This is a genomic window from Haloprofundus sp. MHR1, assembly GCF_005155585.1.
GTDB lineage: Archaea > Halobacteriota > Halobacteria > Halobacteriales > Haloferacaceae > Haloprofundus > Haloprofundus halophilus.
In genome coordinates this window covers 1,168,323-1,225,993 of the sequence record NZ_CP039833.1, presented here as the reverse complement: position 1 = coordinate 1,225,993, position 57,671 = coordinate 1,168,323, and the positions used below count along the sequence as shown (strand labels likewise).

51 protein-coding genes and 1 tRNA gene (2 of these 52 cut by a window edge) are annotated in these 57,671 nt (G+C 66.3%); 26 read left to right on the top strand and 26 right to left on the bottom strand.

Annotated features, from left to right (window positions below):
* Positions 1–735 carry the 3' portion of a hypothetical protein gene (locus FCF25_RS06155; protein ID WP_137047715.1) on the top strand. 123 nt of this gene lie to the left of the window's left edge, so only the last 735 of its 858 coding nucleotides appear in the window; the start codon falls outside the window, past its left edge; its stop codon occupies positions 733–735.
* Here FCF25_RS06155 and FCF25_RS06150 read toward each other — a convergent pair whose 3' ends face one another.
* On the bottom strand, positions 736–1,014 hold the full coding sequence (locus FCF25_RS06150; RefSeq protein WP_117595270.1) for a hypothetical protein: 279 nt from the start codon (positions 1,012–1,014) through the stop codon (positions 736–738).
* Between the two features lie 155 nt (positions 1,015–1,169).
* On the opposite strand from FCF25_RS06150, the gene FCF25_RS06145 reads away from it, so the two are divergent.
* The 3 genes from FCF25_RS06145 (at position 1,170) to FCF25_RS06135 (ending at position 3,198) form a co-directional block, all read left to right on the top strand.
* Positions 1,170–2,417: a redox-regulated ATPase YchF gene (locus FCF25_RS06145; RefSeq protein ID WP_137047713.1), complete on the top strand. Its 1,248-nt coding sequence runs from the start codon at positions 1,170–1,172 to the stop codon at positions 2,415–2,417.
* A 122-nt stretch (positions 2,418–2,539) separates the two neighbouring features.
* The gene (locus tag FCF25_RS06140; RefSeq protein ID WP_117595268.1) at positions 2,540–2,917 is read left to right on the top strand and encodes a helix-turn-helix domain-containing protein; all 378 of its coding nucleotides are present in this window, start codon (positions 2,540–2,542) and stop codon (positions 2,915–2,917) included.
* A complete protein-coding gene (locus FCF25_RS06135; RefSeq protein ID WP_232819756.1) occupies positions 2,914–3,198 on the top strand; it encodes a hypothetical protein in 285 nt (94 codons plus the stop codon). The genes FCF25_RS06140 and FCF25_RS06135 overlap by 4 nt, the downstream gene beginning before the upstream one ends.
* A 71-nt stretch (positions 3,199–3,269) precedes the next feature.
* Here FCF25_RS06135 and FCF25_RS06130 read toward each other — a convergent pair whose 3' ends face one another.
* Positions 3,270–4,724 carry an arylsulfotransferase family protein gene (locus FCF25_RS06130; protein WP_117595267.1) on the bottom strand — a complete coding sequence of 485 codons (1,455 nt, stop codon included), beginning with the start codon at positions 4,722–4,724 and terminating at the stop codon, positions 3,270–3,272.
* A gap of 188 nt (positions 4,725–4,912) precedes the next feature.
* Complete coding sequence (locus tag FCF25_RS06125) at positions 4,913–5,260, bottom strand: four-helix bundle copper-binding protein (protein ID WP_117595266.1); 348 nt, start codon at positions 5,258–5,260, stop codon at positions 4,913–4,915.
* Between the two features lie 262 nt (positions 5,261–5,522).
* Here FCF25_RS06125 and FCF25_RS06120 point away from each other — a divergent pair, with 262 nt between their 5' ends.
* The gene (locus FCF25_RS06120; RefSeq protein WP_117595265.1) at positions 5,523–5,831 is read left to right on the top strand and encodes a HalOD1 output domain-containing protein; all 309 of its coding nucleotides are present in this window, start codon (positions 5,523–5,525) and stop codon (positions 5,829–5,831) included.
* A 21-nt stretch (positions 5,832–5,852) separates the two neighbouring features.
* Here FCF25_RS06120 and FCF25_RS06115 read toward each other — a convergent pair whose 3' ends face one another.
* Positions 5,853–7,706: a thrombospondin type 3 repeat-containing protein gene (locus FCF25_RS06115; protein ID WP_168191212.1), complete on the bottom strand. Its 1,854-nt coding sequence runs from the start codon at positions 7,704–7,706 to the stop codon at positions 5,853–5,855.
* Positions 7,707–7,896: 190 nt separating this feature from the next.
* On the opposite strand from FCF25_RS06115, the gene FCF25_RS06110 reads away from it, so the two are divergent.
* Positions 7,897–8,283, top strand: a complete 387-nt coding sequence (locus FCF25_RS06110; RefSeq protein ID WP_117595263.1) for an SWIM zinc finger family protein — start codon at positions 7,897–7,899, stop codon at positions 8,281–8,283.
* 258 nt (positions 8,284–8,541) lie between these two features.
* Here FCF25_RS06110 and FCF25_RS06105 read toward each other — a convergent pair whose 3' ends face one another.
* Both FCF25_RS06105 and FCF25_RS06100 read right to left on the bottom strand, forming a co-directional pair.
* Positions 8,542–8,760 carry a cell surface protein gene (locus FCF25_RS06105; RefSeq protein ID WP_117595262.1) on the bottom strand — a complete coding sequence of 73 codons (219 nt, stop codon included), beginning with the start codon at positions 8,758–8,760 and terminating at the stop codon, positions 8,542–8,544.
* A 67-nt stretch (positions 8,761–8,827) separates the two neighbouring features.
* Positions 8,828–9,175: a hypothetical protein gene (locus FCF25_RS06100; RefSeq protein ID WP_117595261.1), complete on the bottom strand. Its 348-nt coding sequence runs from the start codon at positions 9,173–9,175 to the stop codon at positions 8,828–8,830.
* Between the two features lie 333 nt (positions 9,176–9,508).
* On the opposite strand from FCF25_RS06100, the gene FCF25_RS06095 reads away from it, so the two are divergent.
* Positions 9,509–11,539, top strand: coding sequence for a bacterio-opsin activator domain-containing protein (locus tag FCF25_RS06095; protein ID WP_117595260.1), 2,031 nt, complete (start codon positions 9,509–9,511; stop codon positions 11,537–11,539).
* 84 nt (positions 11,540–11,623) lie between these two features.
* Here the strand turns inward: FCF25_RS06095 and FCF25_RS06090 are convergent, their stop codons facing one another.
* From FCF25_RS06090 to FCF25_RS06080, 3 genes are all read right to left on the bottom strand, one after another.
* On the bottom strand, positions 11,624–12,145 hold the full coding sequence (locus FCF25_RS06090; RefSeq protein ID WP_117595259.1) for a ferritin-like domain-containing protein: 522 nt from the start codon (positions 12,143–12,145) through the stop codon (positions 11,624–11,626).
* A gap of 133 nt (positions 12,146–12,278) precedes the next feature.
* A complete protein-coding gene (locus FCF25_RS06085) occupies positions 12,279–12,716 on the bottom strand; it encodes a hypothetical protein (RefSeq protein ID WP_117595258.1) in 438 nt (145 codons plus the stop codon).
* Positions 12,709–13,560: a ParA family protein gene (locus tag FCF25_RS06080; protein ID WP_137047709.1), complete on the bottom strand. Its 852-nt coding sequence runs from the start codon at positions 13,558–13,560 to the stop codon at positions 12,709–12,711. Before FCF25_RS06080 ends, FCF25_RS06085 begins: the two co-directional genes overlap by 8 nt.
* Positions 13,561–13,971: 411 nt before the next feature.
* On the opposite strand from FCF25_RS06080, the gene FCF25_RS06075 reads away from it, so the two are divergent.
* Positions 13,972–14,202, top strand: coding sequence for a hypothetical protein (locus FCF25_RS06075; RefSeq protein ID WP_117595256.1), 231 nt, complete (start codon positions 13,972–13,974; stop codon positions 14,200–14,202).
* Here the strand turns inward: FCF25_RS06075 and FCF25_RS06070 are convergent.
* A complete protein-coding gene (locus FCF25_RS06070) occupies positions 14,199–15,302 on the bottom strand; it encodes a site-specific integrase (RefSeq protein ID WP_137047707.1) in 1,104 nt (367 codons plus the stop codon). The genes FCF25_RS06075 and FCF25_RS06070 overlap by 4 nt on opposite strands.
* Positions 15,303–15,598: 296 nt before the next feature.
* Here FCF25_RS06070 and FCF25_RS06065 point away from each other — a divergent pair, with 296 nt between their 5' ends.
* The 10 genes from FCF25_RS06065 to FCF25_RS06020 all read left to right on the top strand — a co-directional run bounded on the left by FCF25_RS06065 (position 15,599) and on the right by FCF25_RS06020 (position 26,803).
* Positions 15,599–15,988: a MaoC/PaaZ C-terminal domain-containing protein gene (locus tag FCF25_RS06065; RefSeq protein ID WP_137047705.1), complete on the top strand. Its 390-nt coding sequence runs from the start codon at positions 15,599–15,601 to the stop codon at positions 15,986–15,988.
* Positions 15,985–16,659, top strand: a complete 675-nt coding sequence (locus FCF25_RS06060) for a DUF4166 domain-containing protein (RefSeq protein WP_137047703.1) — start codon at positions 15,985–15,987, stop codon at positions 16,657–16,659. The genes FCF25_RS06065 and FCF25_RS06060 overlap by 4 nt, the downstream gene beginning before the upstream one ends.
* 190 nt (positions 16,660–16,849) lie before the next feature.
* Positions 16,850–17,698, top strand: a complete 849-nt coding sequence (locus FCF25_RS06055) for an aldo/keto reductase (protein ID WP_117595352.1) — start codon at positions 16,850–16,852, stop codon at positions 17,696–17,698.
* Between the two features lie 79 nt (positions 17,699–17,777).
* Positions 17,778–18,332, top strand: a complete 555-nt coding sequence (gene msrA / locus FCF25_RS06050) for a peptide-methionine (S)-S-oxide reductase MsrA (protein WP_137047701.1) — start codon at positions 17,778–17,780, stop codon at positions 18,330–18,332.
* Positions 18,333–18,394: 62 nt separating this feature from the next.
* Positions 18,395–18,577: a DUF5786 family protein gene (locus tag FCF25_RS06045; protein WP_117595251.1), complete on the top strand. Its 183-nt coding sequence runs from the start codon at positions 18,395–18,397 to the stop codon at positions 18,575–18,577.
* Positions 18,578–18,831: 254 nt separating this feature from the next.
* Entirely contained in the window at positions 18,832–19,380 is a 549-nt protein-coding gene (locus FCF25_RS06040) for a metal-dependent hydrolase (RefSeq protein ID WP_137047700.1), read from the top strand.
* 215 nt (positions 19,381–19,595) lie between these two features.
* A complete protein-coding gene (locus tag FCF25_RS06035; protein WP_137047698.1) occupies positions 19,596–20,357 on the top strand; it encodes a helix-turn-helix domain-containing protein in 762 nt (253 codons plus the stop codon).
* A gap of 513 nt (positions 20,358–20,870) precedes the next feature.
* Positions 20,871–22,472 (top strand): right-handed parallel beta-helix repeat-containing protein, encoded by a 1,602-nt coding sequence (locus FCF25_RS06030; protein WP_217353097.1) that lies wholly within the window; start codon positions 20,871–20,873, stop codon positions 22,470–22,472.
* A gap of 207 nt (positions 22,473–22,679) precedes the next feature.
* Positions 22,680–25,121 carry a flippase gene (locus FCF25_RS06025; RefSeq protein ID WP_137047697.1) on the top strand — a complete coding sequence of 814 codons (2,442 nt, stop codon included), beginning with the start codon at positions 22,680–22,682 and terminating at the stop codon, positions 25,119–25,121.
* Positions 25,122–25,264: 143 nt separating this feature from the next.
* On the top strand, positions 25,265–26,803 hold the full coding sequence (locus FCF25_RS06020; RefSeq protein WP_137047695.1) for a right-handed parallel beta-helix repeat-containing protein: 1,539 nt from the start codon (positions 25,265–25,267) through the stop codon (positions 26,801–26,803).
* 211 nt (positions 26,804–27,014) lie between these two features.
* Here FCF25_RS06020 and FCF25_RS06015 read toward each other — a convergent pair whose 3' ends face one another.
* Together FCF25_RS06015 and FCF25_RS06010 are read right to left on the bottom strand one after the other, a co-directional pair.
* Entirely contained in the window at positions 27,015–28,382 is a 1,368-nt protein-coding gene (locus tag FCF25_RS06015) for a polysaccharide deacetylase family protein (RefSeq protein WP_137049366.1), read from the bottom strand.
* Between the two features lie 78 nt (positions 28,383–28,460).
* Positions 28,461–29,765 (bottom strand): glycosyltransferase family 4 protein, encoded by a 1,305-nt coding sequence (locus FCF25_RS06010; RefSeq protein ID WP_137047693.1) that lies wholly within the window; start codon positions 29,763–29,765, stop codon positions 28,461–28,463.
* Positions 29,766–30,306: 541 nt separating this feature from the next.
* On the opposite strand from FCF25_RS06010, the gene FCF25_RS06005 reads away from it, so the two are divergent.
* From FCF25_RS06005 to FCF25_RS05995, 3 genes are read left to right on the top strand one after another with little or no spacing between them, the layout of a single operon-like run.
* Complete coding sequence (locus FCF25_RS06005) at positions 30,307–32,016, top strand: asparagine synthase-related protein (protein ID WP_137047692.1); 1,710 nt, start codon at positions 30,307–30,309, stop codon at positions 32,014–32,016.
* A 5-nt stretch (positions 32,017–32,021) separates the two neighbouring features.
* Positions 32,022–33,152, top strand: a complete 1,131-nt coding sequence (locus FCF25_RS06000) for a DUF1616 domain-containing protein (RefSeq protein ID WP_168191211.1) — start codon at positions 32,022–32,024, stop codon at positions 33,150–33,152.
* Complete coding sequence (locus FCF25_RS05995) at positions 33,152–33,718, top strand: metal-dependent hydrolase (protein ID WP_137047688.1); 567 nt, start codon at positions 33,152–33,154, stop codon at positions 33,716–33,718. The genes FCF25_RS06000 and FCF25_RS05995 overlap by 1 nt, the downstream gene beginning before the upstream one ends.
* Positions 33,719–33,743: 25 nt before the next feature.
* Here the strand turns inward: FCF25_RS05995 and FCF25_RS05990 are convergent, their stop codons facing one another.
* The 6 genes from FCF25_RS05990 to FCF25_RS05965 form a co-directional block, all read right to left on the bottom strand.
* Complete coding sequence (locus tag FCF25_RS05990) at positions 33,744–34,184, bottom strand: hypothetical protein (RefSeq protein ID WP_137047686.1); 441 nt, start codon at positions 34,182–34,184, stop codon at positions 33,744–33,746.
* Between the two features lie 557 nt (positions 34,185–34,741).
* Positions 34,742–36,736 (bottom strand): hypothetical protein, encoded by a 1,995-nt coding sequence (locus FCF25_RS05985; protein ID WP_117595242.1) that lies wholly within the window; start codon positions 36,734–36,736, stop codon positions 34,742–34,744.
* A 1-nt stretch (position 36,737) separates the two neighbouring features.
* Complete coding sequence (locus FCF25_RS05980) at positions 36,738–37,673, bottom strand: glycosyltransferase (protein ID WP_137047684.1); 936 nt, start codon at positions 37,671–37,673, stop codon at positions 36,738–36,740.
* Positions 37,670–38,728, bottom strand: a complete 1,059-nt coding sequence (locus FCF25_RS05975) for a DUF354 domain-containing protein (protein ID WP_137047682.1) — start codon at positions 38,726–38,728, stop codon at positions 37,670–37,672. The genes FCF25_RS05980 and FCF25_RS05975 overlap by 4 nt, the downstream gene beginning before the upstream one ends.
* Entirely contained in the window at positions 38,725–39,807 is a 1,083-nt protein-coding gene (locus FCF25_RS05970) for a glycosyltransferase family 2 protein (RefSeq protein ID WP_137047681.1), read from the bottom strand. Before FCF25_RS05970 ends, FCF25_RS05975 begins: the two co-directional genes overlap by 4 nt.
* The gene (locus tag FCF25_RS05965; protein ID WP_117595238.1) at positions 39,807–41,153 is read right to left on the bottom strand and encodes a nucleotide sugar dehydrogenase; all 1,347 of its coding nucleotides are present in this window, start codon (positions 41,151–41,153) and stop codon (positions 39,807–39,809) included. Before FCF25_RS05965 ends, FCF25_RS05970 begins: the two co-directional genes overlap by 1 nt.
* Positions 41,154–42,040: 887 nt before the next feature.
* Between FCF25_RS05965 and FCF25_RS15860 the strand changes: the two genes are divergently transcribed.
* From FCF25_RS15860 to glmS, 3 genes are all read left to right on the top strand, one after another.
* On the top strand, positions 42,041–42,673 hold the full coding sequence (locus FCF25_RS15860; RefSeq protein ID WP_254425892.1) for a hypothetical protein: 633 nt from the start codon (positions 42,041–42,043) through the stop codon (positions 42,671–42,673).
* A 367-nt stretch (positions 42,674–43,040) separates the two neighbouring features.
* Positions 43,041–44,399 (top strand): helix-turn-helix domain-containing protein, encoded by a 1,359-nt coding sequence (locus FCF25_RS05955; protein WP_217353096.1) that lies wholly within the window; start codon positions 43,041–43,043, stop codon positions 44,397–44,399.
* An 895-nt stretch (positions 44,400–45,294) separates the two neighbouring features.
* Positions 45,295–47,097 (top strand): glutamine--fructose-6-phosphate transaminase (isomerizing), encoded by a 1,803-nt coding sequence (gene glmS, locus FCF25_RS05950; protein ID WP_137047679.1) that lies wholly within the window; start codon positions 45,295–45,297, stop codon positions 47,095–47,097.
* Between the two features lie 252 nt (positions 47,098–47,349).
* Here the strand turns inward: glmS and glmM are convergent, their stop codons facing one another.
* Entirely contained in the window at positions 47,350–48,666 is a 1,317-nt protein-coding gene (gene glmM / locus FCF25_RS05945) for a phosphoglucosamine mutase (protein WP_137047678.1), read from the bottom strand.
* Positions 48,667–49,113: 447 nt separating this feature from the next.
* Between glmM and FCF25_RS05940 the strand changes: the two genes are divergently transcribed.
* On the top strand, positions 49,114–50,130 hold the full coding sequence (locus FCF25_RS05940) for a rhodanese-like domain-containing protein (RefSeq protein ID WP_168191210.1): 1,017 nt from the start codon (positions 49,114–49,116) through the stop codon (positions 50,128–50,130).
* A 281-nt stretch (positions 50,131–50,411) separates the two neighbouring features.
* Here FCF25_RS05940 and FCF25_RS05935 read toward each other — a convergent pair.
* The 4 genes from FCF25_RS05935 to FCF25_RS05920 all read right to left on the bottom strand — a co-directional run bounded on the left by FCF25_RS05935 (position 50,412) and on the right by FCF25_RS05920 (position 54,550).
* Positions 50,412–50,486 (bottom strand) — tRNA-Glu (locus FCF25_RS05935).
* 75 nt (positions 50,487–50,561) lie between these two features.
* Positions 50,562–51,749: a helix-turn-helix domain-containing protein gene (locus tag FCF25_RS05930; protein ID WP_137047674.1), complete on the bottom strand. Its 1,188-nt coding sequence runs from the start codon at positions 51,747–51,749 to the stop codon at positions 50,562–50,564.
* A gap of 132 nt (positions 51,750–51,881) precedes the next feature.
* The gene (locus FCF25_RS05925; protein ID WP_137047673.1) at positions 51,882–53,033 is read right to left on the bottom strand and encodes an amidohydrolase family protein; all 1,152 of its coding nucleotides are present in this window, start codon (positions 53,031–53,033) and stop codon (positions 51,882–51,884) included.
* A gap of 107 nt (positions 53,034–53,140) precedes the next feature.
* On the bottom strand, positions 53,141–54,550 hold the full coding sequence (locus tag FCF25_RS05920) for a hypothetical protein (RefSeq protein WP_137047671.1): 1,410 nt from the start codon (positions 54,548–54,550) through the stop codon (positions 53,141–53,143).
* Between the two features lie 117 nt (positions 54,551–54,667).
* On the opposite strand from FCF25_RS05920, the gene FCF25_RS05915 reads away from it, so the two are divergent.
* Positions 54,668–55,402 (top strand): SDR family oxidoreductase, encoded by a 735-nt coding sequence (locus FCF25_RS05915; protein ID WP_137047669.1) that lies wholly within the window; start codon positions 54,668–54,670, stop codon positions 55,400–55,402.
* Between the two features lie 15 nt (positions 55,403–55,417).
* Here the strand turns inward: FCF25_RS05915 and FCF25_RS05910 are convergent, their stop codons facing one another.
* From FCF25_RS05910 to FCF25_RS05900, 3 genes are all read right to left on the bottom strand, one after another.
* Entirely contained in the window at positions 55,418–56,215 is a 798-nt protein-coding gene (locus FCF25_RS05910) for an MOSC domain-containing protein (protein ID WP_137047668.1), read from the bottom strand.
* Between the two features lie 66 nt (positions 56,216–56,281).
* Complete coding sequence (psmA, locus tag FCF25_RS05905; RefSeq protein WP_117595229.1) at positions 56,282–57,016, bottom strand: archaeal proteasome endopeptidase complex subunit alpha; 735 nt, start codon at positions 57,014–57,016, stop codon at positions 56,282–56,284.
* Positions 57,017–57,195: 179 nt separating this feature from the next.
* Positions 57,196–57,671, bottom strand: partial view of a dihydrofolate reductase gene (locus tag FCF25_RS05900; RefSeq protein ID WP_137047666.1) — the 3' portion only. 19 nt of this gene lie beyond the right edge of the window; the window shows 476 of its 495 coding nt (coding positions 20–495); its start codon lies off the right edge, out of view; its stop codon occupies positions 57,196–57,198.

Genomic DNA, 57,671 nt, shown 5'->3' with positions numbered 1-57,671 from the left:
ACAGAGACGACGCCCGACGAGTGGCTCGACCGGTGGCGAACGGAGGTCGGTCCGGAACCGGCGGGACAGACGATTCTCGCTATCGACGAGACCACACGGAGCACGGCGGCTTCGACGCCGAGTCCCTCGGTTTTCGGCGGTACCTCTCTGACGAACACGTCTGCGCCGGTCTCACCCGAGGTCGTCGCCGACACGCTCGAGACCGCACTCGCGCGACCCGCGTCGGAACGACTGCTGTTCGTCTGGATTGAGTCGCTGACGCCGCTTTTGGAGGGTAACTCGGCGACTCCGTTGCTGCGGACGCTCCACAAACTCGCCGAGCGCGACACCGTGCTCGGAATCTGTCACGCGGAGGACGGCGCCGTCGACGCGTCCGTCGCCGAGCTGTTCGACAGCGTCGACATCGCCGAGCCGATATCGACCCGAATCGACCGGCTTCGGGCGGAGAACCCGACGAACTTCGGGTATCTCCGCCGACACTGGCGAGACGCCAAACGCGCAATCGAGCAGTCGACCCGAAGCTATCCGCAAGCCCGACAGCTCCACGCTGGACTGGGAGAGACCGAGACGACGCCGCAGAGCCTCGGCGTCGCGCTGCAAGCGCTCGTCGAACTCGGCGTCATCGAACTGTGGAACGACACCGTCGGGTCGAACCGCTACGACCTGACGACGTACGACGCCGAGCTACTCGGTGCGGTCGGCGAGTCGCTGTCGAGGACAGACGAAAGCGGGTAACTACGACCCTGTCGAGGGCGCGCGAAGCGACTCCTCGACGACAGTTCCGTCCGGGTCGAGCGTCACTGTTCCGAGAGACACCGTCTCGCCGGTCGGTGTCGACGTCGAGATGTCGCGCAGCACCGTCTCTTGGTCGAGTCGCTCCCAGACGACGCGTTCGACCAGCCGCTGGAACTCCTCGGGGTCGGTCCACCCCGAGTCGATGTCGGAGGGAACGCGGACGACGAACTGGAGGTCGGTCTCGGTGACGTGGATGCCGACGCCGAACGTATCGCTCATGGGCGGTCGTTCGTCGGAGAGACACAAAGAGCCGTTGAACGCCCTCGATGCGCGGCGAAGGTGGCCGGCCGTCTCCGAAGGCGCGTGTACGACAGTTTCACGCACACGCGACGCGGGTAGAACGGTTTTTGGGCGTCGCTCCGCCAGAACGACCAATGAGTTACAAGATCGGCCTCGTGGGCAAACCCTCGGTGGGCAAATCCAGTTTCTTCAACGCGGCGACGATGAACGACGTTCCGGAGGGCGCGTACCCCTTCACGACCATCGACCCGAGCATCGGCGAGGCGTACGTTCGCGTCGACTGCGCAGCACCGGAGTTCGACGAGACGTGTACCCCGAACACGGGATTCTGCAGCCACGGCACCCGCTACGTCCCGGCGAAACTCGTCGACGTGGCCGGTCTCATCCCCGGCGCGCACGAGGGGAAGGGCCTGGGCAACCAGTTTCTCACCGACCTCAACGAGGCGGACGTGCTCGTCCACGTCGTCGACTTCTCCGGGGAGACGGACATCGAAGGCGAGGCGACCGAGGGCCACGACCCCCGCGACGACATCGACTTCCTTGAGGACGAACTCGACATGTGGTACCTCGAAATCCTCGAGAAGGGAATCGAACGCTACCGGGGCGGCTACGACGGCGACGAGAAACACATCGAAGAAGACCTCGCAGAGCAGATGAGCGCGTTCAAAATCGACAAAGACCGGATGAAGCAGGTCATCCTCGCGGAGGGGCTCGAACTCGACCCCGAGACGTGGGACGCCGACGAACGCGAGTCGCTGGCCCGCGAGATTCGCAAGCGGACGAAACCGATGGTCATCGCGGCGAACAAGATGGACAAACCCGTCGCTCAGTCGAACTACGAAGAGGTCACCGCCGACCCCGACTACGACCACCTCACGTTCGTCCCCGCGAGCGCGCACGCGGAGAAAGCACTGAAGAACGCAGACGAAGCGGGTATCGTCGAGTACGACGCTGGCGATGCCACCTTCGATATCGTCGGCGACGTCGCCGGAACGCAGGACGTTCCGGCTGGCTCGCGGGACGGAAACCGTCCCGCGAACGTCTCCGAGGAACAGGAGGCGGGCCTCGAACAGATTCGGGAGTTCGTCGAGGCGTACGGCGGGACCGGCGTGCAGGCCGCGCTCGAAGCCGCCCTCTTCGACGAGCTCGGTTGTATCGCCATCTTCCCCGGCAGCGCCAACGGCAAGAAAGACGAGAAAGGCGTCTTCCGCGACTGCTTCATCCTCCCCGAGGAGTCGACGACGGAGGACTTCGCCTACCACCTCCACTCCGACATCGGCGACGGGTTGCTCCACGGCATCGACTGCCGTAGCGGTCGTCAGATCGGTTCGGGCCACGAGCTCGGCCACCGCGACGTGGTCGAGATACTCACGACGAACTGAGCGCTCCGACGTGAGCGGTCTGACGCCGGCGGCGAGAATCGGTCGAATCGAGCGGGCGAAGATACGAACCGACCACCTGTGAGCCGAACGAACTATCTTCCCGCCGTCGAATTACTCGGTCGATGGTGCGCAAGCAACTGGAATCCGCTCGCGCAGCCCCACTCCAGGAGGTGTTGGACGCCCTGGACGACCCCGACTGTCGGACTATCGTTCGGCAACTCGACGATGCCATGACCGCACGACAGCTCTCAGACGCCTGCGACATACCCCTATCGACGATGTACCGCAAACTCGAGCGCCTCACCGACGCGTCGCTGCTCGACGAACAGACCGAGATTCGAAGCGACGGCCACCACACCACCTGGTATCGGGTGTCGTTTCAGTCGGTCGAAATCGGCTTGGACGAGAGCCGGCAGTTCGAGGTAGTGATAACCCGGCGCCCGCAGTCCGCCGACGAGCGGCTCGCAGACCTGTGGTCGCAGGTCCGGAGGGAGACGTGATCGACCCGACCACGCTGAGTCCGCTCGTCGTCGCGCTCAAGACGCTCACCCTCGTTCTCGGCGGACTCATCACCTACTACGCGTACAAGGCGTACCGACGGACCGGGGCGGTGGCGCTTCGACTGCTCGCCATCGGGTTCGGTATCGTCACCCTCGGGTCGTTGCTCGCGGGCGCCGCAGACCAGGTGCTCGCGACCGATCAGATGTACGCGCTCGTCGTCGAAAGTGGACTCACCGCCGTCGGATTCGCCGTCATCGTCTACTCGCTGTACGTCGACTGAATCGGCCGAGTGCGAACACGGGACAGCGTTCCGGACGGTCGGTTCGGTCGGAACCGAGCGACCAGCTCTCCTCAGTCGTCGTCGCGGGTCGTCGCGGCGCTGGTGTCGGCTCCCCGTCCGCGTCGTCGCGAGACGAACCGGCCGACTTCGACGCCGACGAGCCCCACGAGACCGACGAGGCCGACCGCGAGCGCGAACAGTTCGGGGATTCCCATCCACACCGGCGTGATGTACATCAGGCCGTTGAGATACTTCCCGGGTATCACGTTCTTGAGGCCGATCCAGAACTGCTCGTCGACCGACGGGTTGCGCGAGCCGATGTCGGCGGACTGTGCGCTCGGACCGCCGCTGGATTCGTCACCCGTGCCGAGGCGCTCGGACTCGTAGGGGAACGCGATGTTGACGCTCCAGACCACCTCTCCCTCTTCGTCCACCTCGAACACGCGGTTGCCGTTGGAGTCGGAGACGAGCGTGTGGCCGTTCGGCAGCCGGTCTGCGTCGCGGGGCCACTGCATCTGGGCGTCCCGCCACTTCCACGTCTCGACCCACTCGCCGTCTTGGCGCTGGTACTCGATGACCCGGTTGTTCTCGGAGTCGCCGATGATGACCGCCGGTCCGCCCTCCGATTCGGGGATGTAATCGGGGTTGTGCTGCTCGTTGAGGATGTCGTAGTTGTCCTCCTCGCCGAGCGTCCAGTCCTCCTGGACGCCCTCACCGGGCTCGACGAAGATGACGCGGTCCATGTTGCGCGGACTCAGCATGAACCGACCGTCCTCCAGCACCTCGACGTCGTTCATGTGCGTCCAGTCCTCGGCGTACGGCCCGCCGCTGTCGGCGGGGTCGTACTCCTCGCTGGCGTTCCACGTCCACGTTATCTCCTCGGTCTCGGTGTTCACGACGAACATCCGGTCGAAGAGGATGTCGGCGACGGCGTAGTGCGTCTCGTTGATGCGGTCGCCGTCGTGCCAGCGCGAGGAGTGCTTCCCGGGCGTCTCGACCGAGTAGATGGTCTCGGTCTCGCCGGTCGTCAGGTTCACGCGCTCGATGCCGTTCTCGGTGCAGGCGTTCACGTCTCCGTGCGCTTCGAGGTAGGTGTCGAGCGTCTCCTGGTCGACGCCGAGCGTTTCGGCGTCCCACTCGTCGGGACACTGGTTCGGGTCGAGGTGGTCGGCGTACAGGTACTCGACCGTCGCGTCGGTGCCCTCGACGGGGTCGACGTCCCAGTAGCGCGTGTGGGTGTCGTTGTAGTACAGCGTCGATCCGTTAGGGTTGAACGCGACCAGTTCTGCCCGCGCGCGCGGTCCGTCGGCGCTCTCGCCGCGCCAGGAGTTCGAGTCCGTGGCGACGACGGTGATACCGTCGGCTTCGGGGGCGATCTGGGCGCTCGGGTCGGCGACGCTATCCCCGTCGAGGTTGCTCTCGAACGTGGACTCGGTCGCCGACGAGACGTACCCGACTCCGACGGCGAGTACGGCGAACGCGATGAGGGCGGCGAAGACAACTCGGAGACTAATCCGTCCGGCCATGACTACGCTATCGGCGAGAGCCGGTTTATCCCTTGTGACCATTCTCGACGAGTAGGGGCGGATTACCCTCCGAGAACGTATCTATCGCCGAATATGTCTTCCTCAGCGAACTGAATCTCGGACGAAAAATCGTGTCGTTCGTTGGTCGCTTCGGCGGTCGGCGACTCCCGCCGACCGAACCGGCAGCGTTACGCCGACGCCATGTTCCGGCAGGACTCCGCACATTCGCGGAGCACTTCTGCGCACACCTGACAGTGTTCGTGGTCGTGCTGTTCGCACTCCTCGGCGCACTCTTCGCATGCGCCGGCGCACACTTCCGCGAGGTGATTGCTGTAGTTCGAGTTGCGAGCCATGAACCGCGCGTGCATCGACGCCACGTCGGCGACGTCTCGGCAGAGTCGGATACAGCGTTCCATCCCCTCGCCTTCGTCGATACACTCGTCGGCACACCACTCGCACGCCTGCGTCGCTTCGAGGCAGTTGTCGAGGCAGTCGCGCTGTTCGTCGGACAGGTGAGAGATCTGTTGAAGCGCCATGCACGGTAGGGTCAACGTCCAGCATTTAGCCTTTTGTGCCTGTGAGAACCACCCCATCGACGGCTCGAACTTCGGATTCGAATCCGAGTCGAGACGGCAGTTATCCTCCGAAACCTCGTCCGCGTCGACCGGGCGTCGAAGGCGACGACCGCTGGACGACAGTATGGCCCAGTTGACATTGTAGGCGCGCGTGGTTATCATAACTGCTTAGGGCCGTTGTGTGGTCCTTCGCGTATGAGAACATCCGGCGAGTGGAGGTAGCATGACGGAGCGCACAGACGACGGTATCGACTCGTTGGGCTATCGCATCACCGAGGAGTCGTATCGGACGTTCCCTATCGCCGGTGACCCCGTCAGCGAAGTCGTCATCAGAGCCGTGGCGAGGGCGGTCGATCGCGACCCGCTCGAACTCGACCAACTGTACGGAACGGTCGACCCGGATGCGCTCGACGACCTCTTCACCGACCGCCCGTCGAAGCCGGCGGTCGACGGTCAGTTCGTCTTCCTGTTCAACGGCTGCGAAGTCGTCATCTCGCCGGACGCCGTCGCCGTTCGTCCGCTCGACGGCTAACGTCCCCGGAGCGACCGTCCGTCACGCACCGACCGGCCCGACCGCCGCCGCCGACACCACCGATTTCAGCGAGGTGAGCACTCGTGCAGCCCAGAACGCCACGGGATTCGTCCGTCGCGTCGGGTCGGTTCCCGCGTCGACCTCTCGCCCGTCTCCGTAGCCGTCGCCGTCGGTGTCGACCCGTTCGGGGTCGGTGCCGAGTTCGCGCTCGGTGGCGTCGGAGAGCCCGTCGTCGTCCGTATCGCCCGCCGCGTCGTTCGACCCCGAACGCTCCCCGTCGACGTCGGAGACCTCACCCGAGTCGTCCGTCTCTCCCGAGTCGTCCGTCTCACCGCCGTCTTCGGCGGCCGAGCCGTTCGTCCGCGGGTGTCCGTCTCCCGCCGAGGCACTGTCGGCGTCGGCGACGAACGGGTTGGTCCCGGCCGCTCGCTCCTCGGCGTTGGTGAGGCCGTCGCCGTCGGGGTCGTCACCCGGATACTGCGTGTAGAGGGCTGGGCGGTCCGGCACGGGCGGGGCCGCCGTCGTCCGGACGTACCGGTCGAGGTCGTCGCCGACGGACCGGTCGCTCACTTCGACGACTATCTCCCGGAACGACTCGTAGTCGAGTCGGCCCTCGTGGGCGTTGACCCGCTCGAACACCGTCGTCAGCGTCCGCTCGCCGCCGGTCGCCTCGTGGATGGACGCGTCCAGCGACGCGAGCACGCGGGGGCCTTTCCGATACGGCACGAGCGGAGTCGACCAGTTCGTCGGCGTCGACAACACGGCGTCGGCGTGGGCGTCGGTGCTCACGGTTCCTCGAAACCGCTCGTACGCGAGGTCGCCCGACTGCAGCGAGAGGTAGCTGGCGTAGTACTCCGCGCTCGCCTCGCGGAACCACCGCATCTCCTCGCTCGCCCGGTACGACTGCCGCAGGTGGACGTACTCGTGTACCCAGACGTTGCTGTCGGCGTCGACCGAAGCGTCGTCGCGGACCCACGCCGTCGCCCCGCCGTCGAAGCTCAAGCCGCCGGCGGTCGTTCGGACCGACTCCGCCGGAATCGCGAACAGGTGCGTCGCCTCGTACTCGCTCTCCGGCAACCGGGCACCCGCCGAGGCGACCGAGTCGAGCACCGCCGACGGTTCGGACCTCAGCGACGCCGCCTCCGGGACGACGAGGGAGACCCGCTCGTCGCCGACCGTCCGGTCGTACACGTCGACCGGGCCCAGGAACGCGAACACCGACGTGGCGTAACCGGGTCCCTCGACGGTGACGTTCGTCGAGACGCCGGTCGCACCGACGGTCCGTCCTCGAATCGATGGGGTGAGCCGGCGGACGTCGACGGCGGCCCACTCGCCGGTGTCGACGCCCGCGCCGTAGTGGTCGAGCGTCGTCTCGCTCACCGACCGCTCGAACGCCAGCGTGGGACGAGACGTCTCCCGGTCCCAGCGGTAGACGCCCGGTTCGACCCGCTCGAACCCGTCGGACGCGGAGACGGTCCGCGACGAGTTCCCGCGGAACCGAAGCTCGAGCGCGGTCGTCTCGTCGGCGAGGTGGTAGGTCACCTCGGCGCCGACCCGTCCGGACGGTTCGGGGTTGGAGAGCCGGATTCGTTGCTCGATGCCGATAGCCGTCGCCTCTTCGGCCACCGACGGCTGGAGGGCGGTAGTCGCGGTGGACGGAGACGACGCCGGGTCGTCGACGACTTCGCTGCTGTCGCCGCTCTCGGCGCCGACACCGCCGACGTCGTCGACACCACTGACTCCTCCGACGCCCTCGATTCCGCCGGCACCGCCGACGCCGCCGCCATCGCCGACCGCGACTCCGGCGCTCGCTGGTTGGACGAAAAGCAACACGGCCAGAAAGACGACGAGCGGCCGTCGAACGCGTCCAGTCACGGTAGTACTATCTGCGGAAGCGACTATCAGCGTTTTGCTGACGTCGGGCAGCCTGCACAGATTGGCCGACGACGCTCCCACCCGACCCGTCCGGAATCCGACGGAACGTCGATTTATGCCCGTGCAGCACCTGAACAGCGTGCGAACAGACGACCGAACTTCGCCTCGCCGAAACACACCAAGGCGACACATGACCTCGAAACCAGACGTTCCAGACACGACAGCAGAATCGACTTCGGACCCCGTCGACGAACGCGACGTGCGCGCGCTCACCGAGACGATGTTCGTCGACAGAGAAGCCCCCGACTTCTACCGCGTCCGCACGGGTAACGGCGACGAGTACGTCGTCGACACGCGCGAACCGGCGTGTACCTGTCCCGACTTCCAGTACCGCGACGTCCGCTGCAAACACGTCAGGCGGGTGCAGTTCGAGGTGGGCGACCGCGACACCGAAACCGTCGCGGACGACGTTCACACCGCGCTCGCCGACCTCGACGACCGGCTGGCCGCACTCGCCACCCGGCGAGCCGAGTACGTCGGCCTCCTATCGACGATCGAACGGTTCGACCGCCGATAACGCCCGACCTGTGACGACTCGTCGAGCGACGGTTCGTGACTCGCTGAGCGGCGGTTCGTGACTCGCCGAGCGGTGATTTGTCGAACGACGCTCGCTGGCTCCTCGGTCGCCGCCCGTCACAATTTTCACACAGTCTGAAAATCTCACGATGTTCGTGTGTGCGAGTGTGAACGGTCCGACTTCCGAAACTCGGCGCTCGAAGCGACTGTAGCGACGCTCCCGGTCGGTTCTTAGTCGGCGAGAAAACGGTCTGACGAGTTATAGCTCTCCGCGTTGGCCGTACTCGTCTTCGGCGTCCGCGGAGAAGAGACTCCGTTCGACTTCCGTTTCGGTTCGGTCAGCGACGTCCCGGTAGGCTTCGAGTCCGACCGAGAGCAACCCCTCTATCGCGCGTTCTTCGGTGAGAAACTCCTCCGCGGCGAGACGCTCGAACTGTGCTTGCTTGTCGTTCGGGAGCGTGATTTCGATCTGCGCCACTGTGTCTACACAGGTTCGTCTCCGGTGTGAAGATGACCCCATAAGAGATTGGGAGTTCGACGGAAGATTACAGACTGACCCCGTCGATGTCGTCGGAGAGTTCGGTGACGACCCGTTCGTCCTTGTCGAAGTAGAGAATATCCGCCGCTTCGAGTTTCGGTAGGTCTACGTGGTACAAACTGACTCGGATTCGTTTTCGGTCCGTCGCCTCGTCGGAGATCTCTCCCGGATTCTGCGCGACGACAGCGTCGACGAGTGCGTCCAACGTCGTCGGTTGCGAGCACGCTTGGAGCGCTCGAACGGCCTGTTGACGTCGACTGCTGGCGAAGAGTGTCTGGAGTTGCTCGGTGGAGAACGACGTGACCAGGCGACTTCCGAGTTCGGACGTAGTTGCGTCGACGGGTCTGTCGTGCATCGCTCGAACGTTTATATCGAACTATCATAGGTAAACGGCCAAAAGAGATTGGTTCGTCGATAAAACAGTCTGTGACAGCAGCACTCGCACCCCAGCAATTATGGGCGCGCGGACGGTAAAACGAGCACCGACATTCGGGCGCGAGCCGAGCGCGGCCGCTCCCGTCTCGACTGTCCCACATCCCGGCTGTGTACTCGTCGACTTCACGCACACGGGGCTCTTCCGACTACGTGCCGTCACGCCGAACATCACTGTCACACCGAACATCGCCGCCACACCGAACATCGCCGTCACACCAATCACACCGGTTTGCGACGCACATCTCCACTAAAGATGTCACACCAGAACACGCCGGAAGATACACGTCGAATCGCTTCGGAATCCCCCGACACGACGTACCGTTGCACTATCTGGCTCAAGACGGACGGAACCATCGCCGCGGTGACCGACCTGTTCCTGGAGACGACCGGCTACACCCGCGAGGAGCTCGTCGGCCACGACGCGCTCGAACTGTTGAGCCAGTCTACCGGAGAGGACGGCTCGGTCGACGACGAGCGTAACGACGCGCTCGCCGAGGCGATTCAGCGCCTACTCGACGCCGACACCATCGCGGTCGAGACCGTCGAGACGGAGATATCGACCGCCGACGGCGACACCGCCTCGTTCGCGCTGGACCTCATCTCGCGGCCGCCGGACGAGGAGTTCCGCGGCTCCGTCGGTGTCCAACCGAGCGAGAGCGAACAGGACATCCGGGACCGCGAGCTGTGGGTGAAAACGCGTGCGATGGACGACGCCGGCATCGCGCTCTGTCTCTCGGACCCCAACCGTCCCGACAACCCGCTCATCTACGTCAACAAGGGGTTCGAGGAGGTCACCGGCTACACGGCCAGCGAGGCGATCGGGCAGAACTGTCGCTTTCTCCAGGGCGCAGAGACCGACCCCGAGACGGTCGACCAACTGCGCGAAGCCGTCGACGAGGGCGAGTCCGCCTCCGTCGAACTGAAGAACTACCGCAAAGACGGCACGCCGTTTTGGAACCAGGTCGAGATCGTGCCCATCCGTGACGAACAGGGCGATATCGTCCACTACCTCGGCTCACAGCGAGACATCACCGAGCGGAAACGGCGGGAGAAGCAGCTCCGCGAGCAGCGCGAACAGCTGTTGGCGCTCGACCAGATCAACCGCGTCATCAGGGGAATCAACAGCGCGCTCGTCTCGATGTCGACCCGCGAAGAGGTCGAGGAGATCGTCTGCGAGCGTCTCGTCGACTCCCCGTCGTACGACGCGGCGTGGATCGGCGAGGTGAACAGCGCCCGCGGAACGATTTCGCCGCGCGCCAGCGCCGGCATCGACGCCGCCTCGCTGAGTTCGGAGACCGAGTCGTTCGACGCCACCGACGTCGAGCACGGTACCCCGGCGATGCGAGCGACGCGAAGCCAGGAGGTCGAAGTCGTCACCGACGTCGAAGACGAACCGGACAGCGAGTGGCGCTCGTGGGCCCTGGAGAACGGCTACCACTCGGTCGCCGCCGTCCCCATCGGGTTCCAGGAGTTCCAGTACGACGTGCTCACTATCTACTCGTCGCGCGAACACGGGTTTACCGGTCAGGAACGCGACGCAGTCGCCCAACTCCGCGAGATCGTCGGCCACGCCATCAACGCCATCGAGCGCAAGGAAGCGCTGTTAGACAACATCGTCGTCGAACTGGAGTTCGTCATGCGCGACCCCGACAGCCCGCTGTTCGCGGCGACCGACGACAGCGACTGCACGGTGACGTACGAGCGGACGATTCCGCTCGCCGACGACAAAGCCATCCAGTTCATCCGCGTCCACGGCATGGGCTGGGAGGAGGTCCAGGCCGCGCTCACCGACGACCCTTCCGTCGACCACGCCCGCGTCGTCTCCGAACAGGAAGACGGCTGTCTGGTCGAGATTCGTTCGCCGGAGACGCCTATCACCTCGAAACTGGCGACGTACGGCGGCCAGGTGGTAGAGGCCGTCGTCGAGGACGGCGAGTTCCGCGTCGTCGCCGAAGTGCCCCACGAGATAGACATCCGCGAAATCGCCACCGCGGTCCAACGAGCGTACCCCGACGCCGAGCTCGTCGCCCAGCGCTCGACGACGCGCAGCGTCCAGACGCTCAAGCAGTTCCAGTCGGCGCTGGCCTCGCGACTCACGGACAAACAGCAGGCCGCTCTCGAAGCGGCGTTCGCCGCCGGCTACTTCACCTGGCCGCGCGAGAGCACCGGCGAGGAGATCGCCGAGGGGCTCGGCATCGCTCCCGCGACGTTCCACGAACACCTCCGAAACGGACTCTCGCAGCTGCTCGGGGCGTCTCTGGAAGGCGCCGACCGCTCGGACTGAACTCCCGGAAACGTCGAGCGGTGTCGAAAAACGTTCCGCCGGGGCCGGACGCTCGACGCCCGACCGCTCGGCTGACGACCCGGTTCAGCCGGTGAGCTTCTGGAACAGTTCCTTGAGCTTCGACCCGGTCGCCATCGTCTGGAGTTCGTCCAGAGTTCGCTGCTCTTCGTCGAGGTTCTGTTCCAGCGGGTCGGTCACGTCGCTACCCATGTCGAGTCTGTCGGCGAGCATCTGGAGGCTCTCGTAGCTCGTTATCTCGAACCGCTCGGTCTTCATTCCGGCACCGAGATAGTGGACGTTGCGGAGTTCGTCTTCTCCGACCATCTCGTCGAACGACTGCTTGTCCTGGAGCATGCCGTCGAGCGCGTGTACCTCGTGCTCGAACGGGTCGCGGTCGATGGCGTCGAACACGCGCTCCAGCCGTTCGACCTGTTTCCGCGTCTCGTCGCGGTGGTCGGCGAACCCTCGGCTGATGTTCTCGTTCGGCGTCTGCATCGCGAGCTCGTCGAGCGTGTCGACGAGTCGGTTCTCCACGTAGTACATCGCGCCGAGTTCGTACTCGAACAGGTCTCGAAGCGTCTGCAGGGATTGAGTTTCTGTGGCCATGGTTCCGCACGTGGTTTCGCCACGAGGACGCGGATAAACGTTCGTCGACCGTCAGCGTGCGCCGACGGTCTCTTCTCCGAGTGTATCGAGTGTGACCGACCGTCGGTTTCGGCGACGGCTACCGCGCACGCGCTCACCGGTCGCGCGTCTCGACGACCAGTGCGGCGATGTCGTCGGCGTGCTCGGCGGCGACGCGCACCAGCGCGTCGTGAAACTCACGTCCGGTCACGTCGCGGACGCCGTACTCGCGGCGGAGCGCGGCCTCCACCTCGAACTCCAGGTCTTCGAGCGCATCGAGCGTCTCGTCGCGGACGTAGACGCTCTTGGGCGTCGTCTCCTCGAATGAGAACGCGGGTCCGCCCTCCTCGTCGGTCGACGCCGACGCGACGGGGCCGGAGTCCGACCCCTCCTCGACCGTTTCGCCGTCGGTCGCCTCGCTGTCGGTCGCCTCGTCGTCGCCGACCGTCTCGGCGGGTCGGTCGGTCTCATCGCGCTCGACGGCCTCGCTCTCGCGCTCCGCCTCGTCGCCGAGCGCGTCGCTCAGTCCCGCGAACCGGTTCCCGTCAGGCACTGGCGGTCACCTCCTCGTCCCCGCCGGCGTCGACGGCCCCCGATTCGACGACGCGCGCGAGTTCGTCGAGTCGGCCGACCATGTCGTTGTCCGGTTCGTACTCGCGGAGCGTCTTTCCGTCGCGCCAGGAGCGGCGGAACGCGATGCGTCGGCGCAGGCCGGGGCCCGGAGAGTCGGCGTCGTCGAACTCGCCGCTCCGGGCGAACTCGGGGAGGTACTCGGCGAACGGCGACGACTCCAGGTCCTGGATGATGCGTCTCTCCTCGTTGTTGCCGCTGAGGTCGTTCGGCACGATGGCGAGCAGGTCGAGGTCGACCTCCTGGCGGATCGGAACGATCTGTTGCTCCCACATCCGCTCGAAGCCGCTGACGCTCGGTTCGCTCATCAGAAGCGGGACGATAACGTTGCCCGACCCGATGAGCGCCGCGTCCGACAGCGGTCCGAGACTCGGCGGCGAGTCGATGACCACGTAGTCGTATCGGTCGCCGAGAAGCGGTTCGACGATACGTCGGCGGACCCACAGCACGCCGAACGTCGAGTTCCGAACCCGGTCTTCGGCGCCGTCGAGGTCGACGTGTGCCGGAACGACGTCGAACCCCTCGCGTTCGTGTATCACCGCGTCGATGGCCACGGGGTCGTCCTCGGTGAGCACGTCGCCGATGTGCGGGCCGTCGGCCTCGTAACACTCCTTGAGACCGACGCCTTCGGTCGCGTTCCCCTGCTGGTCTAAATCGACGAGGAGCACGTCGTTGCCGCGCGCCGCGAGCGCGTCCGCGAGGTTGATGGCGACGGTGGTCTTGCCGACGCCGCCTTTCTGTAGCGAGACGCTCACCGCGCGACTCATCGACGCTCACCCGGTCCGGACTGGCCGAACCGTCTACAAATTGTACACTGTCTCCGATGTGGACACCGCGCGCCAACTGTCGACCGTCTCATCGGTTCACCACGTCTCTCCGGCGTGTCTTAACGTTATCCACGTCCCGACGACGTTCAGAAATTTCTGCAATTTGCACACTGTGTGCCCGGCGACCACGGACGGTTCGGTTCCGAAATAACGTTCTTCTGTCCCCGGTTGCCGTCGGCGTCGCACGCGACGCTCGCGTGCGCCCTGGTCAGTTACTGTTCGGACACGCGTCGGTTACGAGCGTCGCACCGATCCCCGTCTCTCCGCGCTAACCGACTGCCGACATCGCCGTCTCGCTCGCAGTGCTGAATCGCCATCAGTTATTCACATCTCGCGCCCGTCCGGTACGGTATGGCGTCACAACTGTCCGAGGACGACGTCGACAAGCCGGTGTACGACGACGACGGAAACGAAGTCGGGACCGTCGACGAAGTGACCGACGAGGGCTTCTACCTCCGGTTCGGCGAGGGTGTCCAAGTCACGTGGAGCGGTGCAGACGAGGAACGATACCCCATCGGCTCGGGCTCCGTCGCGGACGTGACGGCGGACCGCGTGACGCTCGAGGGCGACTTCGAGGGTTAGTCGCGCTGTAGAACTCGGTCGACTTCTCTCGCAGTCTCGGCCGCACGGATGTCCGAGTACGACTCGTGCGTCGTCTCGATACTCGCGTGTCTGAGCGCCGACTGTGCGAGTTCCGCGTGGCCGTTGGCGTACAGTTCGTGGCCGAGTCCGCGTCGCGCGCCGTGGGGCTTGAGGTACTCGCCGCGCACGTCGATACCCGCGTCGGCACAGAGACGTTTCATCACGCTCCGCGCCCCGTTCGTCGTGAGCGACGGCGGCGTTACTCGTTCTTCGCGGAGTACCGCGGACAGTGGGCCCTCCGAACAGCGGTCGTCTATCTCCTCGTCGGTCCACCCCCGCTCGCCGAGCTGCGTCTCGACGGCCCGCCGAAGCGACGGGCCGTGAGCGGTCGGAAACACCGGCCACGACGGGTCTGCGGGTTCACAGCGCTCGCGGTAGTCGAGAAGCGCCGCGCTCGCGCGCCCGGGCAGCTGTGCGTACTCGTACTCCCGGGATTTCCCGAACACCCGAACGGCGTTGGCGTCGACGTCGACGTCGCTCCACCGGAGTCCCGTTCGTCGCTCGTCGGCGGCAGCGGCGAACGCCTCGCCGCCGCGGACCCCCGAGAGCGCCAGCAGCGAGACGAGCGCCCTGTTCCGGAACGCTCGACGGATCTCTCGGTCGGAGCCGTTCGCTCGCGCCTCCTTGGCTCGCCGGTCGACGTAGCTGAGTATAGCATCACGCTGTTTACGGCGCCAGAACTGGCGGTCCCTGTCGCCGTGGTCTTCGGGGAGTTCGTCGGTCGCACGCGCCGATTTCGCCGGATTCGTCCCTGCCAACTCGTCGGCGACGCAAAATCCGAGAAACGCTCGGACGTACGCGTAGTAGGTGTTCGCCGTGCTCGCTCGGAGGTCGCCCTCCCGGACGAGTCGCTTGAGGTGTCGGGCGTAGCGCCGACAGTGCATCACCGTCACCGCGTCGACTGCGGTCACACCCGCCTCCTCTCGAAGCCACGCGGCCCACTCGGTCAACACCGAGCGGTAGTTCTTTCGGGAGTTACCCGCCTCGACGCCGTCGAGATACCGCTCGATAGTCGATTCGATGGCTGCCTCCTCGCGCATCGATTCGCACTGGTGGGCCCATCGGTAAATAGCTGTCAGTGACTCGCCGTCGGGATTCGATGGACCGGTACGGTCGTCACGCGGCTGATACACTACTGGATGCTATACGAATCCTCGGTCGACAGTTCCGAGCGTGACAGCGGGCGATGCGGGCTCTCGACAGGATGCAGCATCGAGAGCTACGCGGCCGACGCGACGGACGCGTCAGTACCGAGCGCCGAGGTCGACGCCACAGCCGCGGATTGCCCGAGCGGCCCCTCTCATTTTACCCCGGCGCGAGCGTAGTACATCGAACGATGACACCGCCGACACCGGGCGAGAGCTACACCGTCGAACGAACGTTCACGCCCGAGGAGGTCGACCGCTTCGCCGACCTCTCCGGCGACACGCAACCGCAGCACACCGAACCGGACGACGAGGGACGGCGGATGGTTCACGGACTGCTGACGGCGACGCTCCCCACGCAGATCGGCGGCCGACAGGAGGTCCTCGCGCACACGATGGAGTTCACCTTCTCGCGCCCCGTCTACACCGGCGAGCGAATCACCTGCACGTGGACCTACGAATCGGTCGAGGAGCGGCCCGACCGGTACGACCTCGTCGCGAACGTGAGCTGCTCGCGCGGGGACGAACGCGTGCTGTCGGGGACCGTCACGGGACTCGTCTGGAAGGGCGAGAACCCATGACCGGCGTCTACGAGCGTGCGCTCGGCGACGGAGTCGACGACCTCCACCCGAAGGTCAGAGAGCGGTACGCCCTCGATGCCGACGACGACGTGCTCTGCGTCGGCCGCGGCGAGATGGACATCAGTCGCGGAACGCACGTCCTCCCGGCGCTGTACGCGATGGCCCCGCGGAATCTCCTGTTTCCGGAAGGGGGTCACGACGTCCCCTTCACCGTCAAAACCGTCGGCCTCCGCGACGACGCCGGGCGCGAAGCGCTGGCGACGATTCGGGAGTTCTCGTTCGGTCGGAGACGGCGACGGTTCGACTCGCTAACCGTCTGGGACGACGAGAACGAGCGACTGCTCGACTTCCTCGGAACCGACGGTCCCCTCGTCTCGGAGCTTCTGCCCTCGGTCGACGCGGGCGCGCTCGTCGTCGGGAGCGGCCGACAGTGGGTTCGACGCGGCGAGCGATACGCCCGACTCCCCGGACCGCTCGCCGCGAACGTCGAGGTCCGCGACCGGTACGACGACGCCGACGAGCGATACCACGTCGACGCCGTCGTCGAGAACGTGCTCGCGGGCCACGTGCTCAGCTACCGCGGCGCGTTCGGCCAAGAGCGGCGGACGCTCGACGCCGTCCCGGACGACCTTCGACCGACGCGCGGACTCGACGTGTTGCCACCCCGGTGAACAGTTACCGGCGGTCGTCCGGCTCCCCGCTGGACCCCCGCGCGCACGAGCGCGAAGAACGCCGAGGTGAATCGTTCGGTCATCGGCGTGCGTCGGCAACGAGGGGGGCGAGCGTCGCGTGCGTCGGACGGTCGGTGGCGAGAGTACCGGTGCCACAAGAGGCTACTGTGTCGCGGCCGTCTTCCCCTCTATGACGGTCGAAAACCGAAGCGACACGTTCGATATCGGCGGCGAACTCACCGTTCACAGACTCGGCTACGGCGCGATGCGTCTCACCGGCGACGACATCATCGGCGAACCCGACGACACCGAGGAGGCCCGTCACGTGCTCCACGAAGTCATCGCGACGGGCACCGACCTCGTCGACACCGCCGACTCCTACGGGCCGGTCGTCAGCGAGCGACTCATCGGCGAGGCGCTCCACCCGTACCCCGACGACCTCGTCGTCGCCACCAAGGGCGGCCTGCTTCGGAACGACGACGGCGACTGGCTTCCGAACGGCGACCCCGACTACCTCCGGAACGCGATTCTGGGGAGCCTCGACCGACTCCGCGTCGACAGCATCGACCTCTACCAGCTCCACCGCCCGGACCCCGACGTCGACTTCGAGGAGTCGGTACGGGCGCTCGCCGAGTTGAAGGACGAGGGGAAAATCGGCCACGTCGGCCTCAGCAACGTCTCCGTCGAGCAACTCGACACCGCCCGCGACATCGTCGATATCGCAACCGTCCAGAACCGGTTCAACGTGGGCGACAGAGAGCAGGAGGACGTACTCGACGCCTGCGAGGACGCCGGCATCGGCTTCATCCCGTGGTACCCGCTCGGCGCGGGTGACCTCGGCGACCGAGCCGACGCCGTCGACGACATCGCAGACGCCCACGACGCGACGCCCCAGCAGATTGCGCTCGCGTGGTTGCTGCACCGCTCGGACGTGATGCTGCCGATTCCGGGCACCTCCAGCGTCGAGCACCTCCGCGACAACGTCGCCGCCACCCACATCGACCTCTCCGACGAGGAGCTGTCGCGGCTGAACGAGTAGCGCGCATCGACGCTCCACCGCGACCTCCCCGGACTCCCGGTTCCGTAGCATCTTAACGCCTCGCGCCCCTACCTCACCCATGGGCAACACAGAGACGGCGACGCTCGCCGGCGGCTGCTTCTGGTGTATCGAAGCCGCGATGAAGGAACTCGACGGCGTTCTCGAAGCGACCTCCGGCTACACCGGCGGCGACGTGGCCGACCCGACGTACAGACAGGTCTGTACGGGCGAGACGGGCCACGCCGAGGCCGTCGAGGTCGAGTACGACCCCGAGAAACTGAGCTACGAGGACATCCTGCAGGTGTTCTTCACCGTCCACGACCCGACGACGCTCAACCGACAGGGTCCGGACGTCGGCACCCAGTACCGCTCTGCGGTGTACTATCACGACGACGAGCAGCGCGACCTCGTCGAGTCGTTCGTCGAGGAACTCGAAGCCGAGGGCGCGTTCGACGACCCCATCGTCACCGAGATCGAACCGCTCGGCGAGTTCTACGTCGCCGAGGAGAATCACCAGGACTACTACGAGAAGAATCCCGGCGACGCCTACTGCACGTTCAACGCCGAACCCAAGATCAGAAAGGTCAGAGAGAAGTTCGCCGACAAAGCGAGACAGCCGCCGGCGGACGACTGACGACCCTGACACGAACACCGCCGTACCGCACCTGTTTTGTATCGGCGCCCGAACTTCGAAGTATGGGTTTTGGTAGCTACGACGAGTCCGAGCAGCGAGACCAGACTGTGAACGCCGACGCGGACGAGGGCGTGAGCGTTCACGAGAAGGACCACGACGGGAAAGTGACGTTCGACTCCGACGCGTCGACCGACGACCTCCTCTCGAAACTCGAAGACATCAAGGCCGCCGACGCCGACGACTGACGCCCGTCTGACACACGTTTATATACTGGTTGTTCATTTACGATGATACAGACCGCAGGGTGTCGGGAACACGGGTAGGGGTACACGGCGTTCACGCGCTCTGCGGAATTTTCAGTCCTCGAGCGGCCGCGCCGGCGATATCGTCTCACCCCCTCGCCGCAGCCGTCTCGCCCCCCGTCGAGGTCTGTCGGTTCCCCGTCACCAATCGAGGGGAATCCGTGCGCTTATGCGGGGAAACGGATTTGGCGAACCCAATGTGGTTCCCCGCACATCTCGCCGTCGGCTACCTCCTCGGCGTCCGAGCGCGTCTCGCGCTGGGGTGGTGTCTGTTGGGCGCTGCGCTCCCCGACGTCGTCGACAAATCGCTCGGACTCGCCGGCGTCCTCCCCGCCTACCAGACCGTCTCCCACTCGATTTTCGGGCTCGTCCTCGTCGGAGCGACGCTGCGCGTCGTCGTCGACGAGGCGACCCGCCGAGCGGGCGTCGCCTTCGCCGCCGGGTGGCTCTCGCATCTCGGTGCCGACCTCCTCCAGTTGACGCTCGACGGACGTGGGGCGCACGCCGCCGGAATGCTGGGGTGGCCAGTGACGCACTGGTCGAATCCGATGGTCGACGGGTCGATACCGGGATACACGGACACGCTCCTGTCGGCGATACCGTTTCTCTCCGAGGGGTACGTCGTCCGCTACCTCTCCTCGCCGTCGTTCCCGGTCGAACTGGTCGTCTGCGTTCTCGCTCTCGGGCTGTTCGTCGCGGAGCGACGCCGACGGCCCCGGTCGGCCGCGGCGCAGTCGCGTCGATGACGCACGGCGGTCGGCGGCGACCGAACTCTGAGTGCTTATATCGTTGCTAAAGCCGCTCTCCGGTGGAGAAACAATCGAAACGGAGCTTTGGGTTTATCTGAGTTCCGTCCCCAGTACTCCGCTAGCATGAGGGTCCACTCTCACCCCACGATAGCGCCGGTGAAGGCGGCGACGCCGTCGACGAGCAGGTCCCGTCTCCGCAGGTGGGCGCTCCCGTGCCGCTGAGCATGGACGGCGACCCCGACGACCGTCACGGGCGGCGAACCGACGGGCCGACGACGGCGTCCGGCCTCGAGACCGATCGCTACGGGCTCGTCGTCGAAGCGTACCTCGCACACCCCTCTATCCTGCTGTGTCCGACACTCGACGCCGTCTCCGAAGCGACCGTTCGGCCGCAGTCGCAGACGACGTACCGCGGCCGCCGAACGCTGTTTTTCACCGCCGCGAACGTCGATTACGACGAGTTCGAGCGCGCGCTCGTCGACGACCCGACCGTCGACGACCCGACGCTCGTCGGCGTCGATCCGAACTACCGGACGTACCGCGTCGGACTGGGCGACTCGGCGCGGTGGCCCACGCAGATCCCTGAGGCGCTCGGCGCGTCGGTGACGACCGCCGAGAACAACAGCGGCGGGTGGCACGTCCGCATGCGTCTCCCCGGTCGAAAGATCCTCTCGAAGCTGAGCGCTCGCTGCCGCGAGAACGACGTCGAGTTCCGCGTCCGCCAACTGTACAGCCCCGACGCGGACAACGGCCAGGGTGGCGCTACGCGGTACGGTCTCACGGACGACCAGCAACGGCTGCTCCGAGCCGCCCACGAGATGGGCTACTACGACGTTCCGCGACGGAGTTCGCAAAACGAGTTGGCCGACCGGTTCGGCGTCTCCCCGTCTGCGGTCTCCCAACAGCTCCGTCGCGGTACCGGAACCCTCGTCGGAAACACGCTCGTCTCCCCCGTCTTCGACCCCGATTCGTGACCGTCGTCTCGACGAAGCGGTTCGACCCGACGAAGCCGTTCGACACGAACCCGAAACCGTCGACGCGGAGGCGTTCTCACCGAAGTCGAGCCGATGATGTGACTTTTGACACGAAACCCGTTTCACACCCTCTCTTCACCCCTCTCGGACCGCCGGCCGCCCCCGGGCGCTCGAATCAGCCAAACTCCCGAAAAACACCGCGAGAGACCGTTTAGCAAGCTCATAACTCGCTGGGCCGTCGGTCCGAAACCGGAGGAGACCCCTGCCGTCGACGCGTCGAGTGAGAAGCGCGGACTGCTGTCGATTTGGAGGTCAGTAATCTCCGGTTAATCGATCGTTATCGTCATCCTATACTTAAAACCTACAGTGATGAACGACTGTTTATTAGAACTGATTGTTCTGTATTGTTTCCACGAACGTTGCACACCTACCAAAATGATGACCACGTTAGGGGCACGATAACGGGGGGTCAAACACCGTTTTCGAGGATGGGGGTGCGACGGGTGACACACCATGGCGAACAATATGTACATCTGCGGTGACGAAGCGACAGTAGAAGCAAACGACGACGACGCGACGAACCGAACGCGACGCGGCTATCTCAAAGGCGTTCTCGGCGTGGGGGTCGCCGGGGCCGGCGTCCGGCTGGGAACCGGGGTCGGCGCGGCGTCTTCGTCCGATACGACCGACCTCTTCGCGGAGTACGACCGCGTGTACGACGTGGTCGAGGCCGGCGCCGACAACACGGGCGGACAGCCGATAAACGACGTTTTGGAGCGTCTCCGCGGAGACAACACACTCCTCGTCTTCCCGCCGGGTCGCTACCTGATGGACCGGCAGTTCCGGTTCTCGGGCTTCGAGCAGTTCGGTCTCGTCGGCAACGACGCGACGCTCGTTCCGGCGAACTACCACGATTTCGAGGGACCGCAGTACCGGCTCTTCCGACTGGGAGTCCACTACGCTCCGGGTACGGACATCAGATTCGAGGGGTTCGAGGTCGACTTCACCGCCGACGACACGGGCATCCGCGTCATCGACGCGCTGGCGTCGAAGCGGCTGCAGGTCCGCGACGTCGACGTTATCGGCCACCACGACAGCGGGACATGGGGGCCGGGTCGGTTCTGCGTCACCGACGAGGACGGCGTCGGCATCGTCGAGCGATTCCGCGCGCCCGACGGCGGCGCGTGGGTCGACGAAACCCCCAACGACGGCAACCTCTGGAAGGGGCCGAGCGGCATCGTCGCGAACGTCCACAACCACGGTGAGTTGACGTTCAGGGACTGCGAACTCGGCGGGTTCCCCGACAACGGCCTGTACGCCTCCGGGGGGACCGGAAAAATCGTCGTCGACGGCGGCCTGTACAAGAACAGCGACACCGCCAACATCCGCCTCGGCGGCGAGGGAAGCGAGATTCGAAACGCGACGGTCATCGTCGACGACAACCGCCCCCAGGACGTCAACCAGCGGGCGATTCGCCTCGAGAACGGTACGGATCTCTCGGTTCGCGACACCGACATCCGCATCCCGTCGGTCAACGGTCACGCGCTGACGGTGATGAACACCTGCGAGTCGACGTGGATTCAGGACGTTCGCATCTCGATGGCCGGCGACAGAGTGAAACACGGTATCGTCGTCTCCCCGGAGGCGGGCGAGACCACTATCTACCGCACGGCCATCGACATGAACACCCCCGGCGGATACGGCATCAAACTCGCCGACAGCACCCGGACGGCGCGGGTGAACTGCGAGAACGTGAAGATAACCGGGGACGTGGGCGACGAGGGCGCACGCTCGGCCATCTTCTGTGCGCGAGATAACGTGCGGCTCTCGATGGTGACCGTCGACCAGACGGGCGCGCCGCACCGCCGCGCCGTGGAGAACGTCGCCGACGACTGCAAGATATACGGCGGCGAGTACGTGGCGAGCGAGCGACCGATCTGTAACTACGGCGACGGCCTCCGCGTCGAGGGAACCTATGCCGAGTCCGCCGACGGCTACTACGCGCTGTATCTGTACGACCCCAGCCGCGACGCCTACATCAAACAGAGCACGCTCGCCAACGGCATCTACGACAAGAGCGAAGACGAGTTGCGCGCGTGGGGTAACGAGTTCTAACGTCGAGTGACGAGAACTAAATAAACTGAGCAGCGGTCACCTCGGCTATGGACGCCGACAGCTTACGGCCGCCCGAATTCCGGCGGTAGACCCGCATAGCGTCTCTATAATAATCACCCCGGAGCGCCGAGTGGCGACCATGTCACTGCGCCTCCACAGCATCGCCCCTGCCAGACGTCTCTCACATCGCTATCCGGTGAGCGGCTGATGGATCGGTCGATTCTGAAAGGTATCCTCTCGGTGGGCGGCAGTCGCGTCGCCACGCTCATCATCGGTGCGGCGACGACGCCGCTTCTGTACCGCGAACTCGGCGACGCGAACGTCGGCGCGTACACGACGCTCCTGTCGGTGTTCGCGCTGTTGATGATCTTCGTCAGTTCCGGCGTCACCGACGGCGTCCGCAAGTACATCGCCGAGGACCGCGACGACCCCAACTGGGAGGACGCAGTCGTCGGCTTCTACTTCCGCGTCGCCATCGTGCTCGCGCTGGTCGGTAGCGGCACGGTGCTCGTCCTCGCCGAGACCGGCCTCGGCGGCGCGCTGTTCGGCGACACGTTCGTCCAGTACGCGGCGGTTCTCGCCGGACTGGTCGTCGCCGCGCAGTTCCGCGCCTACACCCGTCGGACGCTGATGGGGTTCGGTCTCGAGGAGTACTCCGAGCCGCTGCGAGTTCTCGACTCGCTCCTGTTCATCGGCGTCGGCGTCTCGCTGGTCGTCCTCGGCCACGGCGTCCTCGGGGCGCTCATCGGGCATCTCGTCTCCGGCATCGTCGTCGGCCTCATCGGTCTGGTGCTGGTCGGAAAGCAGGTGTCGCTCTCGGCGGTGTTCCAAGGCACTCCGACCACGATACCGCGCCGCGAGATGCTGACGTTCAACGGGATGAGCATCGTGCTGATGGCGCTCATGATGTCGCTGTACCACCTCGACATCCTGATGCTGCAGTACTGGGAGCCGAACGCCGTCGTCGGCCACTACAAGGGCGCGCTCGCCATCGCGGAGTTCCTCTGGTTCGCCCCTATCGCCTTCCAGACCGTCTTCGTCCACTCCACCTCCGAGATGTGGTCGAAGGGACAGACCGAGCGCATCTCGAAACTCACCGCGCGGACGACGCGCTACACGCTCCTCTTTACGGGTATCATGGCGCTCGGCCTCGCGGCGCTCGCTCCGGTCGTCGTCCCGCTCTACCTCGGCGAGGAGTTCGTCAACGCGGTCATCCCGCTCATCCTGCTTCTGCCGGGGACCGTCGGATTCGCCGTCGCGCGGCCGATTCTCGCCGTCGCGCAGGGCAACGGGACGATGAAGTTCCCGGTCGCCGCGACGGGCGCGGCGGCGGCCATCAACGTCGCGCTCAACGTCGCGCTCATCCCGCAGTTCGGGATGCGCGGGGCGGCCGTCGCCACCAGCGTCGGCTACGGGACGATGTTCCTCTTTCACCTCTGGAGTGCGAAGAAGGTCGGCTTCGACCCCGTCTCGGAGGCTCGCCTCTTCCGAAGTCTCGCCACTATCGGCGTCGCCGCGCCGCTTGTGCTCGTGTTGCCGTCGCTCGTCGGTAACGATCTCCTCTCGCTGGTCGTCGTTCCGCCGGTCGGACTGCTGCTTTTCGTCTGCGTCGCGTGTCTCACCGGCGCGCTCGGCGTCGGCGAGGTCCTCGAACTACTCGCCGAGTTCCCCGGCCCCGTCGGTAAGGCCGGTGACAACCTCTACTGGCGGCACGCCCGCCTCGTCACCGACGGGGGGAAGAACGTGATGCAGCGGAGCATGTTCGTCGCTGGACTGCTGCTGTTCGTCGCCGCCGGCGGCGTCGTCCTCGCTGACGTGGGCATCGTCGGCGACGACGACGATGGTCCGTCGATGCCCGACTACAGCAACACTACGGAAACGCCGACACCGACGCCGACACCCACTCCGGACACGTCCAACGAGTCGACCGCCGGCGACGACGGCGACCAGACCGGGACGAACACCACGGACGGGCCGAACGACTCGAACGCGTCGACAACGACACAGACGCCCGAAGACGGCGGCGGTGACGACGACGGCGGTATCGGCGACTGGTTCGGCGGTGGTGACGACGACGACGACGGCGACAGCGACGACGGAGACAGCGACGACGGAGACAGCGATAGTGACGACGACGGTCAGTCGGATACCCCGACGGAGACGACCACTACGTCGGAACCGACAGAGACCACTACCTCGACGCCGAACGAGACGACCACCACGTCGACGCCGACGGAAACGACCACCACATCGACGCCGACGGAGACAACTACCACGTCGGCACCGACGGAGACAACTACCACGTCGGCACCGACTGAGACGACCACGTCAACGCCGACTGAGACAACCACGTCAACGCCGACGGAAACGACCACCACGTCGGAACCGACAGAGACGACCACGTCGACACCGACTGAGACGACCACCACGTCGACGCCGTCGGAAACGACCACCACATCGACGTCGACCGAAACGACCGAATCGACTGACTCGACGACCGAGACGACCGAGACGACCGAGTCGACCGAGACGTCGTCTACCGATTCGACGACCGACTCGACCAACTCGACCAACTCGACGACCGAGACGACCGACGTTGGCGACCTGTTCGGGGCGCTCTTGACGTTCCGATCGGCATCGCCGTTCTGAGCCCTCTCGTTTTCTTTCAAACCATATTATAGTAGACACAAATACTCAAAACACGCGTGTTTCGACTGTTTCGAGTGTTGTAGTACGGTTTCCGCACTGTTAGCCGGGTGGTAATAAAACACACTCAGCAGTGCGTGATAGACGTGCCTACCGATAACTCTCGAAACAGGCAACTGAATCGTCGCTCGTATCTCTCACTGGCCGGGGCCGCTGCCCTCGGCATCGCATCGTCTTCGGGCACCGCCGCTGCGACACACTCGCTGAACGACGACTACGGAACCGTCGTCGACATCGTCGACGCCGGAGCCGACCCGGAGGGGGGTGAGTCGATTACGCCGGTTCTCCGCGAGGTAGCCGACGACGACACGCTCGTCAAGTTCCCGCCGGGCCGCTACTACATGGACGAGCAGTTCCGCTTCACCGGCTTTTCGAACTTCGGACTCGCCAGCAACGGCGCGACTATCGTCCCGGCGAGCTACGAGGAGTTCGACGGCCCCCAGTACCGCCTCTTCCGGCTCGGTGTCGACTACGACCCGGGCGTCGACCTCCACATCGAGAACTTCACCATCGACCAGACCGCCGCCGACACGGGTATTCGCGCCTTCCACGTCGAAGTCGACGACGGCCTCGTCGTCCGCGACGTCGACGTCGTCGGCGAGCACGACAGCGGCACGTGGGGGCCGGGACTGTTCAACATCACCAGCTCGTCGGGCTCGGGTCTCGTCGAGAACTTCCGTGCGCCCGACGGCGGTACGTATTCGGCGCGGACGCCCGGCGACCTCCGGTGGGGTCCGACCGGCATCATCGTCGACGTGAACCACCGCGGAACCATCGAGTTCCGCGACTGCGAACTCGGCGGCTTCCCCGACAACGGCCTCTACGTCTCCGACGACGACGGTCAGGTCGTCGTCCGCGGCGGCGAGTACCGAAACAGCAGGGCGGCGAGCATCCGCCTCGCCGGACAGAACAGCTACGTCCGCGGCGCGACGGTCGTCGTCGACCGAAACCGCGAGTACGACGTCAACCAACGGGGTATCCGCCTCGAAAACGGGTCGGGGCTGTCGGTGTTCGACACGACGATTCGACTCGACGCGGCCAACGGCGCGGCCGTCTCGGTGCAGAACAGCGCCGACTCCGCGTGGCTCTCGGGACTCTCCATCAGCGTCGACGGCGACGAACCGAACCACGGCGTCGTCGTCTCCCCGGAGGCGGGCGAGACGGTGCTCCTCCACAGCGACATCGAACAGCGGACTCCGGGCGGCTACGGTCTCTGGACGAAGGCCGGCTCGAACTCCGAGCGCGCCGTCGCCGAGTACTGCACGTTCACCGGCAGCGTCGGCGACGACACCGCTCGCGCGGCGATTCGCGCCGACCGGGACAACACCCAGATTCGCGCGGTCACCATCGACCAGATAAGCACGCGATACCGCCACGGCATCGAACTCACCGGTGACGACTGCTTCCTCTACGGCGGCCGGTACATCTCCGGCGGCTATCCGGTCGTCAACGTCGGCGACGACACCTGGATGGAGGAACTCACGGCCGGGTCGACCGGCGGCAGGGAAGCGGTCCAGCTCTACGACCAGAGCAGCGGCGTGACGATCAAGGAGAGCGTCCTCGAAAACGGCATCGAGGACCGCGGTTCCGCGGGACTGCGAACGTATCTCAACGAGTACCCGTAAGTCGGTCGTCGCGGTGTGGTGTGTCTACGCTTCGGGGTCGCTCGTCGACACTGTTCCCGGATACGACACCGTATCGAGGCTGCACGAACAGAGAATCGGAAACCGGGAGTCGAAGAGAAACGGAAGCGGCGCGTCGGTCCGTTTCGCGTCTGACCGAGACGGGGACCGTAGAGCCGACGGAGCGCGAGCGACGGGTCGCAGTGAAGCCGAGTTACGGTGCGGACTTCCGGAGCTTCCAGAGCTCGGAGAAGTTGATGACCTCGACACCGTCTTTCTGGTCGACGTGTTCGAGGAGCTTCTTGTAGTCGCTCTTGTTCATCGTGTTGTCGTTGTTGAAGTCGTGGAAGTTGAGGATACCCACGTTCTGGTGTTTCGCACACTGGTCGACGACCCGCTTGGCGATGTTCAGGTCGTGACCGACGGTTCGGGGTAGCACGAGCGGGTCGAACGCGTACGGACTCGTCGTGTTCAGGTCGAACGACTGGTTCATTCCGCCCATGTAGTGGTACTTGTTGACGACGTCGAGCGCCGTCGCGTCGTAGTCGTTGCCGGGGTAGACGACGAAGTTGGAACTCTCGAAGCCGTGACCCAGCAGCCACTGCTTGTTCTGCTGGAGCGTCTGCTGGAGTTCGTCGCCCGATAGGGCGTGGAAGCGGTTCCTGATGCTCTCGTGGGCGACGATCTCGTCGCCCGCCTCGTGGCGCTCCTTCAGTTCACCGAGCGTCATGAACTTGTTCTGTCCGACGAATCGCGGGACTGCGGCCTGGACGGCCGGCATGTCGAACTCGTCGTGCAGCGGCGCAGCGTCGTTATAGTAGCTCTTGCGCCCGTCGTCCCAACTGAAGACGATGTACCCTTTGTCGGGCTTGTCGTGGATGCGGAGGTCGTCGACCCACACCTCGATATCGTCGCTGGTGGCGTTGTTGGCGACGATTTCGATGCGGTTGATCTGTGTGAGGTCCGGCGGCGTCTTGCTCGTCTCGTAGACGCCGGGCGCCGTGCGGAACCAGCCCACGTCGGGGGTCTCCATCGAGATGTTCCGCAGTTCGAGCACCGCGTAGTTGCCGAAGGGGTCGCGGAGGTAGACGAACAGCGCGAACTTCGAGGGCGTCGTCGTGCGCAGCGCGAGCGAGAAATCCTTCTTCGTGAGGTCGCGGTTGTTCTCGAACGAGCGCTCGATGCTGGCGTTTTCGCCGTCTTTGCCGGTGATCTTCGCGCTCGAATCGCCTCTGAAGGCGTGTTTGGAGGACGACTTCATCTCGCCCGCGTTCGAGAACCACGCCGAGAGGTCGGTGAAGTCGTCGAGCAGCTCGCCCGGCTTGTTGTACTTCTCGCGGCTCTTGTAGGTCGTCTCGACCTCCGCGGCCTCGTCGGCCGGCTCTTCGGTCTCGGTCGGTTCGTCGGTCGCCGCGTCGTCGCCCGCGGTCTGATTCGCGCTCTGGGTCGTCCCGTTGGCGGCGGAGTCGTTAGCGTCGTCGGGCGACTGGCCGCTGCAACCCGCGACGGCGACGAGGCCGGCTAAGCCGGCCGCACCTGTGGTCTGGAGGAACCGTCTTCGGCTTCGACTGTCGTCCTTCATCTGTACCTCCCACTTCGCAAACCCAGTGCATTACTATGAATCCGCTATGCGCCCCCGTCGACTCGGCTTACCGACGCGCTAATCGGTGCGAACGACCGTTCGCTCCGTTTCGAACGTTTCAGTCCGTTCGGTCGGAGGCCGTCCCGCCCGGACGTCGGCGTACAGCGACAGGAACTCCGAGACGACGCGTTCGCGCGAAAAGCGCGCCAACTGGTCCGGAATCGCCGCTCGGTGGCCGTCGTACCCCTCGCGAAGGCGTCCGAACGCACGCGCGAGCGACTCGGGGTCGTCGGACTCGAACCGGACGCCGGCGTCGCCGACGACGAAGTCCGTGCTCCCCACGTCCGAGGAGAGTACGGGCGTTCCGCTCGACAGCGCTTCGAGGAAGACGCGGCCGAACGGTTCGTCGAGCAGGCCGGGGTAGACGAACGCGTCGGCGGCGGCGTACTCCGCGGGCAGGTCGTCGTGGTCGACGAACCCGAGCCACTCGACGTGCTCGTCGACGCCCAACTCCGTCGATAGCGAGCGGAGCGCGTCACCGTACGGTCCGGCCCCGGCGATGCGGACGCGCACGTCGTGGCCGTCGTCGAGTATCGAGGGCAGCGCCCGGAGCAGCACCTGAAACCCCTTGACGTACTTGAACGCGCCGACGGCCAGCAGCGTGAACGGGTCGTCGTCGCCGCGGCCGAGGTCGGGGTCGCCGTCGCGTTTGTACGCCGCGGGGTCGGAGACGGCGAACTCGTCGCTGTCGAAGTGCGGAATCACTCTGAGACGCTCCTCGGGGAAGCCGAACTCGGCGTAGTCGTCGCGCTGGTGCGGCGACAGCAGGTGGTACGCCGAGATACCCTCGCGCGCGGCGATGGACTTTTGGACGAACTCGACTTTCGCCAGCGAGTCGTAGGACGAGCGAAGCGTCGTCTCGACCCCCGACTTGCGGGTGTAGGCGCTCCCGGCGATACAGGCCGTACACTTCGCTCGGCCCGGCCCGCCGCACTTCTCGCGGTCCATCCACATCATGTCGCCCTTCGGACAGACCGGCTGGTAGGAGTTCAGCGTCACGATCGTGGGGGTCGAGAGCGCGGACAGCGGCTCGATGAACCCCGTCGAGTACGAGTGGACGAGGTCGTGTCGCTCCAGTCGGTCGGTGAGATCCTCGACGACGCCGATTTTCGCCAGCAGCGGGTGCGGTAGTTTCGGGAGGTCGTCGCGGACGACGTAATCGACGCGGTCGGTCGCGGGTAACCGCGAGCGGTCGGCGGTCCGTTGGCTGACGACGTACACCGTCAGATCGTGGTGTTTCGAGAGTTCGCGGATGAGGAGGGCCGCGGTGTACGTCGCGCCGGTTCCGTCCAGACCTGGGACCTCGACGGGGAGAAACCCCACGTCGAGCCGTTCGTCGGGCGTCGTGGCCGAGTCCGACGCCGTAGCCGAGTCCGACGCCGCGGTCGAGTCCGACGTCGTAGCGGAGTCTGATGTCGCGGTCGGGTTCGACGTCGCGGCCGGGTCCCGCGTCCGGTCGCGGTCACCCACGGGTCGTCACCGGGGACTGGTCCCGACGGCGTCGACGCGAGTTCGGTGCGACCGATGCGCACGCGCGACGCTGGAGAGGCGGAGTGGTCATCGAGGAGATACTGTGGGCTCAAAGTGGATTATTATGAACTCGGTAAGGCCGCGTTCGCGTTCGAGACGGCGGTTACGCCCACCACAATCCGGCCGGTGAACTGGCTTACCCGGTCCATAGCAAAGCCCCGGGCGTTCCCAGAGAGTCGTATCCGCACCTATCGACAGCTATGATATCGACCACCCGCCGCCCGAGTCGACCCGTCGCGTCGACCGACCGCGGTACATCCACCCCATCCACAGTCGAACAGCGTTCCGTGCGTGTTCGTCCCCTCCCGCGAGAACGGAGTGTGAGACAGTGAGCATGCAGAAGCAGTTCTTCGGCGTCTTCGGCGACGCCCGCCAGTTCGAGCGCCTGCGCTCGCCACACGAGTTCGACACCGTCGTCGGCGGCGACGTCGCCACCGTCGGCATCCGCGACCCCGGCCTCGGCCACCCCGGACGCAGCGACACGTACTCCGGTCCGAAAGGCGAGTGCGCGGTCTGGGGCGAGGCGTACGCGCCCGGCACCCACAACAACGTCGCCGAGTGGGTTCTCGACCGCTACGCCGAGGTCGGACACGACGCGTTCTCCGAACTCAACGGCTCCTACCTCGTCTTCGTCGAACGGGACGGCGAGGCGTTCGTCGTCAACGACCCCATCCGCTCGTGGGACTGTTTCTACGCCGACACCGACGACGGGCGCGTGTTCAGCTCCGACGCGGCCGCCGTCGCGCGGACGCTCTCGGGTCACGCCGTCCGCCGCGACGCCCTCCTCGAGTTCCTCCACCTCGGCGTCGTTCTCGGCGAGAAATCGCTGCTCGAACGGATGTTCCGCCTCCCTATCGACGCGGTACTCACCGAATCGGAGACGTACGACCTCTCGCGGTTCGTCTACGAACCGCAGGAGTTCGACTACGTCCAGGAACTGGCCGACCGACTCGGACGGGCGGTCCGCCGCCGCGCCCGCATGCCGGGCCGGAAGGGACTGCTCCTCTCGGCGGGGTACGACTCGCGGACGGTGCTCTCGAAGATGCCCGAGATCGAACACTGCTACACCGTCGGCCACCCCGAAGGGCAAGAGACCGGGGGCGCGCGGACCCTCGCCACCCAGTACGGTGCCGAACACACCGCGTTCCGGCCGACGCACCGATACCTGATGGCCGACGAGTCGAAAGTCCGCTACTCGCAGGGAATCAAGGAGTCGCTCCACATCCACCACGCGGGCTACTCCGACGAGATGGACGTCGACTCGATGTTCCACGGACTGCTCTGCGACACGTTCCTCCGCGGGCACTTCCTCGCGCAGGACGGCGTCGAGCTGTTCGGCAAGACCGTACCGTTCCGCCGCCTCGACCCGAACCCGAACCCCGTCGAGAACCTGCTCTCGAAACTCGGCTACATGCCCGAGGCGAGTCAGGCCGTCGCCGACCAACTCGTCGGCCTCGACGCCGACCCGGCGACGTTCGTCAGAGACGCCGTCTCCCGCGAGTTCGAGAAGGCGTGGGACCGCGCCGACGGCGTCCAGAACGCCATCGACATCACGGGCATCAGCAACCAGCCGTCGACGCCGTTCCGGACCCACCTCGCGGACAACTTCTTCGAGTCGTTCGTCGTCGCGGACGCGGAACTGCTCGACTGGCACCTGACGACGCCGCCGCAGCACCGCAACACGGCGACGTTCATCAAGGCGCTTCGCCGCCTCGACGACGACATCCTGCGGAACCCGCCGCCGGACCGCCCGTACGACACGCAGATTCTCAACCACGTCGAGGGGTTCCTCCGTCGCAAACTGCCGCTCGTCGAGGGCTTCGAGTCGCCGTGGCCCGATCGCCGAGACATCTACCGCGAGTACGAACTCGACGAGGTGCTGTTCCCCGACGAACCGTACGTCCACGACCTCCCGGTGCGGCACAAGCTCCGTATCAACGACAGCTTCGGCTGGCTCGAACTCTGCACGGAGCGGTCGATCCGCCCGAAAGAGGTGTTCGCCGTCGACGAACGCGTCCCGGACACGGGCAAACGAGGTGCCTGATACCCGTGTCCCACTCCCCGTACTCGCGCCGCAGTCCGTGGTTCACCGACCTCGTCGCCGCGCTCGCGCTCCTCGGCGTCTCGGCCGCCGCGATTCACACCTCCCTCACCGGACTGCCGCGACTCCTCCTCACGATGCCGCTCGTGCTGTTCCTGCCGGGGTACGCGCTGGTCTCCGCCATCTTCCCCGACCGAAACACCACCTCCCGAACCGCCTTCGACGACGCCGTTTCGGGGCTTCGGAACCCGCTCCCGACCGCCCGGTCGGTGACGGGTGTCGAGCGCTTCGCGCTGGCCGTCGTCGGCAGTGCGTTGGTCGTCCCGCTCATCACGCTGGGCGTCCACTTATCGCCGCAACCCATCGAACTGCTGCCCGTCGCCGTCGGCGTCGAGGCGACGACGGCCGTGCTGTTGCTCGTCGCGTTCGTGCGCCGGGCGACGCTCGACTTGGACGAGCGCTACGCACCGCCGTATCCGACCGCCATCACGGGGCTGTTCTCCTCGCGGCCGCCGGAGCATCCGATGCGCGGTCGGGCCGAGGGCGGACGGCTCCCGGCCGTCGCGCTGGCTTTGAGCCTGCTCGTCCTGCTCTCGACGGTCGGCTACGCGGCGACGGTGCCGACCGACGACGAGGGCTTCACCGAGTTCTACGTCGAGACCGAGAACGTCGACGGCGACACGCAGTCGATGTACCAGAACCAGTTCGCGGCCGGAGAGCCGGCGAACGTCACTTTCGGCGTCGAGAACCGCGAGCAGCAGACCGAGTCGTACAGCGTCGTCGTACTGAGCGAGCGAGTGCAGACGAACGGCAACGAGACGACGGTGACCGAATCCGAACAGATCGGGTTGACGGACCTCACGCTCGACTCCAGAGAGAACGTCACCCGCGACGTGACGGTGACGCCGTCGATGTCCGGCGACGTTCGGTTTACGCTGCTGTTGTACCGGGGCGACGCACCCGCAGACCCGTCGGTTGAGAACGCCTACCGGAGTCTCAAACTGTACGTCACCGTCTCCGGCGGTGGCGGACAGAACGGGTCGCTCGCGGGTCCGTCCGCCTCGGGAAGCGATGCGGGTGACGCGGCGCTCGCCGCGGACGCTCTCACAGCATCGACCCGGTCTACGGGCACCCGCTGATGTGGCCCTGGGAACATCTCGCCTTCGGCTACGTGCTCTACTCGCTGTTTCGACACACGACCGGACGGAGTCCGACGGGCCCCGAAGTGTTCGTCCTCGCGGCGGCGACGCAGTTTCCCGACCTGGTCGACAAGCCGCTCTCGTGGACCTTCGGCGTCGTGCCGACGGGGTACGGGCTCGCGCACTCGGTCTTTCTCGTGCCCGTCTTCGCCGTCGCGGCGCTGCTCCTCGCAAAGCGGCTCGGCGGCGTGATGTGGGGCGCGGCGTTCGTCGTCGGCCACCTCTCGCATCTCGTCGGCGACGTCATCTACCCGCTCGTCGAGGGTGATGCCCTCTCGTTCGACCCGCTGTTGTGGCCGCTGGTCAACAACACCGGCGCGGCCCCCGAAGCCGGGTCGCTGGAACTCGTCGTCTACTACCTCGCTCGGTGGCTGGTCGACATCGTCCGACTCGACGTGAGCCTGCTCCTGGCCTTCGAGTTGGCGCTGGCGGCGTTCGTCTTCGGTCTCTGGGCGTACGACGGCTTCCCCGGCGTGGCGACGGCGGTCCGGCCGCTACGTCGGTGATTCCACGTCTGCTTTTCGACGCAACTCACGCTCCGTTCTCTGCACAGCCCTCGTAGACGTAGGAGAAGTGAAAGCCGCCGCCGCGTTCGACGGTCGGGCGCACGCCGAGACAGCCGCCGTCCTCGACGACCCCCTCGGTCGGAACGCTGCGTAGCGGGCCGTCGTCTACTCGGACGTGGACCGCGTACTCTCCCGACTCCGCGAGCGGCGGTTCGAAGACGAGGCCACCCTCCCGTTCGAGGCTCCCGTCGCTCCACTCGCCCGACGACGCGACGCCGGAGTCGAGGAAGACGAGCGAGTCGCCCTCGGTGACTCCGACGGTGACGTCGTGTTCCTCGGCGTCTCGGTTCTGGACGACGACCGAAGCGAGTCGGTACGAGGGGGCGGTGCCTTCGAACGTCGAACACCCGGCGAGGAGGGGGAAGGAGGCGGAGGCGATTCCCGAGAGGACCGTTCTGCGTCGCATGCGATAGCTGCAGTTGCTCGGCTGATGTCCGTTTCGACACCGCTTCGGAACCGAGCGAGGTTCGTCGTCGTCCGAGCGATGAGTTCTCTGCGACTCGCGGTAGCGACGCCTCAACGGTGCGCCACCCCGAACTCCTACCGAACGGAAAACGGCGGACGCGTTCGAACAGGACTCCGCCAGAGACAGCTGCGACGGCGACCCGATTCGGGTGGTGACGGTTGCGAGGTCGAGTACCGTGACCGCGGCGCTCCCGACCCGGCAACCGCCGTGCCGACGAACAGCGGGCGCTGCCGCTGGCTAAATCGAACGCCGCAGTCGGGCAAAATCACGAGACTGAACGACTCGACGGCTAATCCGACGACGGCGACGGCGGAGGAGAGAACGGCGCCGACAGCCCGGCGAGGAAGCGTTCTTTCCGGCGTCACTCTCCATCGTCGCTTTCCGTCGTCGCTCGGCGTCGGTCGTCGCTTGCTACTGCCGCTCTCCGCCGTTGCGGTCGTCACCGAAGGTGTTGCGAGAACAGAGCGCTGTGAGAGGTGAATCCGGTGAGAAGGAGATCAGGCGCCGGCGTTCCCGTCCGACGGCGTGACGCACATCCGCACGTCGCCGTTGTCGTACAGCGTGCTCTGTGACGGTCGGCAGATGCGCTCCTGCGGAATGTCGCGCGGTTCGCCGATGCCCTGCTCGTTGACGAAGTACGTCGTCCCCGAGGACTGGAACTCGCGGTAGACAGTCACGTCGTGGTCGACGGGGTCCCCGTCGGTGACGTTCGCCGTGTCGGCCGTGTAGGCCCCCGTTCGCTTGAACACCGTCTGGTACGGGTGGTCGGTCCGCAGCTGCTGCTCGGGGCGAATCTCCATCGGGTCGGGGCCGCCGGTCATCTCGCCGATGGTGTGGACGGCGGCGACGGACTCCTCGTTGTAGCTCAGCGTCTCGCCCTGCGGAAGCACCGGGTTGTCGATGGTGCCGTTCCGCGAGGCGACCATCGCGCCGGGGAACATCAGCGCGGCGACGAGCAACCCGGCGACCAGGATTTTGGGATTGAGGTTCGCCACGAGGTAGCGCACGCCGACGGCGGTCAGAATCGCCATCGGGGCGTACATGAACGCGAACCACCGCTGGGGGATGAAGTTGCGGATGCCGAACATCGGCAGCCCCAGCGTGAACACGAGCATGATGGCCGTTCCGATGAGCAGCGTGAACACCGACTGCTTGGCGCGGTCGCGGTGGACCACGTACAGACAGCCGACGAACGTCCCGAGGAGGAGCAAGAGGAAGCCGAGCACGTCGATGTACGCCGCCAGTTCCGCCAGCGGCGGCGTGGGGCCGGAGGCGGCGCTCTCGCTCGATGCGGTGCTGGGTCCGCCCGCGAGGTTCCCGAACCCGGCGCTCGACGCCACCGTCTCCGCGAGGAAGCTCAGGATGGTCTCTAAGAACGTCCCGCCCTTGTACGGCGTGAACGACCAGAGGAAGGTGATGAGCCCCACGTCGAAGACGACGAGGCCGAGGATGTTCACCGGGTTGCGCGCGCGGAACACGTCCGGGCGGAGCCGCGAGACGCGATAGATGCCGAGGTTGAGGAGGAAGTACGCGACGACCGCGCCGCCGAAGACGACGAGCATGATGAACGACGACACCTGGTGGGTGAGGATGAGCGCCACTGACAGACCGGCGAGCAGCGCGAAGTCGCGCGCCGCGTAGTCGGTCTGCATCAGCCGAATCAGCGCGTACAGGACGGCCAGGAAGATGACGAGCCCCATGCTCGTCGGGATGATGTGCATCCCCCACTCGATGACGTAGTCACCGAGCGAGAACAGCGCCGCCGCGAGCACCGCCCACCGCTCGGCGACGAGTTCGCGCGTCGCCATGTAGATGAGAAGCGGCGACAGCGGGATGACGACGCCCAACGAGAGGTACAGCGCCGTCCGAAGCGGCACGTCGTAGATGAGCGACGCCGACGCGACGAGCAGGTGGTACAACGGCGAGACGTAGTGCTTGTCGTCGGAGATGGCGTCTAACGACCCTGCTTCGAGGATACCGGTCGTCAACTCGGGCAGGTGCGTCCAGATGTCGATGCCGATGAATCCGGGCACCGTCGCCAGCGCGGCAAAGCGGACGGTTCCGGCGACGAGAACGACCTGTAACAGCAGTATCGAGGGGTTGAACGCCTCTTCTTTGGCGAACAGTATCTGCAGGAGGAGGAGCGTCCCGGTCACCCCCGCGATACCGTAGAAGGCGACGCCTCGCTCGCCGGCGAGAACCGCCGCGAGTAGCATCCCGGCGGTTCCGAGCACGACGACGCTGGGGAGGAGCCGAGAGACGCCCGTCGGTAAGACGAACGCGGCCCCGTCGTTCTTCCCGTGGCCGCCGTACACCGACAGCAGGTACAGCACGGCAGCCCCACCGAGGACCAAGGGGATGGTCTCGACGTACACCTGCGAGAACAGGAAACGAAGCGGCACCATCGCGAGCGCGGCGAGCAGCGCGAGCACCGCCGCGTCCACGTCGAAACGACGGGCGCGGAGCCAGTCGCCGACCGAACTCGTGCTCATCTCAGGCGGCCCCCTGCGCGACGCACTCGTACAGTGAGGCGAGGCGCTCGCCCATCAGGTCGACGCTGACGTCCGGCGACACCGACCGTCGGCGCTCTCTGTCACCGAGCGAGTCGACGTCGGCGACCGTCCGGTCGAGTTCGGCCGCGAGTTCGTCGTTCGTCGTGCCGACGGCGACGCCCGGTGCGTCGCCGAACTCGTCGCGGACGAAGCCGACGTCGGTGGAGACGACGGGGAGACCGCAGGCGGCGGCCTCCTTGACTACCATCGGGCCGCTCTCGCGGCGCGAGGTGACGAGTAGCGCGTCGCTGGCGTTCATGTAGTACGGCATCTCCTCGTAGGGGACGTTCGAGACGGTCCGGAGGGTCACGTCGGCGTCGGCCGCCTCGACGACGGCGCGCGCGCGTGGGTAATCTTTCTCGTCGCGGGACTTCTCGTACGGAAACAGCGCGACCGTCTCGTCGGTGTCCCAGCCGATTCGCTTGCGCGCCTCGTCGCGGTCGACAGGTCGGAACCGGTCGGTGTCGACGCCGAACGGGAGGTGCGTGTAGTTCTGCCCGAGGTGACTCGCCATCGCGCGACTCGGGAGCACCGTCTCGTCGGCCGCGCGCGCGCCGACCCGGCTGAGGCGGCGAAGCCAACCGTACTCGCCCATGATGTCGGTTCCCCAGAGGGTGAGAACGAGCGGGCGCGTCGGCTGCGCCAGCGCGAACGGAACCGTCAGGCCGTAGTTCGCGTGGACGAGGTCGTAGGAGTCGAGTCCCTCGGCGAGAACCTCCGGGTAGTACCGGAGGTAGTCGCGGACGGTACGGGGGGAGTCGGGACTGTACTCGGCGGGAACCGAGACGACGGTACAGTCGACGCCCTGTGATTCCAGTGCCTCGACCTGTTGCTCGAAGAACGAGCGCGTCGAGGTGATGAGTTGGAGGACTCTCATGCTGTGAGTTTCTGTCTGCTGCCGCCGCCCGCCGACTCCACCTGGTCGACGATGACGTCGGTCACGTCGACGCGCTCGGCGAGCAGTCGGTCGCGGCGAGCCCGCCACGTCTCGGCGTCGGCGTCTCGGCCTTCGAGAACGTCGACGGCGCGGCTGAGCGCTTCTCTGTGGCGATTCGGCCCGTTGCAACTGTACACGAGGTCGTACTCGTCGTCGAGTTCGGTGACGTAGCCCAACGAGAGGCTGTTGACGTAGACGGCCGGCGTGCCGAGCATCGCGCACTCGGCGGCCGTCGTCGCCCCCTCGCCGACGTAGCAGTCGGCGTAGTACAGCAGGTCGTGCATCCGCTCGGGCGAGAGGTCGAGGCGGTGGCCCTCGATATCCTCGTCGAGTTCCATCTCCGCCGTGACGAACACTTTCGCGCCCGTCTCGGATAGTCGCTCGACGACCTCGCCGACGTCGTCGAAGCCACTCTGACCCATGTCGTGCGACGACCCCCAGTCGTTGAACCGGGTGACGACGAACGACTCGTCCTCGTCGAGGCCGAGGTCGTCGAGCACCGTCGGGTCCGGCGTGAACCGGTCGGGGTGGAGATACGCGAGTTCGTGGTAGCCCGAGTACCGCACCTGCTTTGAGCCGATGTCGCCGACGTAGCACGACGGCGTGCAGACGGTGTGGGCGAACGGGTACGCCAGCTTCTTGATGATGGTCGCGTGTTCGGTGTCGTAGAAGACGACGCTCCGAGCGCCGACGAGCGGCGCGACGTGGGCGGCGGCGACGCCGCCGATGGCGGTGATGACGTCGGGGTTCAGCTCGCGTGCACGTCGGAGCAACCGGAGTTCGTACGTCGCCTGCACCGCCGCTAACGAGGCCAGTCCGTTGGACTCGCCGGCCAGCACCTCGTGTTCGATGCCGTAGAGTTCGAGCAGGCGGACGGCCATCTCCTTCTCGCGGGCGAAGACGTGGACCTCGTGACCCCGCGCCTCCAGCTCCTCGATGGCGTGCTTGAAGAAGTGGACGTGGCCCGGGTGTTGGACGGTGACGGCGACTCTCACTCTCGGCGCACCTCCAACTCCTCGTTCTCCTGCATGTCGAACACCATCGCCAGGAGCACCGAGACGATGCCGATGGAAGCGAGAACGCCGCCGGAGCCGTCGCTCTCGTCGGAGACCGCTCCTTTGAGCGAATCGAGGACGCCCGCGCCGGCGATAGCCGCGCCGAAGAGGTACAGCCCCGCGAGGGGGTGGAAGTCGACGGTGAGGTACTTCACGCGCAGTCGCCACAGGAAGTCGCGAGCCAGGAGTGCCGACAGGCGGGGGACGAACGTCTTGTACTCGATGGTGCTCTCCTCGTCGCCGTAGACGGCCGGAATCGCCACGTCGGCGACCCGGAGACCGTGGGCGTTGAGTTTGACGAGCACGTCGTTGCAGAACCCGTAGCGCTCGTAGAGCTCCTGGTAATCGATGGTCTCCAGCGCCTCCCGCGAGATCGCGGTGTAGCCGTTCTGCGGGTCCATCGTCTTCCAGTAGCCGCTTGCCGCCTTCGTCAGCAGCGTGAGCAGCCAGTTACCGAACGAGCGCCAGGCGCTCATCCCCTCGCGGTACTCGCGGTAGCGGAGGCGGTTGCCCTTCGCGTAGTCGGCCTCGCCGGAGACGACCGGGTCGACGAGGCGGTCGAGTTTATCGGGGTCCATCTGTCCGTCGCCGTTCATCACGGCGACGACGTCGATGCCGTCGGCGAGCGCGCGCTCGTAGCCGGTCTTGATAGCGCCGCCGACGCCGCGGTTCTCCTCGAGACGGATGGGGACGACGCGTTCGTCGAACGCCGACGAGGACTCGGCGGCCTCGGAACCGGATTCGCGTTCGTGGGCGTCCGTGTCGTCGGCTGCCGCCGAGTCGTCGGGTCGGCGAAGTCGCGCCGTCCCGCCGTCGGTCTCGACCAGACGGCCGCTGCCGTGCGCGGCGTTCGCGCGCTCGGCGTGGCGCCGAATCTCGTCCCAGGTGCCGTCGGTCGACCGGTCGTCGACGACGTACACCCGGTCGACGAACGCGGGCATCGTGTCGATGACTTCGCCGACCAGGCCCTCCTCGTTGTAGGCGGGGACGACGACCCCGATTCTCGAATCTCGGTACATCAGACCCTCCGGTAGGTGAAGCCGTGCTCGACGACTTCCTCGGCGCTGAGCGCGCCGCAGACGTCGAGTAGGAACGGGTCGTCGTTCATCTCCTCGCGCGCGTCGTCGAGGTCGAGGCTGTCGAACACGTCGTGCGGCGTCGCCAGGACGATGCCGTCGGCGTTCTCGAAGGAGGGGTGGTCCATCACGTCGATGCCGAACGCCTGGCTCGTCTGTTCGGGGTCGGCGTGGGGGTCGAAGCCGAGCACGTCGACGCCGTACTCCTGCATCGTCTCGATGACGCCGTCGACCTTCGAGGTGCGGATGTCGGCGACGTTCGGTTTGTACGTCAGGCCGAGGACGACGACCCGACTCTCGCCGAGGACGTTACCGCAGTCGTTCAGCGTCTTCAGCGCGAGTTCGGAGACGTGCTCGGGCATGCGGCGGTTGACGTCGCGGGCCTTCAGCGTCAGCTCCGGAACGTATCCCTCCATCTTCGAGCGGTACGCGAAGTAGAACGGGTCGACGGGGATGCAGTGGCCGCCGACGAGTCCGGGTGAGTAGTCGTGGAAGTTCCACTTCGTCCCGGCCGCGTCGAGCACCTCCTGGGTGTCGATGCCGATGCGGTCGAAGGCGACGGCGAGTTCGTTCATCAGTGCGATGTTCAGGTCGCGCTGGACGTTCTCGACGACTTTCGACGCCTCGGCGGCTTCGAGCGACGACGTGCGATGGACGCCCGCGTCGACGACCTGCTCGTAGAGGTCGGCGACGTCCTCGAGCACGGCGGGGTTGTCCGCCCCGACGACCTTCACCACGTCGCGGAGGCCGTGCTCCTCGTCGCCCGGGGTAGCGCGCTCGGGCGAGTACGCGACGAAGAACTCCTCGCCCTCAGTCAGTCCCGACGCTTCTTCGAGTGCCGGGGTGAGTACAGTCCGCGTCGCACCGGGGAACACCGTCGATTCGAGGACGACCGTCGTCTCCGACGTCATCTGCGCGCCGACGGTCTCGGCGGCGCTCTCGACGAATCGAAGGTCGGGGTTCTCCATCTCGTCGACGGGCGTCGGTACCGTGACGATGACGTAGTCGGCGTCGGCGATGGCCGCGGGGTCCGTAGTGAACTCCACGTCGCTGTCGGCGACCACCGAGTCGCCGAGGTCGCCGGTCGTGTCGGTGCCCTCTGCGAGCGTGTCCACCTTCTCGTCGTCGATGTCGTAGCCGATGACCTGCTGGTCGACGCGGTCGAAGTGAACCGCCAGCGGGAGGCCGACGTACCCGAGACCGACGACGCAGATCGTCTCGGTCCGGGCGACCGGTTCGGCGTGGCGATTCTCGCCTCGACGACGGGCGTCGGTCAGTCCCGAACTCATCGCTGTTCCTCCGTATCGAGGAACCGTTCGTGTTCGACCGCGCAGTTCCGTCTGCCGTGACGAAGCGTCTGTGTCTCGCTCATGGGGGTAATCTCCCACCTGCGTAGACCGCAGGCGGGCTTCGGTTCTCCCGTATCACGATACCGGCTTTATTATAGAGCGAGTAAGCGACTCGCGCGAATTTCCGTCACACGCGACGGTTCGAAAAGGGGAACTTCGGCGGCTCTCGCGCCTCTGACGGCCGGTCTCCTCGGGCGAACCGTCGACTGTTTCGTTCTCCTATCCCGTTTAGGAGGTCCACAAGCCCTCTCGCGGTAGTTCAGCGCACCGAGACGCACTCGGACCCGACTGAGCACCGAACGCGTGCACGACGGTCCGTTTCAACGAATCTCACTGTTTCCGTGTTTGTGTCGCGTATAACAATGAGGGTCTCCGCCTTCTCTGGAACTGCGGGACGCTCCCGCGAACAGATGAAACGCACGACACTACCCCACGTCGACTCCGACCCCCACACAACGTCTCAGCGACTCCGACGGGTGGCCGAGTCGAAAGCTACGGCCGAGGTGACCGAACAGTTCGACGAGTGAGACCCCGCGAACGGGCACCGTGACTGCCGCCGAGAACTCCCCTCTTCGGCGGCGCGACGAGTGACTGTCAACCCTCTCTTCACGCCCGTTCTACCAGATTCGTTACCATTATTTGACGAAGTCTGCGTGCGCTCGCCGAAGCTCGTATCAGACTCGTGATTGAACTTCTAAAAACGTCCAGAACGGTCGTTTACAACGATGTGAAACGGTCCGCAACAGTTCGAGCGATCGTTTGCAACAGTTGCGACTATCGATACGGACATCCTGATTTATTACCCACCCAGGGTTTGTACCTGGCACATGACAGTCACAGAGTCCGATAACACGGCCCCGTTCGAGCCCCCCCAACTGGACACCGAAACGCCCCTCTCGAAGGACCAGTTGTTCCACATCCTTCAGAACCGTCGCCGCCGCGACGTACTCTGGTACCTTCGCGGTACCGAGGGCCCGGTTCGCATGCGCGACATCGCAGAACAGGTCGCCGCCTGGGAGAACGACACCACCGTCGAAGCGTTGATGTCCGATCAGCGCCAGCGCGTGTACATCGCTCTCTACCAGGAACACCTCCCGAAACTCGACGAAGACGGCGTCATCGACTACAACAAGAGCCGGGGTGTCGTCGAGCGAAACGACATCGCCGACCAGTTCGACCCGTACCTGACGAACGAGATCGTCGAGGAGGCGACTACATCTAGCCCCGCAACCCCCGGGGTCGAGGCGGCAGAGTCGGCACCCTGGCAGAAGTACTCGATCGGCGTTTCGGGTGTCGGTGCGCTCGCACTCCTCGGAATCACCTTCGATGCGCCCGTACTCGGTCAGTCCGGAAGCCTCGCGGTAGGCGTCGTCGCGGTGATGCTCACAGTGGTCACCCTCGCGTACGCCCTCTCGGGGTACTCCCGGTCGACGCTCTCGCCGGACGGTAACGGCGAGTAATCCCCTCGCCTGACGTCATCCTTCCCCCGTTTACCTCCGTCGGGCCGTTATGTAAGAGAATAATTAAGAATATCCGAATGCGCGATTATTTCAATGATCGGTTACCGGCCAATTCGAGCCTCCAGGGCGTGTTCCGACCGATACCTGAAATTAGTCATTGTAGAACAATTGTATCGGTAATGAGACATTACGACACCGAAAGAACTACGTTCGACATCCTCCGACCTCTCGTATCCACCGGTCGAGGAGAGAGTGTGACGTGACGCAATCGAAACACCGTGTCGCCCGGACGATGCTAGCCCTCAGTGTAGTCCTCGCGAGTGTCTCCGCGCTCGCAGCGGTGGCTCCGGTCGCCGCGTCGCAGCCAGTGGCGTCGAGTGCGAACTCCTCGTTCGAGGGGCTCTCGGTCTCGGAGAAGGGGACCCTCCGACAGGGCGACCAGACGTACGTCTGGCGGAACGAGTCGAGCACGCTCTCGACGCGCTTTCACAACGCCGGAAACAGCTCGCTGTACGAGTTCTGCGCTCACGTCGAGGACGACGACGGGAAGCGGGTCGAACTCGACTGCCAGCAGATGAACGTCGACCCGGACGGGTCGCGGAGAGTCACGTTCGACTTCGAGCGATATCCGGAGGGTATCTCCGGCGAGCGCAACGTCACCGTCGTCGCCTCCCGCGGATTCGGAAACGAGGAAGCCGTCGCCGAAACGACGGCGACGTACACGTTCGTCGAGCGGGCCGGCGACCACGACGGTGACGGCCTGGTGAACGAACGCGAGGTCCAACTCGGGACCGCTCTCGACTCCCGAGACACCGACGGCGACGGCCTCTCGGACGGCACGGAGGTCGACGACCGCGGGACGAACCCCCTCGACCCCGACACCGACGACGACGACCTCAGAGACCAACAGGAGATAATCCTCGGAACCAACCCTCTGGACGCAGACACCGACGGTGACGGTCTCTCCGACGGCGCGGAAGTCGACGACCACGGGACGGACCCGCAGGACCCCGACTCCGACGGCGACGGCCTCTCCGACGATCAGGAACTCGCGTTGGGGACCGACCCGCGGAACGAGGACACCGACGGCGACGGACTCCTCGACGGCGAGGAGGTCGACAGACACAACACGGATCCGCTGAACTCCGACACCGACGGCGACGGCCTCGCCGACCGCGCGGAAGTCGACCGCTACGGCACCAGCCCGCTACGCGTCGACACCGACGGCGACGGCCTCACCGACAGTCAGGAGATTGCGCTGGGAACCAATCCGAACAACCCGGCAACGACCGTCGGCTTCGCCGGCCTGGCGCTGGCCGTGCTCGCCGGTCTCGGCATCTGGTACCGCCGGAGTCGGTACAGCGTCGCCGCGGTGGTCCGCAAACGCGGCAGCGACATCGTCAAGGCAGTGAAGACGGACGGCGATGCCGACCTCCGCGGAGGGGAGCGCGACCCCGCCGCCGGCGACCCGGCCGGCGCACCACCGGTGGAGGCGCAGGTACCGCTCTCCGACGACGGCCGCGTCCTCAAGATGCTCCAGGAGGAGAGCGGTCGGCTGAGACAGAGCGAGATCGTCGACCGAACCGAGTGGTCGAAGTCGAAAGTCAGCCGCCTCCTCTCGCGGATGGAGGAGGAGGGCAAACTCACGAAGATAAACGTAGGCCGCGAGAACGTCATCGCGCTCACCGACGAGACGCCCGACTGGGCCGACTCCGCCCTTCGGTGACCGCCTCTGCGATTCGATTTCGACCCCGCCCCGTCGAACCCCGAACCGAACGTCCACGCTCGCGTCCGTGCCCGTCGCCGCTGTCGACGCTGACTCACCGAACCGTTCCTTCTGCAACTCGCTGGTCCGCTGCTCTTGGACGACGCGTGCACGAGAGGGTCGATTCCGCAGTCGTACGGGTGCGGTCACCGTGCGTTCAAACGGGCTCCTGCCGCCCTCACTCGCACTCCCCTCGGCGTTGCCTCAGACAGTAGCCCTGCCCTCGTCAGCGCTCACTGCGGCCTCGAACGCTCGTCGAGAGGGAAGCAATCAGCACGCGAGCCGAGTCGCTTTCCGAGGTGTGGCCCGAACTTTCGGGGACGGTTGACTCGCCGACGGTCACCCCCGGTTCCCGTTAGTGCGCCCGTGTGCGGTCGTCTCTGTCCGCCTAGCTGGGTTGGGGACGTCCACCTCAGCGCTATCCGTCCGGACGGTTGGGGACGTCCACATCGGCAGTTCTCGGCGGAGACACCGAGGGGGCGTCTCCCGAACGTGTTTTATCGCCCCCGTAGCAGACGCGCCGAGTAGCGGGTACGGACCGGGAGATCGGCATGATGATCCGTCAGCGTCGGCCCCTCCATCCCGCGTCAGACCTCCGTCACACGGTATCTGAGTCGGACGGCGAGCGCCTCGCTTCGGGCGTTTCCAGGCAGGCGGCGTCTGACGAGGTTGTTACTGTTGCACGTCGAAACGGTCTTTAGCGGCGGAATAAGTCCGCGGTTACCTCGTTCATAGTAATTGATACGGGGTAAGAGCTACGAGTATGGTCCGCCACAGTTCCGCCCTGTCGGGACGCAGTACCGAACGAAACCGCTCTGCCAGCCCTCTGGCCCGATTCGCCTCGGAGGCGATGTAGATGTGCGGCATCATCGCTCGCGTCGGCCGATCTGACTCGGTCGGTGCGCTCGTCTCCGGACTGGAGAGCCTCGAGTACCGAGGCTACGACTCCGCCGGCGTCGCCGTGAAAAACGGCACCGGCATCAAGGTTCACAAGCGCTCCGGGAAAGTCTCGGAGCTGAAAGACGCCATCCGCGGCGCGGAACCGAACGGCAACGTCGGCATCGGTCACACCCGCTGGAGCACCCACGGCGCGCCCACCGACGACAACGCCCACCCCCACACCGACGAGTCCGGCCGCGTCGCCGTCGTCCACAACGGCGTCATCGAGAACTACGAGGAGCTCAAGGCGAGCCTCGAAGCCGAGGGCGTCGAGTTCGTCTCCGACACCGACACGGAGGTCGTTCCGCACCTCATCGCCTCCCATCTCGGAGAGGTAGGTACGCCCGAAGAAGCGTTCCGCCGCGCGGTTCAGGAACTCGACGGGAGCTACGCCATCGCCGTCATCGTCGACGGCTTCGAGGCCGTCTACGCCGCGCGACAGGGGTCGCCGCTCGTCCTCGGACTCGACGACGGCGAGTACTTCCTCGCCAGCGACGTGCCCGCGTTCCTCGAACACACCGCCGAGGTCGTCTACCTCGAAGACGGCGACATGGTCGTCGTCGAACCCGGCAGCGTCGCGATGACCACCGTCGCCGGCGAACCCGTCTCCCGCGACATCGACACCGTCGACTGGGACCCCGAAGACGCCGGCAAAGGCTCCTACGATCACTACATGCTCAAAGAGATACACAACCAACCGACGTCGCTGGCGAACACCGTCGAAGGTCGAGTCGACGACGACGGCGTGACGCTCGCCGAGATAGACGCGTTCGACGACGTCTCCGAGGTCCAGTTCGTCGCCTGCGGCACCTCCTACCACGCGGCGCTGTACGGTGCGCGCCTGCTCAACGCCGCCGGCGTTCGCGCCCGCGCCTTCCGCGCGAGCGAGTACGGTACCTCCGACCCCATCACAGACGAGACGCTCGTCGTCGCCGTCACCCAGAGCGGCGAGACGGCCGACACCCTGAGCGCGCTCGGACGCGCCGACGCCGAGGGAGCCCGAACCGTCGCGGTCACGAACGTCCAGGGGTCGACCGCCTCCCGCGAGGCCGACGAGACGCTTCTCGTCCGCGCCGGGCCCGAGATCGGCGTCGCGGCGACGAAGACGTTCTCCTCGCAGGTCGCGGCGCTCTGTCTGCTCAGCCACCGCATCGGCGAGGACGTCGCCGAAGAGCTGCCGTGGGACGACCCGACGGCGTTCTTCGAGTCGCTGCGCTCGCTCCCCGAGAACGTCCGCGACGTGCTCGACGGAGACGATGCTCACGAACTCGCCAATCGCTACCTCGGCAGCGAGGCGTTCTTCTTCATCGGCCGCGACCTCGGCTACTCCGTCGCCGTCGAGGGCGCGCTGAAGTTCAAGGAGATCACGTACGAGCACGCCGAAGGCTTCGCGTCCGGTGAGCTGAAGCACGGGCCGCTGGCGCTCGTCACCCCGCAGACTCCGGTGTTCGCGGTGTTCACCGGCACCGACGACCAGAAGACGCTCACCAACGCCAAGGAGGCGCAAACCCGCGGCGCGCCCATCGTCGCCGTCGCCCCCGAGGACCACCCGGCCGTCGACGCCGCGGACGCGCACCTGCCCATCCCGGACACCGACCCCGCGCTGGCCGGACTGCTCGCGAACGTCCAGCTCCAGTTGGTGTCGTACCACACGGCGAACCTCCTGGGTCGCTCCATCGACAAACCGCGGAACCTCGCAAAGAGCGTCACCGTCGAGTAGCGGGACCTCCACCGCGGACCATTCCTTTTCAGCGACGACCGCTGCTCCGTCGAGTTCTTACTAAGCTACCGCTCGCTACCGGACGGCCGACTCGCTACCGGATGGCCGACTCGGTCCCGGACAGCCGACGTGCGGCTTCGAGGCGAGAGGCCAAGCGGAGACGCGATAGGAAGCCGAGACCGCGGGTGAACAGAGCGAGAGAGGTGCGAAAAGCAGCACCGAGAGCTACTGCGTCGGGTGGGCGATTGCAGGCTACCTTGCGGCGTCTTCGACCATCGCGTACGCTTCGTCGAACAGTTCTCGGGCGCGCGCCTCGTCGCGTGCTTCCGCCGTGACGCGAACCAGTGGTTGGGTCCCGCTGGCGCGGACGAGGAACCAGCCGTCGTCCAGCGCCACGCGGACGCCGTCCATCTCGTCGACGTCGTCGAACTCGTCGTGGACGCGCTCGCTCACCGCGGCCATCGTCGCTGTCTTGTCCGCGACTTCCACGCTGTCGCGGAGCGTCGGGTATCGCGGCAGTTCGTCGAGCAGCGTCTCCAGTGGTCCTTCGACGCTCACGAGTTCGGCGAGTTTGACGGCCGCGAGCGGCCCGTCGGGACAGAGCGTCTCGTCGGGCCAGATCCACGCCCCGCTGGGTTCGCCGCCGAAGGCGACGGCCGGAGCGCTCGCGGCCTCGGCGACGTACACGTCACCGACGGGCGTTCGCTCGACCGTCGCTCCCTGCGGGGAGAGCGCGTCGTCGACGGCGAGGCTCGTGTTCAGCGGGGCGGCGACGCGCTCGCCGTCGCCCGCAGCGCGGCGACCGAACAGCGCCAGCAGGTGGTCGCCGGGGACGAACTCACCCGACTCGGTGACGGCCATCATCCGGTCGGCGTCGCCGTCGTGGGCGATACCGAGGTCGGCGTCCGTGGAGGCGACGACCGAGCACAGGGTCTGGCAGTTCTCGGCCGTGGGTTCGCTCGGCCGACCGGGGAAGCTCCCGTCGGGTTGAGCGTTCAGCGTCGTCACCTCGCAGCCGAGCTTCGAGAGCGCGTGCGCGGTCAGCGCGCCCGGGCCGTTCCCGGCGTCGACGACCACCGAAAGCTCCCCGCCGAGGTCGACCGCAGAGACGAGCGCAGAGATGTGGTTCTCGATGGCGTCGTTTCGCTCTCGTTCGATTCCGACGCCTTGCCAGTCGGCACGCTCGAACGACTCCTCGCGGATGCGCTCCTCGATGGCCGCGCGGCGCTCAGCGTCGAACGCTTGGCCGCTGGGCGTCCAGAGTTTGATTCCGTTGTCCGTCGCCGGGTTGTGCGAGGCGGTGATGACGACGCCGGCGTCGGCGCCGAACTCGGCGACGCTGCGGGCGACGGTGGGCGTCGACGCGACGCCGACGCGAGTAACGTCGGTGCCGCACTCCTGCGCGCCCGCGGCGACGGCGTTGGCGAGGAAGGCACCGCTTTCTCGGGCGTCGCGTCCGAGGACGACGCGGTCGTAGTCCTCCGCCGCGAGGGCGTGACCGACGGCGAAGGCTAACTCCCCTGTCACGGCGTCACCGACTGCTCCACGGATACCGCTGGTTCCAAACATTGTCGGTAGTTCGGACTCGCCGATGGTAGTTATAGATGGAATAAATCGGCCCGTCCGACACACCACCGTCGGGGCGTCCCCGACGAAGGACGGGAGAGGGGAGAGTAGGTGGCGAGTCCGACGTCCCTCGGGTCAAAGGGTCGACGGACCCGCGATGGGTCGGCCGCGCGAACGGGTGTCAGTTCACGTGCCGTGGGAGTCGATGTGCCCGGAACACCGCGTTCGACGCGGCGCATCTCGTGAGTCACCGTCTACGCCTATTATTATAGACGAGATAAGCGCTCTCCGCCGCGTTCGTCGCCGACGGCTCCGTCGCCATCGCCGTCGTTGAACGGTTCGAAACCGTCTGGAACCGTCGCGGTGAACACCCCAGGGCGACGGTGAGTCGGGTGTTCACGCCTTACCATGTCGATAGTAAAGCGCCGAGACCGTTCAGTGGCGGACAGAATGGCATCGAAGAATATCACGCGCCGTCGGTGTATCCGGACGCTCGGCGCGGCTGCGACCGTCGGTATCGCTGGCTGTACGTCCTCTAACGACCCGGAGGGGACGCCGTCGACCGAGGAAACCGGGTCCACCGAACCGAATGCGACCGAGACGGCGGCGAACCGGACGACCGAGACGGTCACCGACGAACCCGTCGAACGGTCCGACTCTTTCGAGGACGTAGAGGGGCCGCGCCACGGCGACGACCTCCCGGCAGACCCCGACCCGATGGACGGTTATCCGCCGGAGTTCGACACCACCCCGTCCGAACGCACCGTCGACACCGGCTGGTTCGCGGCTAAACGCGTCGAACGCGACTCCGGAATTGTCAACGTGCCGCTGGTCCCGGCCGACGTCGCGTACTACTGGTACGCCCGCGGCGAGGCCCGCTTCGCCGACTCGCGGACCGACGCCGAGTACGACGCCTCGCACGTTTTCGGCGCGGTCCGGACCATCGCTCCCGACGGACTGGAGCGCAACGACCCGGTCGACGACTGGCCGAAGTCCGACCGCATCGTCGTCTACTGCGACTGCCCGAACGAGCTCGCCGCACAGCGGGCGGCGACGCTCATCCAGAACGGGTACACGAACGTGTACGCCGTCGAAGAGGGGTACGGCGCGTGGGTCGACAGCGAGTATCCGATGGCCGGGTCCGACACGGACCGCTCCGTGGACGTGCGGACTATCGCCGGACAGGCGGGGTTCGAGTACGCCGACGAGCGCGTCTGGGCGCTCCACGAAGCGACCGGCCAGCAGGAGGCGGCTACGGTGCAGACCGACGGCAGCTACGAACTCGAACTCCGCTGGGTCGGCGTCGCCGACTCCGACGAGGTCACCGTCGAGACGCCCGGCTACACGCTCACCGACTCGCTCGGCGCGATGACGAGCGCCGAAATCACGGCCGAGGGCGAACTCTCGACCGACGGTGGCTCCGGTAACGACTCGTCGAAGGCGATGCTTCGGCGGCTACTGGGGTGATCGCTGGCGTATCTCGGCGTGCAGTGCTCCGATTCTGAAGCACTGACCGTCCTTCGATGCCCCTCGAATGCGGCACCTCTCTGAGACGGTTTACCGCCGTTCGCAAACGGACGCGAGTCGCTACGCTCGTTGACTCGAGTCTCGAAAAGTGCTCCGTCAGGGATTCGAACCACGGTCGTTCTGCTCGCTTCACTCTCTGATTCGAATCCCGTCGAGCATCCACTCGACCAAGCTTCGCGGCGGGATGAAACCCGCCGCTCGGAGTAATGTAACAATAGAAGTGCTCCGTCAGGGATTCGAACCCTGGTCCTTGCCGTGAGAGGGCAAGATGATTGGCCGGACTACACCAACGGAGCGCATCTCCTACTATCCGCGAGTGATGTTTAACGTTTGCGTTTCGGAAGAGCCGTGTCTCAGCGTGGCGTACCGCGCTACTCGTCGTCGAACGGCGACCTCGCCGCTTCGGGTTCGTGACCGTCGAGGCTGATGACGTTCTCGCGGCCGACGCGGAGCTTCGAGATGAGGCCTTCGTCTTCCATCTCCGAGAGCAGCATGCTCACCTTCGACTTCGACCACTCCGTCTCCTCGACGATGCGGACCTGTCGCATCCGTCCGCCGTGATCTTCGAGCATCGAGATGACGCGGTCCTCGTCGGAGAGGAGTTCCTCGTCGGAGACCGACGGCTCCGGCGGGACTGCTGCCGTCGCCGCCTCGGTGCCGCCACCTGTCCCCGGGTCGACGCTGTCGACCGTCTCCTCGCGGCCGCGACGGTACCAGAGCGCGACGGCCACGCCGCCGAAGATGACGAGCACGGCTCCGGCGAGCCACATACTCCCGCCGCCGCTTCCGATGGGAGTCGTCGTCACGTCGTCGGTGCCGGCCGCCCCTCCGTCGCCGTCACCGTCGGCGACGATGGTCTGGGTTCCCTCGGGGACGAAGACGACCTGCGGGCGATTGTCGGTGAACCGTTTCTCGCCCATCCACGTCACCGAGTCGCTGGCGGGCAGCGAACTGGTGTTCGACTGCATCGCCACCGGCGTGACGTTCTTGAACTCGAGGCTCTCGCCCGGTTCGACGACGAGCGACTGATTCTCGCTGATGTAGAGGCCGCCCTCGAAGACGTCGCCGACGGTCACGGTTCCGCTCTCCTCGTCGGTCTGCGCGAAGTTCGTCCAGACGAACGACATCTCGACGACACCGATAGAGTTGCCGAGACTGTCGGTCACGTACGCCTGCCGCGAGTGGTTCTGCGCGTTCATCGGCCGCTCGGTACTGTTCGCCCCGCTCTTGACGAGCGACTGTGACTCGCTCTTGAACCCGTTGTACAGCGGGGTACCGCTGTTGTTGAACTCGGTGGCGAACGCCTCGAAGTTCTCTCGTTCGGTCTCGTTCGCCAGCGTCTGTTCGTAGTGGAACGTCCACCGAGCGGAGCCGTCCTCGTGAACGACGATGCGAACTTCACTACTGTCGAACGACTGTTGCATCGATGCCATCGAGTCCGACGTGGGGTCGGCGGCCGAACCGCCAACCCTTGTGCCCGAAAACGCCGCCGCTGGCGGCGCTATCGCCGCCACGACGAGAAAGATGGCGAGCAGAACGAACGGTGCCCGGCGGTGCATCGGCCGGATACACTCAGCGATGGGCAAAAGAGTTTGTGACACCAATCGACTGTGTCCTCGACTGTCATAATCGCTTTTCGCTGACCGTCCCCGTGCCATGTATATTCCTCGCCGTCGAACCCCACCCCGCCGTCAGTCGACTCGTTCGCCGTCGGCGAACACCGCCGTCGGCGACTGCCACGCCGTCGCATCCGTGTTCGGGTCCGTCTCCAGGACGACGAGGTCCGCGCGGTATCCCTCGGCGACGCGGCCGAGGTCGTCGCGGCCGACGAGGTCCGCCGCGTTCACCGTCGCCGCCTCCAGCGCGGCGTCCGGCTCCAGTCCGTAGTCGACCATCAGTTCGAGTTCCCGCGGGATGTCGCCGAAGTAGTTGAACGGCGTCCCGGCGTCGGTCCCCATGGCGATGTCGACGCCCGCGTCGAGAGCGTGTTCCCACGCGCGCTCGAACCGCGAGGCGGCGTCCTTCGCCTTCTCGACCGCCTCCTCGGGGATTCCCGCCTCGACGCCGTTCTCGACGATGTTGACGAGAGCGCTCGCCGTCGGCACCCAGTAGGTTCCGTCGTCGGCCATCATCTCCGCCGCTTCGCGGTCCATGAACGTCCCGTGCTCCACGCTCGATATTCCGGCTCGGACCGCGTTCTTGATGCCTTCCTCGCCGTGAGCGTGGGCAGCCGTCGGAACGCCTTTCGCGCTCGCCGCGGAGACGGCCGCGCGAAGCTCTTCCTCGGTGAGCTCCGGCGACCCGGTCACCGCGCCGGCGGTCAGCACGCCGCCGGTCGCCATACACTTGACGACGTCCGCGCCGCGCTTCAACTGCTCGCGAGCGCCCTTCAACACCTCGTCCGTCCCGTCGGCCTCGTACCCGAACGGATGTCCGTGACCGCCGGTCATCACGATGGCTTCGCCGGCCCCGAGCACTCGCGGCCCGTCGAGGACGCCGTCGCCGACGGCCGCACCGGCGTCGAGCGCCAGCGTCTCGCGGCTCCCCAGGTCTCGAACCGTCGTCACGCCCGCCTCGACGGCGGCTTCGAGGTTCGCGACCGTGCGGTAGCCCGCGGTGTACGGACTGTCGCCGAACACTGTGCTCACGTCGGGACGCCCGTCCATCGAGACGTGGACGTGCGTGTCTATCAGCCCGGGTGCGATCACCCGTCCGGAGACGTCGGTCCGGTCGTCGCCCTCCGGTACGTCGCCGACGGCGACGATTTCGCCGTTCTCGATGGCTACGTCTGCCTCCCGAGTCCCGTCCACGTCTGAGACTAACCCACCAGTCAGTACGTGCATATCTCGTGGTTAGTGCCTCACCTCCTAAAAGAGGCGATGGCGGCAGCCTAGAACGCGTACGCGACGGTCGGCGACCGCCGAAGCCGTTACGACCGTCTCGGCCCGTGTCACCGCGGCTGTTCGCTCGCTCGACGGGTCGCTCGCCGTTCGAGCACGACGCCGTCGTCGCCGACGGCGACCTGACGGTCCGCCGCGACGCAGACGCCGCGAAGCGTCTCGTCGGTCGGCGTCTCGCGGCGCTGCCAGTCGCCCTCGTCGCCGTCCAGTGCCGTCCCGTGCTCGCCGACGGCGACGACTCGCTCGCCCCGTTCGGCGGCTATCGCCCAGAGGCCCTCCTCCGTCGGGCGGACGGGCGTCCAGCGCGTCCCGTCGTACCGGTGAATCGTCCCGTCGTCCTCGGCGGCGAACGCTTCGGTGTTCGACCCCTCGCCGGACACCGGTACGAGGGCCGTCAACGTTCCAGCGCCGTCGATACCGATTTCGTCGAACGTCTCGCCGCCGTCGGTCGTCTGGAACACCGACCCGTTCGTGTCGGCGAGGTAACCGCGCTCGGCGTCTCCGAACGCGACGGCCGCGAAACTCGACCCGCTTCCGGGTTTCTGCGGTTCGCCCCATCGAACTCGCCGACCGTCGTACTCGCCGCGACGGACCTCGCCCGACCCGTTCACCAGGACGACGACCGCCTCGTCCGCCCGCCCCGTGACGGCCAGGTCGGTGATAGTGCTCGTGTCCCCGCCGGGCGCGGAGTAGTCGGTGTGTCGGCCCGACTCCGCGTCGATTCTGCCGAGCGCGCCACCGTCGCCGGCGACCCAGACGGCGCGTCCGTCGTCGGTGACGTCGACGCCCGTCAGGTTCTCCCCCTGCGCGCCGGGGCCGGTTTCGAGTACCGCGGACCACCCGCCGTCTCCGCGCGCGAGGACGTACCCGTCCTCTCCGACGGCGTAGACCGCTTCCTCCGTGGCGACCGCATCGGAGAAGTCGACGCCGACCGGCGAGTCGACGCTCGTCCACGCACCATCGTCTTCGGTCGTCGCGTCGGATTCGCCCTTCCGGTCGGGTTCCCCGCCCTCGACGTCGTCGCTCACGTCCCCGCGCTCCCCGCCCCCGTCGGCATCACTGTCGTTGAGGGTCGCCGCCGTCGACGGCGGCGGTCGGGGGTCGGTGCGGTCGCGGCGTGCGCCACTCTCGTCGCTCTCGCGGTCGACGTTTTCGGACCTGCTGGCGCTCCTGGCGTCCAACTCGGACGGTTTCGCGGTCGGTGAGGGGTCGGACTGTCGCGCCTCCGGCTCCGCGTTTCGGCCAGGCTCCGGTTCGGGTTCGGCGTCTCCGTCTCGTTCCGCGTAGACGTAGAGCGCCGGTCCCACGTACGACACCACCGCCAACAGCGCGAACGCCTCGTGGTAGATAGTGAGCAGACCGAACGCAGTCATCGCGGCGGCGCTGGCTGCGTGGACACCGCCGCGGGCGTACTCCCGGTAGAACTGTGAGAAGTCGCGCACGCGACCGTTCGACGACATGAGTTCCGATAGTCGGCGGAGCACAATCAGCGTTGTCGCCGCCGGGGCGCGGCGGGCACCTCCGATTCGCTCCGTTTCGGCCTCGGAAACTAAGTCACGGCCCACCTATCGGGACGTATGGCAGACGAACTCGCCGGACGCGTCGCACTCGTGACGGGTGCGAGCTCCGGAATCGGCGCGGCGACGGTACGGAAACTGGCGGCCGAGGGCGCGAACGTCGCGCTCTCCGCGCGCCGAGAGGAACGGCTGACCGAACTCGCCGACGAACTCGAATCCGAACACGGGGTCGAGACGCTCGTCGCCCCGGCGGACGTCCGAGCGGAGTCGGCGGTCGACTCCGTCGTCGCCGACACCGTCGAGCGGTTCGGCACGCTGGACATCGTCGTCGTCAACGCCGGGCTGGGACTCGGCTCCGGCGTCGACATCTCGACCGAGGAGTACCGGACGATGATGGACACGAACGTCGACGGCGCGTTCTTCACCACGCGCGCGGCGCTGCCGCATCTCCGCGAGACCGAGGGTAACCTCGTCTACGTCGGCAGTTTCGCCGGCAAGTTCCCCAGACCGTTCAACCCCGTCTACGCCGCGACGAAGTGGTGGCTCCGCGGGTTCGCCCACAGCGTCGAGGCGGCCGCCGGCGACGACGGCGTCGGCGTCACCGTCGTCAACCCGACGGAGGTCCGAACCGAGTTCGGCGCGGAGATAGACGAGGCGTTCGAGGACCGCTTCGACCCCGGCGAAGTCACCGAACCGGAGGAGATAGCCGACGCCATCGCCTTCGCCGCCGAGCAGACGAACTCCACGGTGAGCGAACTCGACCTCTTCCGCCGGGACAAGTTCTCGGACTGGTAGCCCGACTCCCCGCCCTCACGCGGGTTTCGCGCCCCGTATCTCCACCTCGTCGCCGACCGAGAGCGTCTCGCCCCAGTCGGACTCGTCGACGCGGGTGTTGACCATCACGCGGAAGTGGTGGTCGAACCAGTCGCCGCCGCTCCAGTCGGGCATCGTCTCGCGGCGCTTCTCGACGAACCGCTCGCGGAAGCCGTCGTACTCCGAACCGGTGTCGGGGTCGCGCGAGGGGACGACGCAGCGCTGGCACGGGTTGACGCCCTCGAAGGCGACCGAGTCGTCACCGTCGCCGACGGCGAACTCCACGACCTCGTCGCGGCTCGAAAAGAGGCGGTCCTCCCAGAACGCGGGGACGCCGTCGACTTCGAGGTTCGGTCGGAGGCGACGGCGCATGCTCTCGGGGTCGACGTCGGGATACCACGACGCGAGCTCTCGAACCGTCGCCGTCGAGATAACCGTCGGCCCGGAGGCGTCCGTGTCGTCGGGGAACCCGCCGGCGCGCTCGCGCTCCAGCGTGACGGGTTCGCCGAAGTACGACGAGAGCCAGTCGGTCAGGTCGTCGCTGCCGAGCGAAAACGTCCGTGCGTCGCCATCGCGGGGTTCGAGACGCACCGTTCCGTCTCGGCGGTCGACCGCCGAGCGGAGTCGGTGGACGTCGCGGTTGCGCTTGCCGTTGACGTACCGACCGTCGGCGTCGAACAGCGCGAACTCCCTGTCACCGTCGAGACCGCCGTTCTCGACGACGGTGGCGGCGTCGACCGTCTGCGGGTCGAGCGATTTTATCGGGTAGACGAAGATTCGACGAAGCGTCGCCATCGTCGGTCGTTCGCCGCGGGGCCGCAAAACAGTCGTGGTCGGCGGCGACTCGGCGGCGGTCTCCGGTTACTCGTCGTCGTCGTCGACGTCGAGTCCGTCGATGACGGCGGCGATCTCGTCGGTGCTGTAGGTGTGGTGCCCCGACTCGTCGACCGTCGAGAGACTGACGCCCTCGGCGGCGATCTCGTCGTCTTTCGCGCCTTCGAGGAGCGCCTCGACGGCGAGCGTCACGCCGTCGTCGACGCTCATCTCGGGGTCGTACGCGTCTTCGAGGTACTCGCGGATGGTCGCGCTCTCGCCGCCGATGGCGACGGCCTTCCACTCGTGGGGCGTCCCCGAGGGGTCGGTCTCGAACAGCCGCGGACCGGAGGCGTCGACGCCGGCGACGAGCAGCGCCGCGCCGAACGGGCGCGTGCCGCCGCGCTGGGTGTTCTCCTGGATGAAGTCGGTGACTTCCTTCGTGAGCCCCTCGACGCCCGCCGGTTCGCCGTAGCGGAGGCGGTTGACCTGCGCCTCTCGACGGGCGTAGTCGACGAGTCGCCTGGCGTCGGCGACGTGGCCGGCGCTGGCCGCGCCGACGTGGTCGTCGACCTTGTGGAGTTTCTCGATGCTCTCGGTGACCATCAACGACGAACTCGACCGGGTCCGGGCGGCGAGAACGACGCCGTCCGCCGCGCGGATGCCCACGACGGGCGCGCCGCGCTTGACCGCTTCGCGCGCGTATTCGACCTGGTAGATGCGTCCGTCCGGGGAGTACAGCGAGGTGCCCCGGTCGTACGCTTGCTGGTTAGAGTTGTTCATCGCGTATCACCGTCGGTTCGACCTGTCCGTGCGAGGACGCTGCCGGTCATCGGACCTGTCTACGAGGCCCGTCCGGAAAAACTCTCGCTAAGACGAATTTTAGCAGATATCACCGTCCGTCCGTACTATCCGACCCGCTGACACCCGAAAACGCCCGACAGAAACCGATTCCGCTGGGTTTACTCGCGACGCCGGTACTCGACGAAGTCGAACTCGCCGCGTTCGTCGCGCGCGACCTCGACCCACGAGTCGCGGTCGAACGCCGGAAACTCGGTGTCGCCCTCGAACGACTCGTGAATCTCGGTCAGTACGAGGCGGTCCGCGCGCGGGAGGAACTGCTCGTAGACGGTCGCACCGCCGACGACGAAGACGGTTCCGTCCCCCTCACCGACGAGTTCCCTCGCTGCGTCCATCGCGGCGTCGACCGAGTCGGCGTGAACCGCTCCCTCGGGGAGGTCCATCTCGTCCCTGCTCAGGACGACGTTCGTCCGCCCCGGTAGCGGCCCGCCGAGCTGTCGAGCGATGCTCTCGTACGTCCGTCGCCCCATGACGACGGGGTGACCCATCGTCGTCCGCTTGAAGTGTTCGAGGTCCTCGGGGTAGTGCCACGGCACGTCGCCGTCGGCCCCGATGACGCCGTTTTCGGCGACGGCGG

Excerpts from the sequence above, each read along its gene's own strand:
- FCF25_RS06150 (WP_117595270.1), bottom strand. The coding sequence starts at position 1,014 with ATGAGCGATACGTTCGGCGTCGGCATCCACGTCACCGAGACCGACCTC.
- FCF25_RS06145 (WP_137047713.1), top strand. The coding sequence starts at position 1,170 with ATGAGTTACAAGATCGGCCTCGTGGGCAAACCCTCGGTGGGCAAATCC.
- FCF25_RS06140 (WP_117595268.1), top strand. The coding sequence starts at position 2,540 with ATGGTGCGCAAGCAACTGGAATCCGCTCGCGCAGCCCCACTCCAGGAG.
- FCF25_RS06130 (WP_117595267.1), bottom strand. The coding sequence starts at position 4,724 with ATGGCCGGACGGATTAGTCTCCGAGTTGTCTTCGCCGCCCTCATCGCG.
- FCF25_RS06125 (WP_117595266.1), bottom strand. The coding sequence starts at position 5,260 with ATGGCGCTTCAACAGATCTCTCACCTGTCCGACGAACAGCGCGACTGC.
- FCF25_RS06120 (WP_117595265.1), top strand. The coding sequence starts at position 5,523 with ATGACGGAGCGCACAGACGACGGTATCGACTCGTTGGGCTATCGCATC.
- FCF25_RS06110 (WP_117595263.1), top strand. The coding sequence starts at position 7,897 with ATGACCTCGAAACCAGACGTTCCAGACACGACAGCAGAATCGACTTCG.
- FCF25_RS06100 (WP_117595261.1), bottom strand. The coding sequence starts at position 9,175 with ATGCACGACAGACCCGTCGACGCAACTACGTCCGAACTCGGAAGTCGC.
- FCF25_RS06095 (WP_117595260.1), top strand. The coding sequence starts at position 9,509 with ATGTCACACCAGAACACGCCGGAAGATACACGTCGAATCGCTTCGGAA.
- FCF25_RS06090 (WP_117595259.1), bottom strand. The coding sequence starts at position 12,145 with ATGGCCACAGAAACTCAATCCCTGCAGACGCTTCGAGACCTGTTCGAG.
- FCF25_RS06080 (WP_137047709.1), bottom strand. The coding sequence starts at position 13,560 with ATGAGTCGCGCGGTGAGCGTCTCGCTACAGAAAGGCGGCGTCGGCAAG.
- FCF25_RS06075 (WP_117595256.1), top strand. The coding sequence starts at position 13,972 with ATGGCGTCACAACTGTCCGAGGACGACGTCGACAAGCCGGTGTACGAC.
- FCF25_RS06070 (WP_137047707.1), bottom strand. The coding sequence starts at position 15,302 with ATGCGCGAGGAGGCAGCCATCGAATCGACTATCGAGCGGTATCTCGAC.
- FCF25_RS06065 (WP_137047705.1), top strand. The coding sequence starts at position 15,599 with ATGACACCGCCGACACCGGGCGAGAGCTACACCGTCGAACGAACGTTC.
- FCF25_RS06060 (WP_137047703.1), top strand. The coding sequence starts at position 15,985 with ATGACCGGCGTCTACGAGCGTGCGCTCGGCGACGGAGTCGACGACCTC.
- FCF25_RS06055 (WP_117595352.1), top strand. The coding sequence starts at position 16,850 with ATGACGGTCGAAAACCGAAGCGACACGTTCGATATCGGCGGCGAACTC.
- msrA (WP_137047701.1), top strand. The coding sequence starts at position 17,778 with ATGGGCAACACAGAGACGGCGACGCTCGCCGGCGGCTGCTTCTGGTGT.
- FCF25_RS06045 (WP_117595251.1), top strand. The coding sequence starts at position 18,395 with ATGGGTTTTGGTAGCTACGACGAGTCCGAGCAGCGAGACCAGACTGTG.
- FCF25_RS06040 (WP_137047700.1), top strand. The coding sequence starts at position 18,832 with ATGTGGTTCCCCGCACATCTCGCCGTCGGCTACCTCCTCGGCGTCCGA.
- FCF25_RS06030 (WP_217353097.1), top strand. The coding sequence starts at position 20,871 with ATGGCGAACAATATGTACATCTGCGGTGACGAAGCGACAGTAGAAGCA.
- FCF25_RS06025 (WP_137047697.1), top strand. The coding sequence starts at position 22,680 with ATGGATCGGTCGATTCTGAAAGGTATCCTCTCGGTGGGCGGCAGTCGC.
- FCF25_RS06015 (WP_137049366.1), bottom strand. The coding sequence starts at position 28,382 with ATGAAGGACGACAGTCGAAGCCGAAGACGGTTCCTCCAGACCACAGGT.
- FCF25_RS06005 (WP_137047692.1), top strand. The coding sequence starts at position 30,307 with ATGCAGAAGCAGTTCTTCGGCGTCTTCGGCGACGCCCGCCAGTTCGAG.
- FCF25_RS05995 (WP_137047688.1), top strand. The coding sequence starts at position 33,152 with ATGTGGCCCTGGGAACATCTCGCCTTCGGCTACGTGCTCTACTCGCTG.
- FCF25_RS05990 (WP_137047686.1), bottom strand. The coding sequence starts at position 34,184 with ATGCGACGCAGAACGGTCCTCTCGGGAATCGCCTCCGCCTCCTTCCCC.
- FCF25_RS05985 (WP_117595242.1), bottom strand. The coding sequence starts at position 36,736 with ATGAGCACGAGTTCGGTCGGCGACTGGCTCCGCGCCCGTCGTTTCGAC.
- FCF25_RS05980 (WP_137047684.1), bottom strand. The coding sequence starts at position 37,673 with ATGAGAGTCCTCCAACTCATCACCTCGACGCGCTCGTTCTTCGAGCAA.
- FCF25_RS05970 (WP_137047681.1), bottom strand. The coding sequence starts at position 39,807 with ATGTACCGAGATTCGAGAATCGGGGTCGTCGTCCCCGCCTACAACGAG.
- FCF25_RS05965 (WP_117595238.1), bottom strand. The coding sequence starts at position 41,153 with ATGAGTTCGGGACTGACCGACGCCCGTCGTCGAGGCGAGAATCGCCAC.
- FCF25_RS15860 (WP_254425892.1), top strand. The coding sequence starts at position 42,041 with ATGACAGTCACAGAGTCCGATAACACGGCCCCGTTCGAGCCCCCCCAA.
- glmS (WP_137047679.1), top strand. The coding sequence starts at position 45,295 with ATGTGCGGCATCATCGCTCGCGTCGGCCGATCTGACTCGGTCGGTGCG.
- glmM (WP_137047678.1), bottom strand. The coding sequence starts at position 48,666 with ATGTTTGGAACCAGCGGTATCCGTGGAGCAGTCGGTGACGCCGTGACA.
- FCF25_RS05940 (WP_168191210.1), top strand. The coding sequence starts at position 49,114 with ATGGCATCGAAGAATATCACGCGCCGTCGGTGTATCCGGACGCTCGGC.
- FCF25_RS05930 (WP_137047674.1), bottom strand. The coding sequence starts at position 51,749 with ATGCACCGCCGGGCACCGTTCGTTCTGCTCGCCATCTTTCTCGTCGTG.
- FCF25_RS05925 (WP_137047673.1), bottom strand. The coding sequence starts at position 53,033 with ATGCACGTACTGACTGGTGGGTTAGTCTCAGACGTGGACGGGACTCGG.
- FCF25_RS05920 (WP_137047671.1), bottom strand. The coding sequence starts at position 54,550 with ATGTCGTCGAACGGTCGCGTGCGCGACTTCTCACAGTTCTACCGGGAG.
- FCF25_RS05915 (WP_137047669.1), top strand. The coding sequence starts at position 54,668 with ATGGCAGACGAACTCGCCGGACGCGTCGCACTCGTGACGGGTGCGAGC.
- FCF25_RS05910 (WP_137047668.1), bottom strand. The coding sequence starts at position 56,215 with ATGGCGACGCTTCGTCGAATCTTCGTCTACCCGATAAAATCGCTCGAC.
- psmA (WP_117595229.1), bottom strand. The coding sequence starts at position 57,016 with ATGAACAACTCTAACCAGCAAGCGTACGACCGGGGCACCTCGCTGTAC.